Raw genomic sequence first — 53,264 nt, 5'->3', positions numbered from 1 at the left:
AGAATTAAGAATTAAGAATTAAGAATTAAGAATTAAGAATTAAGAATTAAGAATTAAGAATTAAGAATTAAGAATTAAGAATTAAGAATTAAGAATTAAGAATTAAGAATTAAGAATTAAGAATTAATTCTGACAGACAACCTTCAACATTAAACCTTCAACATTAAACCTTCAACATTAAACCTTCAACATTAAACCTTAAACCTTAAACCTTCAACATATCAAGGTGTTCTAAAAAATACTGACGATATAAATTACAACAGAGTGTAACTTGATTTCTCTGAACACTCACCAAACCCATACTCTGTAACTTATAGATACTGATTGGATCGAGCTCAACTCCCCTATCTGCTGCAACCACCTGTTTAAGAGTAGTAGCTAAATCAGGATTTGCCCTAAGTACACTTAAGTGTTGCCGCAAATAGTCACTATAAATTCCCGTAGCAGTAGCTGCTTCAGCGAGTAATTGTTCTAGGCTAATATTATGATAAGCCAAGTGATACAGAGCAAGCTGCACTAATCCCGGATGTCCCCCCACCACAGCCATCAGTTTGCCAGCAGCTTCACTATTTGACCAATGTAATCTATAAAGCTGAGCTAACTGTTGGATTTGCTGTTTGTTAAACTCGGGTAACTTAATCGGTAATCCCACATTAAACGGAGATTGGGAAGTTTCCAGAGCAACATAAATTTCTGTCGAGTAAACCACAACAACCCGCAGCTTTCGCCACAGCGGTAGTTGTTTAGATTCCTCATGCCAAGAGCGCAATAAGGGTAAAAAATCTTTAGCAGTTTGGGTATGCTCAAACAACCGATGGACTTCATCCATTGCCAAAACTAGGGGATGGTCTATTTTTTCTAGGATATGTTCTTGTAAGTAACTCATACAGCTGACCTTACTGCCTAGGTCTTTATCCCAATAGTCATCCAGTTGCTGGGGAAGCTGGAGTTGGTAACTGATGTTAACACATAACCAGCGCAATAGCCGGTCTAAATTGCTTAAAATGGCGGTTTCTGCTTGGTTAAAATTGAGGTAAACTCTGCCATATTGTTTTTCTCTTGCCTGGTCTAATATTCGCAATAGCAAAGACGTTTTTCCTGTCTCTTTTGGTCCTGTAATCCGGAGTAAACTTCCGGGTTGGTGAATGGCTTGATAGCAAAGCTCTTCAATCGGAGGACGCTCTATATAAAGGTGAGATGGTAGGGGAAGTGCTCCACTAGGAAATTCAGCAATTTTACGTAGGCATTGACGGCGGTAATATTGCTGAATTAGTTCTTGATGGTAGGAAGTAATCGGGGTTGTTTCCAGGGTGTTCCGGAAATTGGTCTTGGTGATCGCTTTGCCAAAAATGTCTCCCAGTAATCGCCACAACTTATAGGCAGTCTTTCTGAGGTATTCAGGGCCATAGTGTGCTTCGATCGCCATATCGGTATAGGTTTTTCCTTCCCAGGCTTGGTGCAATATCCATTCCTGAAGTGGAGTTAACTTGATTTTCTCAACACTTTTGAGGATGTCAAGTACCTGATCAATAGTCATCACTAAGAGTTCCCCAATATCTCAAACGACACTTTAGCGGTTTCTAACAAGGCAGACAATTAATTTAGGTTGATGAGCGTGATTAAACTGGCTACACTTGCTAATTGACAAATACATACTATTATGTATAGTGCTAACATGCCTATCAAATGGGTGTCTTGGGATAGTTGACAAATCAATTATTTAATGATATTTATTGGTATTTAGGTAGATTGTCTAGGGAATTAGGGGTTAATTGAGTGGCTTAATCAGATAAATTTCCAGCAGATTGGGTCAATAGTGTAGCTAAATCGTAAAAGCAATTGGCTACATTTTGGTGTTGACTGTAGAGGGCACTATCGCCACAATACTATATGTTGCTCCAAAAAATAAAACTTGTCTGCTCAATCCATAGCTTGAGATAAGTGATTTGGTATTAATAAATAAAATATGTAATTTTTTTGTGGTTTACTGTTGATGGCTTACTGTTATTAATCAATGGTAAACAACTAAGAGTTTAGGGAATAATAGTTTATCTTTAATTCCACCAAATGATTTACTTCAATCATTTAATCCAATCAATTAATAAGCAGGCAATATTTTGTTATGACAAAAAAAAATATATTATAATAATAATCAATTGCCGCCAGGCATTTATTTAAATAATTCAAGATAATTTTGCAGATGATAATTTGCCATGACAAACCCATTAATAATTATTTGTATTGATAATGATCCATCAGTTCTCAATAACCTAAAAATATCTCTAGGTAATACTCTCGGCAAAGAAAATCTGATTGAAAATTTTGAAGGGAGTAAAGGGGTTGTAAAGTTAGTCGAAGAGTTGCGCAATGACGAGTATGAAGTTGCTTTAGTTTTGGCTGGTGCTGTTATCCCTGATCTGAAAGGGGATGACTTATTAAACATAGCTTATTTTTTCTCTAATCAAACTCTCAAAATTATGCTGACGGGTGATCTGGATTTGGAAGCTACAGCCAAGGCTATTCGGTATGCAAAGTTATATCGTTACCTAGGGAAGCCTTGTCCATCTGAAGACCTGAAATTGACAGTCATAGAAGCCATACATACTTATCTTCTTGAGGAAACACTGAAGGCACAAAATCGCCAACTTCAGGAACTCAATCAGCAGTTGGAAAAAATCATCTGTGATCAAGCAGCACAGATTTCAGAATATACTACAGCACCAGAACAAGCTAATCAAGAGTGGCAGCATCTGAGTGCTATAAACCGTCAGCAAACTGTCCTAGTTGACGAACTGCTAGAGAACCAGTATCAATTGACCCAGTTTCTAGAAAGGATGCCTGTGGGTGTGGCTGTGTTTAATGATAAGGGGGTACTAGAATTCCTCAATTATAAGGCGCGGCAGTTATTCGGTAAGGGAGTCGTGCCATTAACTACAGCTGAGCAAATGCCAGAGGTTTATCAACTTTATGTTGCCGGAACCAATCAGCTATACTTTGCTGAAAAATTAGTTGCTGTAAAGGCATTAAAAGGTGAAAACGCCACCCTGGATGATCTGGAAATCCACCAAGGAGAAAAAATTATCCCTATAGAAAGTTGGGGAACACCTATCTTTAATGAATTGAGCAACATTGCCTATGCTATCGTAGCTTTTCACGATATCACCCAACGCAAAAAAGCAGAAGCAGAACACCTACGCTTGAAGCAGGAATTCTCCCAAGTCAATCAAGCTTATGCAAGCTTTGTCCCTCATCAGTTTCTCCAATTATTGAACAAACCAAGCATTACCGATGTTCAATTAGGGGATCATGTTCAGCAAGAGATGTCGGTGCTATTTTCCGATATTCGCTCCTTTAGCACCCTATCGGAAAGTATGACACCTGAGGAAAATTTTGAATTTATCAATACCTATCTTTCTCGTATGGAATCTGCCATCACTGGAAATCATGGCTTTATTGATAAATACATGGGGGATGGGATTATGGCTCTGTTTAACGAAAGTGCTAATCATGCGGTCAACGCCGGAATTGCTATGCTAAAGTCCCTAGCTGACTATAATCAATCTCGGCGAAGCTCAGGACACCCAGCCATCACCGTTGGGATTGGCATCAATACTGGTTCGTTGATGCTAGGAGCAGTGGGAGGAAAAAATCGGATGGATAGCACTGTCATCAGCGATGGGGTCAATTTAGCGTCTCGTTTAGAAGAATTAACGAAACGTTATGGGGTGCCGTTATTAATCACTCAGCATACTTATTGGAAGTTAGATAATCCCTTAGCTTATGCCATTCGCTTGATTGATCGGGTACCAGTCAAGGGGAAATCGGAAATGGTGACAGTTTATGAAATCTTTGATGCCGATAAACCTCAACTGCGAGAAGGGAAGTTAATTACTCGCAGCAAATTTGAACAAGCCTTGGTACTTTATAATCTCCATTATTTCTCCAAGGCATCAGTTCTGTTTCAGGAATGTCTACGCTTGAACCCAGGAGATAGTGTAGCACAAATTTATCTTGGACAATGTCAACTTCATACTCGTCTCTCTGGAGTGACTAAAAAGATGGGTTTCAAGCCCCGTCCTTCTAGGACGGCTTTCAAGTAATGTGCTAGAATAAGAGAGTGGCCTAACACAGACAGGATTCGTCGGTACTGTCATAATTTCACGACGTAAAGCGATGTTAGCACTTGAGGCGCGAAAAACCTCATTAAAAACGTATGGATCCTAACAGATACCGACAACCAGTAAAGCAAACTTTGAAAACAAAAGTACCGTGGGGCACACGGAAACTGAGGAAACTCAACGCTTAGGGAGACAAGCCCACTGGGGTTAGTTAAATTAGGCTAGATGTTTGGTTTTTAACGGGCATTTGGCTTAAATATTGCCTTTGACGGATAGCTAATTTTAAGGCATGTCGAGGAACTAAGAATCCCCGTTCTTACTTCGGCGCGGAGTGTCAATAAAATCAAGCAACACTTAAAATCTAGTTGACAAAATTTTGATTATGATTTAATACACAAACCTAACAACACACTGTTGTTTTCTAGTCTGCGCTTCAGTTAGAGTAAACCCCAGATAAGGCAAGGCTTTTAGCTAAAGGCGCGAGAAGCCTTTAGCTAACTTGGCATCAAGTTAAAGATTCACCGTTGGATGTAGAAGATGCCAATTTTTCCAATTGCTCCTGCTGGTCTTGGCTAATGCAAGATTGAATCACTCCCTCCAAGTCCCCCTCCAGCAAAGGAGCGAGGGAATAATTTTGACCCAGTCGGTGATCGGTGACCCGATTATCTTTGTAGTTGTAGGTGCGGATTTTCTCAGAACGAGCCCCTGTACCAACTTGGGAACGCCTCATCGAGGTCACCGCTTCCTGTTGTTCCTGTAACTTGATCTCATACAGCTTAGCCCGGAGAATTTGCATGGCTCGCTCTCGGTTTTGTAGCTGAGATCGTTCTTCTGTACAAAAAATGCGAATTCCTGTAGGTTTGTGGTACAAATCAACTGCCGTTTCTACTTTGTTTACGTTCTGACCACCAGCACCACCAGAACGGGCTGTAGAAATTTCGATCTCCTTGGGGTCTATGTCCACATCCACGTCATCAACTTCTGGCATCACGGCTACCGTTGCTGTTGAGGTGTGAACTCTACCGCCAGCCTCAGTCACAGGTACTCGTTGGACTCGATGAACCCCAGCTTCAAACTTTAGCTTGCTGTAAACTTGCTCTCCCTGAATTTCTAATATCGCTTCTTTGAAGCCTCCCATATCCGCCAGAGACTCACTCAATAACTTTACTCGCCAGTTTTGACTTTCGGAATAGCGTGAGTACATTCGTACCAAGTCCCCTGCCCAGATACTTGCTTCATCGCCACCAGTTCCTGCCCGAATCTCTAGCATGATATTCTTTTCATCATTCGGGTCTTTAGGCAAGAGTAATATTTTAAGTTCTCTTTCCAGGTGCTCTAGCTTGGTCTGGAGTTCCTCAACTTCCAGAGCTGCCATTTCTTGCAATTCTGGCTCACCAGTGGATTCTTTAAGGATTTGCCGTGCTCCTGCCAACTCCTCTTGGGTTTGCTTCCAGTTGTCGTAGGTAGCAACAACTCCTTCTAGGGAGGAACGAGCTTTTGCCACTCGTTGCAACTCATTGGGGTCAGTGGCGATATCTGGATCAGCCAGACGCCTTGTTAATTCATGGTAGGTTTGCTCGACAGAGTTTAGTTTTTCCAGCAGGTAGGTTTCAGCCATGGTTTATGCGATCGCTCTCTTGAAATAGCCTCAGAAGTTAGGAAGGATGAAGTATAAATTTATGAATTATGAACTGGGAAGTATTAAGTGGGAAATTTAACTCCTAACTGTTTATCAAGTTTTTAGTCAACCTTAAGTTAGCCATCGCTAAACCCATTTCATCCTTCATTCCTCCTGGTTCATCTTTTCTCCTTCATCCTTCACCCTTGAACGTTAGGAGCTATTTCTTTGTCCCATCAGAGCTAGCTGTATTTTCTGCACCATCCAGCATCCCATATTTCCGCATAAAGCGTTCAACTCGCCCTTCCGTATCAATAATTTTCTGGGTTCCTGTGTAGAAGGGATGATTACCAGACCAAACATCTACGTGAAGTTCTGGCTGAGTTGAGCCAACGGTCATCACAACTTCCCCGTTGCAATAGACTTTGGCTTCTGGGTACCACTCTGGGTGAATATCTGGTTTTGGCATAGTTCCTCCTTTGCTTTGTATTTTACTATATAATTAGCTAATTTTACATTGCTAATTGTTAAATTATGGTAATGATATGCGCTACACCACAGGCTAGAAGCCTGTGCCGTACGCTACTTGAGGTGCTATCAGCCCCTTAGCAGTCAGCTTTTCAATCCTGTCAAACTTAGGCATGTGGCTTAATATTGCCCATACATTAGCTATTGTGGACAACCCTTAATCAGCTAATTTATTAGCTTATTTATTATTGCTTTTAGCTAAACGTTTATTCGGAATGGCTGATAGCTAATAGCTAAGGTCTGAATGCTTACAAATTTTTAATTACCATGTTGAATTTTAAATTAGCCAGCTGATAATTTATCGCTTCGAGTATTGGGGGGCTTTCCGAGCTTTTTTCAATCCATATTTCTTGCGCTCTTTTGACCGTGGGTCACGAGTCAAGTAGCCTTCTATTTTAAGAGGTTGGCGGTTTTCTGGGTCTAGTTCGCACAAGGCTCTAGCCACCCCTAGACGCACAGCATCAGATTGTCCCGTTAAGCCACCACCGTGGGCATTGACTAGGATATCGTACTCATTTTCCAAACCTAAGGTTTCCAAAGGTGCTTTCAGGCTGGCTAGGTACATGGGGTTAAAGTTAAAGTAAGCGTCCCCTGGACGTTTATTAACAATCAACTGACCGCTACCGGGAACCAAACGCACCCTAGCAACTGATGACTTACGACGACCAGTTCCCCAGTAAACAGCGCGACCTGCTTGTTCTTCTGCTTGCATTGGTTTTAGCCTCCTGGAATTGTTTTAATAGTTAGTTCTTGGGGTTGTTGTGCTTCATGGGGATGGGTCTGACCAGTGTAAACTTTCAGCTTCTTGAAAAGTTGGCGACCCAGAGAGTTTTTAGGTAGCATACCCTTGACAGCTTTCTCGATAATTCTTTCGGGTATACGTGCTTGCAATTGGGCAAAGGTTTCTGTCTTCATACCCCCAGGACGACCGGAATGACGGCGGTATAGCTTTTGTTCGCGTTTTCTGCCAGTGACCATAACTTTTTCGGCATTGACAACAATCACAAAGTCTCCAGTATCCATGTGGGGGGTGTAAGTAGGTTTGTTTTTACCCCGCAGAATGATGGCAATTTCACTGGCTAGTCGTCCTAGACGTTGGTTGGTGGCGTCTACAACGTACCACTTTTTTTCGATTGAGTCTTGAGTTGGGATGTGGGTTTTTTCCATCGGTTCAATTAATATCAGGTTTACGGTTGGGTTGAAACGTTGTTCGCGTAGCGTGGCCTTTTGGCCAAGCTTGACAGGTTGTTCTAGCCCAGGGATCCCTTGTCAGTTAGTAGGTTGACAGGTTAAAAGGTTGACTATTGACAGATTCAGTGACCTTCAACCTTGTTACCTGTAACCTTCAACCGGTCAATTGAGGTAGTATAAATTTGGGTTGGGTATCATACCATATTTCTGGCGGGAAGGGGCATTCTGGGTAGCCAACCCTTAGCAAGCACAAGCCTTTGGCTGGGGAAGCGTATTTCACCTTGTCCCGCTGTTGGTTAACCCAGATGTCAGTAAACTGTTCTGGGGTTAGCTTCCCTATTCCCACTTGTACTAGCATTCCTACCAACAGACGCACCATACCATATAGAAATCCGTTAGCTTGAATTTCTATATGAATAAATGGTCCATTGCGATAACATTCGGCTGCTTGCACATTTACCCAGGAATGCGATCGCCCCGAGTTGCTTCGGTGAAAGGCTGCCAAGTGATGCTTACCCAGCAGTGGTTTTAAGGCTGCCTGAATCAGGGATTCATCAAGGGGAGCTTGATAATAGTGCCAACAAAAGGGTTGCACAAACAAGTTAGGGCAGGCGTCGGTATAGATTGTGTATCGATAACGACGCCAGATGGCACTAAACCGAGCATGCCAGTCTGGTGATACTAATGCTGATGCTCGGACTAAGATATCCTCTGGCAGTCTACTATTGAGTATGGCTGCCCAGCGATGGGCTGGTATGGGACCTGTGGCATTAAAATGAGCGACTTGGGCAGCAGCGTGAACCCCTGTATCAGTACGACCAGCACCATATAGGGTTATGGCTCGCTGTTGCACGGTGGACAGAACTGTTTCGATTTCCGACTGAACACTGCGATGCTTTGGTTGTCGCTGCCAGCCATAAAAGTTATTACCCAGGTATTGAATAACCAGGGCAATTCGCTGGATAGCTTTAGCATCGTTGGCAGACATCATGGATTAACGATTAACAATTGACATTTTTAATGGTTAATTGCTTTAATGGTTAATTGCCTCAGACTAGTTCAATAATAGATATTTCAGCATTATCACCACGACGCCGCACCGTGCGCAGAATTCGGGTATATCCGCCATTGCGATCGCCATATCGCTCGTTCACTCCAGCAAAGAGGGAGTGAACTAACTTTTTGTCGTAGAGATAGGCAATTGCCCTACGTCGGGATGCCAATGAACCATCCTTGGCCAGGGTAATGATTCGCTCCACCTCCGAACGAATGGCTTTTGCCCGAGCTTTAGTGGTAGTGATTCGACCATGACGCAGTAATTCAGTGGTCAGGGATCTCATCAGAGCCCGACGTTGATCTGCTGGCTTGCCCAGTTTTGGCACACGACGCCCGTGACGCATTTTTTAGCTTCCTCCTTTTTTTTGAACAAGATTTGCCTTTATTCCTAGGGTTTAGACTAGCTACTTGCGTGCTTCTCCAGTCCCTTAAGTTTAATTGTTGTGGTTAAGTCTTAGCGGATTTTTCGTGGGGCAGTGTAATTCCTAGACGTCGTTGCAGAGCTTCAATCACTTCTTCAGCCGACTTTTGACCAAAGTTTTTGATTTCTAGGAGGTCTTCCTGACTATAATCGAGCAAATCGGATACAGAATTTATCTGTGCTCGTTTCAGGCAGTTGTAAGCCCGAACCGAGAGTTGTAATTCTTCGATCGGGATTTGGCTGGTGGGATCGTCATCATCACCATAGTCATCTTTAATAGATTCTAGATTAATCTCCTTAAGAGGATTGAACAGATCGACCAGGGTACCAGCCGCTTGAGATAGAGCTTCTTGGGGAGTTATACTACCATTGGTCCAGACCTCTAAACTTAAGCGATCCTTTTCCAGAGCACCATCAATGCGAGTATTTTCAACGCTGTAATTTACTTTAGTCACCGGCATGAACACAGAGTCAATCTGGAGGAAATCTACCGCTGTTGATTCATCATGCCCCCGTTCCACAGAGCGATATCCTGTACCTTTTTCGATGCGGAACTCCATTTCCAGCTTAGCCCCTTCTGCTAAGGTAGCAACATACTGACCTGGAGCAATAATTTCCACCTCCGAGGGCAAATCAAACTGAGCAGCTCTCACAGTGGATGGCCCAGTAATCATCACTCGACCTATCTGAGGTTGAGAGGTGTAGCTTTTTAGGACAACTTCCTTCATATTCAGCATAATTTCCAGGACATCCTCTCTGACTCCCTCAATTGTGGCAAACTCATTGTTTACGCCAGCAATCCGGACAGCCGTCACTGCTGCCCCTTCTAGGTTGGACAGCAAAACTCGTCTGAGGGCGTTGCCAACCGTTGTGCCTTGACCACGTTCGAGAGGCTCTAGGACAAATCTGCTATACTGACTTTGGTTCTTCAGTGTTTTGGATTCTACACACTCAATCTGAAACTGCGCCACAGAGTGACCTCCCTCTATTCATAAGACCCCTTTAACCGAATACAGGTTGAAGGGATAGTAAGCCAAAGGGTAAAAAGGGTAAGAAGTTCCTGATGAACCTCCTCCTTTCAAGCTACTTTCCTTTCAACCTAACGGTCGCAAAAAATATACTCTTATACTCGACGCCGTTTGGGTGGACGGCAGCCGTTATGAGGAATTGGAGTTACATCCCTGATTAGGGTGATTTCCAGTCCGGCTCCTTGCAGGGCCCGAATAGCGGTTTCTCGACCTGCTCCTGGTCCACTCACCATCACTTCCACCTGACGCATACCTTGGTCTATGGCTCGTCGGGCAGCACTGTCAGCAGCGGTCTGAGCAGCGAAGGGAGTTCCTTTTTTTGCCCCCTTAAATCCACTAGAGCCAGCTGAAGCCCAAGAGACTACATCCCCTTTGGTGTCAGAAATGGTAACGATAGTATTATTGAACGTAGACTGGATGTATGCTATTCCATTGGGTACATTGCGTTTCTGCTTTTTTGTACCACCTTTTTTTGTTGGTCGCGCCATGTCACTTGACTTTACTCTATGGGTGATTGATTATCTTGGGGTTGAGTAACCTGTACAATTTTTTCGAAAGTCTTTTGTCCAAAGTCCTTTGTCCAAAGTGACTAACAGAAGGTCTCCTGGCAGTTACTTTTGACGAATGACCAATGACAAGAAAGCTGTGGTGGATAGTTGGGCTGACTAGAGCTATTACTTCTTAGCCGGTGCTTTTTTCTTTCCAGCGATAGTCACTCGTCTACCGCGACGGGTACGGGCATTAGTGCGGGTTCGCTGTCCTCTCACGGGCAGTCCCATGCGATGACGACGTCCGCGATAGGTACCAATATCTACTAGGCGCTTGATGTTCATTGACTGCCAGCGCCTTAAATCCCCTTCCACCTGATAATTTTTTTCGACAGCTGCTCTGAGGGCAGCCACCTCCGCATCGGTCAAATCCTTAACCCTCGTATCTGGGTTAACTCCTGTTGCTGCTAAAATGTCTTTAGACCGCGACAGACCGATTCCATAAATGTAGGTCAGACCTATTTCTACACGTTTATCGCGAGGTAGGTCTACACTGGCAATCCGAGCCACGCTTGGTTCTCCCTTGACTGAAGTTTTGTGCTACAAATTAAATGTATGGATTAAGTGTATGGATTTGAGATTTATCCCTGACGCTGTTTGTGCTTGGGATTGGGGCAAATTACCATAACTCGACCGTGGCGTTTAATTACGCGGCACTTCTCACACATTTTTCGGACAGATGGTCTAACTTTCATGTCTTTTTTTTCTGGACATAATGCAGTTGGTTATTATATCTTTTTTTTGGTTGACTTGTCAAATTTAACTGATTTTTAATAAAACAGAAGTCACTGCTAGTTTTACTTCTTACGCAGGCGGTAGGTAATCCTACCTTTGGTTAAATCGTAGGGGGTTAGTTCAACTTTGACCCGGTCTCCAGGCAGAATTTTGATGTAATTCCGACGGATTTTACCGGAAATATGAGCTAGGACATTAAAGCCATTGTCCAAGTCAACCCGGAACATGGCATTCGGCAGGGATTCGGTCACCGTGCCTTCCATTTCAATTAAGTCTTGTTTAGCCAACGTGTTTTAACCTCAATACAACTATCCCCCTAGGTTCTAAATTTTGATTATTTAATTCAGGGAGTCTTAACATATTTTATCAAATCCAAAATTATACCAACTAAATGACTTTGCCACCAAATTTGGAGTAGCGGGGTGAGGGAAGCATTTTTCCCGTGGGCTAGCTCAAAGCATAGGTTACACCGGTCGAACCATTATAAGAACCATTAGTCTAAATTAGTCGTATTAGGCTAATGGTATTAGCTACAATAGGGTCAGATGATGGCTGACCTGCCGGACGCAGGGGGTTTTACGAATTTACACGCTAACCGGTTTACCCTAAAATCATTACCCTAGAACCTGTTTAATCGATTCTGTGACTTGCTCTAAGGAGAGATCACCATTAATCGATTTTAAAGCTGAGTGTTCTCGGTAAAATTCCACCAAAGGAGCTGTTTGATGGTTATAGACCTCAAGACGTGTGCGGATAGTTTCCTCATTATCATCTGTACGTCCCTCCTTACGACCCCTTTCCAATAGTCTGTCGATCAAAACCTGATCTGGAACTTCCAGGTTGATGGCACCATCCAAAGTTTGGTCAAGCTCCTGCAACAGGTCATTCAAGAAATGGGCTTGGCTGACGTTACGGGGAAAACCGTCTAATATCCAACCCTTTTGAGCATCGGGTTGATTTAGGCGATCGCGGATCAGATCTATGAGCAACTCGTCAGGCACCAATTCTCCCTTATCCATATAGGACTGAGCTTTTTGACCCAGGAGGGTTTGAGCACTAACAGCACCTCGCAAAATTTCCCCGGTTGAAATGTGAGGAATCCCTAGTTGTTCAGCCACAATTTTGGCTTGAGTTCCTTTACCTGCTCCTGGAGGTCCTAAAAAGATTAATCTTTTCATGTGTCATGTGTCATGGGTGATGTGTCAGTTGGTTTTTGTCCTAGGTAATGAACAAAAACCAACTGACCCGAAAATTTGAGGTTCATTCACCGAAAAAAGCTGCTGCTTCCAAAGCCCAATGATTTTACTGCTTGACCATACCTTCGTAACGCTGGGAAATCACGTAGGTTTGAATTTGCTTGGCTGTATCGATGGCAACTCCCACCAAAATCAGCAACGATGTGGCACCTAATCCTCTAAATGTGGTTACACCAGTGGCGCTTTCGACTGCAGTTGGTACTACAGCTACCAGTCCTAGGAAAATTGCTCCTAATAAGGTCAGTCGGTTCAAAACTCTCTCTATATATTCACTGGTAGCTCTTCCTGGTCGAATACCAGGGATACTTGCCCCCATTTTCTTCAAATTCTGGGACATATCTACTGGGTTGATAATCAGGGAGGCGTAGAAGTAGCTAAAGAACAAAATCAACACTAAATAGACAGCAACATAGACCCAAGGAGTTTGACCATTGGGGTTGAGATAATTGGCAATCTGAATTAGGACTTGATTGATTGGGGCTAACAATCCATTGCTATTATCGCCACTAGTTATTCCAGCTAGAGATGTGGGTAGGATTAAGACGGCTGAGGCAAAGATAATTGGCATCACGCCACCTTGGTTTAGCCTTAGGGGCAAATAATTTTTCCGCTCCCGGTAAAGGCGCTTACCAACTTGACGTCTGGCAGTAATAATCGGAATGCGTCGGCTGCCTTCTTGCACAAATACAATACCGACAATCATGACTAGGAAAACTAACAGCAGCACAATTACCTTACCCACGGTTTCTCGACCCCCGGTCTGAGCCAGTTCAATGGTTTGACCCAAGGTGCGGGGCAAAACAGCAACAATATTGACAAAAATCAACAGTGAAGCTCCGTTGCCAATGCCTCGTTCAGTAATTAACTCTGATAACCACATCACGAACATAGAGCCAGCCGTGAGGGCAAGGACAGTTTCAAACACGAAGAATGCGCCTGGTTCAACAGCAAACCGCTGTGCCCACAACGATAAGCCAATACTTTGAATCACAGACCAGCCTAGGGCAACATAACGGGTAATCTGACCGATTTTTCGACGCCCTGCTTCACCTTCATTTTTCTGCAAATTTTCTAAAGCAGGAATTGCTGCGGTTAGCAGTTGTAGGATAATCGAAGCATTAATATAAGGCAAAATTCCCAAGGCAAAAATCCCTAGGGCGGAAAAACCACCACCAGAGAAAAAGTCTAAAAGACCGACAAAGGGGCTATTCTGCAGTTCTGCTGAAAATCTGGCTCGATCAATTCCTGGTACAGGAAGAAAGACACCCAAGCGGGCTAAAATCAACAAACCAACGGTGACAAGCAGCCGACCTCTAAGGCCAGCCGCTTGAGCCATTTGCATAAACGTCTCTTGAGCAGTTGGGGCTTTGTCTCGACTGACAGTCATTTAAGGTACCTCTTGAAGATACAGGAGCATAAGGGCTAAAGGGGTTACTTAGCTATAACTTCCCAGCTGCCACCAGCCGCCTCGATTTTTTGGCGGGCACCACTTGTAAAGGCAGCAGCTTTGATATTGAGTGGCACATTCAGCTCCCCATCACCGAGTAGTTTCAATGGACCATCATTGGTGGTGACCAAACCTGTCTCCAACAAGGATTCCAAAGTTACCTCAGTATTGGCGGGAAGTGATGCCAACTTACCTACGTTGATTGTAGTGTAATGTTTGGGGTTAATGACCGTAAAGTGTTTTAACTTGGGAATACGGCGATATAAGGGCATCTGACCCCCTTCAAAACCAGGTCTTGTCCCTCGACCTGAACGGGATTTTTGACCACGCATTCCAAAACCGCAGCTAGCCCCTTGACCAGCAGCAATGCCACGACCTACACGGCGTCGGCGCTTTTTGGAGCCTTGTTTGGGGACTGCATCATTGATTCTCATCGTTTTTTGTAAGGATAAAAATGTTTTTTTTTGATTGACGGCTGACGCTAAACCGTCAACCTTGAGCATATTACTTTTATTTCTACCTACCTGGTTTTTAATTTATGCATAGATTTGTTCAAGGGGAATATCTCGTTCTTGAGCCACCTCTGAAAATGTGCGCAGGGAATCAAGAGAGTTGATTGCTGCTCTAGCATTATTGAGGGGGTTATTGGAACCAAGCTGTTTAGCTAAGACATTTTTAACTCCAGCTAACTCAAGTACTGTGCGCACAGCACCACCAGCAATCACCCCAGTTCCTGGAGCAGCAGGTCGCATGATCACTTTGGCTCCTACAGCCCTACCTCTAGATGGGTGAGGAATGGAATTAGTTTTGGTTAAGGGTACATCAATGAGTTGCTTTTTAGCATCAGCAACTCCTTTACGGACAGCACCAATTACATCACTGGCTTTGCCTACACCAACCCCCACTTGACCTTTTTCATTACCTACAACTACGATGGCGCGGAAGCTCAATTTTTTGCCCCCTTTGACCACCTTACTAACGCGGCGGATTTGGATAACCCGCTCTTGCCAATTACTTTCTTTTTCTTTAGAGCGGTTGTTTTTTCTCCGATTTGCCATAGTTCGCTATAGATTAAATCATGAATGATAGTAAGTAATCAAAGATTAGCTAATTTATCGCTGCTAACTCTTAACTAATTGCAATTGTCAGTTCTCAATTTTTAATTAGCATTTACTAAAAATCTAGCCCTGCTTCACGAGCAGCTTCTGCTAAAGCTTTGACACGACCATGATATAGGTATCCCCCACGGTCAAAGACCACTTTCTTGAGACCTTTTTCTAGTGCTCGCTGGGCCACCAACTGACCCACTTTAGCTGAGGCTTCACAAGTGGCTCCAGATTTGAGTTCAGATCTCAGAGCTGGTTCTAACGTTGAAGCTGCCACTATGGTATGTTGCTGATTGTCATCGATAACTTGCACATAAATGTGCTCATTAGAGCGAAATACAGCTAATCTTGGGCGTTCAGCAGTACCACTGACTTTCCGGCGTACCCGCCTATGTCTGTGTCGTATAGATTCTTTTCGAGTAAGTTTCATAGTTTACTTCTTACCTGCTTTACCAGCTTTACGTCTGACTACTTCACCGGCATATCGAATGCCTTTACCTTTATAGACTTCTGGGGGTCGAACTGCACGAATTTTTGCAGCTGTGTTGCCTACAACTTCTTTGTTGATGCCACTGACAATCACGTTGGTGTTGTTTTCAACTTTGACTTCAATCCCCTCAGGAGGAACGATCTCCACTGGCTGGCTGTAACCAACGTTTAAAATTAGATTTCGACCTTTCACTTGAGCTCGATAACCGACTCCCTGAATGTCCAAACGTTTTTCAAAGCCTTTGGAGACTCCCTCAATCATGTTGGCAACCAGAGTACGAGACAAACCATGACTTTCACGGGCGGTTCGGGTTTCTTCGCGCCGGGAAACCTCTACAGTTTCACCAACTTGCTCAGCTTTAATTGTATCTGGCAAAACCCAATCCAGTTCACCTTTGGAACCTTTGACCTTAACCTGTTGACCGTCTATTGTTACAGTAACTTTACTGGGAATTGGTATAGGGCGCTTGCCAATACGTGACATAAAATAATCCTCCTAACTAAAGAAGTATGAACTATGAAGTATGAAGTATGAAGTATGAAGTATGAACCATGTCATGAATTGGTTAATCAGCTAATCCGATCAATCCTAGGTTGTTATCGAACCGTTGGGCATATACTGATCTGGCTGCTCGAACTGATGCTCTAAGCTACAGGGGCTTTCAGCTGATAGCTGGCAAGCCTAGATTTTTAAGTAGCGCGTCAGCTGACGGCTCTTAGTATATCCTTCATCCTTCATGCTTCATCGTTTACCATACGTAACACAGAACTTCACCACCAATTCCCCGACGCCTTGCTTCCCTGTCGGTCATGATGCCATTAGAAGTAGAGATAATAGCAATCCCAATCCCTCCCAAGACTCTTGGCAGTTCTTTACGGTTGGAGTAAACTCGCAATCCCGGTTTACTCACCCGCTTCAGGGCTCTGATAATTGGTTTGCGATTGTTGCCCTTGTATTTTAGGGAAACAACTAAGTATCTTTTGACCCCTTCGCCTGCTTCCTCAAAATCAGTAATAAAGCCTTCTTCTTTGAGTACTTGGGCAATCGCCCGGGTCATTTTAGTTGATTGTACATTTGTTGTTTGATGCCGAACCAAGCAGGCATTTCTAATGCGGGTCAGCATATCTGCAATTGTGTCGTTTGCCGGCATTGTTCCTTCCTATGATTACAGGCTTATTTCTCCCGGAAAGGCATTCCCATCTCTTTGAGTAAGGCGCGACCTTCTTCGTCAGTGTTGGCAGTGGTGACTATGGTAATATCCATACCACGAATCTGATCGATGCTGTCGTAGTCTACTTCTGGAAAAATGAGTTGCTCTCGCACCCCAAGAGTGTAGTTACCACGACCGTCAAAGCTTCTAGGGCTAAGACCCCGAAAGTCCCGAATTCTTGGTAGGGCTAAGTTAATTAGCCGCTCTAGAAAGGAGTACATACGCTCTGAACGGAGGGTAACCGTGACACCAACAGGCATCCCAGCACGGATTTTAAAACCCGCGATCGCTTGTTTTGCTCGTGTGACCACCGGTTTTTGACCAGTGATGATCGCAATTTCGCTTACCGACGATTCCAGAGCCTTGGCATTTTGAGATGCCTCTCCTAATCCTCGGTTAAGACTAACTTTGACTAATTTCGGTACTTGATGAATGTTTTTGTAACCGAATTGCTCTTTTAATTTGGGGACTATTGTTTCCTGGTATAGGATTTTTAACCCTTTTGTCATAGTTTTTTTCCTTTGATTTCCCTGGGCTTGGTCAGGGCAATTGTGATTAGTTATTAGTCATTGGTCATTGACCATTAGCCATTAGTAACTGCCAATAGTAATTTTTTTGTTACTTTTTTGATTACTGAGGACTAAGGATTAAGGACTAGGGACTAATTAGTCAATAATCTCACCAGTTTTTTTGAGCATCCGCACCTTACGACCCTCATCGGTAAAGGTATAGCAGATGCGGCTGGCAATTTTTTCTTTATTCGAGTAAAGCATAACGTTGGAGCTATGGATTGGAGCTTCAAACGTAGCAATTTGACCTTTCTCACCTTCCTGTTGAGGCTTGACATGCTTAGTTTTGACGTTAACTCCTTTGACTACTACCTTGCTAATTTTGGGTAGCGTCCGCAAGATTTCTCCAATTTTGCCTTTATCTCGACCGGCAATCACTTGTACCGTGTCGCCCTTTTTAACGTGCATTTTGTAGCGTAATGGGGTATCTTTTTGTGCCTTCTTGCGTTTACTTGCCATCAGAGCACCTCCGGAGCAAGGGATATAATTTTTGTGAAGTTTTTCTCTCGCAGTTCCCGCGCTACAGGGCCAAAAACACGGGTACCTCTGGGATTACCATCTGCGTTTATGATTACTGCTGCGTTGTCATCAAAGCGAATACTCATACCGCTTTCCCGACGTAGGCCCTTGCGGGTGCGCACAATCACAGCCCTAACTACATCTGACTTTTTGACCCCCATATTTGGAATGGCATCTTTGACCACACCAATAATTACATCACCCACACCACCGTAGCGCCGATTTCCAGCACCAATAACGCGGATGCACATTATTTTTCTGGCTCCACTGTTGTCAGCAACGTTTAGGTAGCTCTCTTGTTGAATCATCAGTGTTCCTCCTCTAATAGAGTAATCAGTTATGAGTTAAACGAGTTATGAGTTAAACCTTGGTAAGTTTCCAATTCCGAAAGGATTTTCTTCCGAGATCTCACGCACATTTGTAGGTCGTGGAGAACCCACATCGACTATGGTTAACTCGCTATTTTGAGGAACTACTGACGATTTCAGCAACCATCCAGCGTTTGGTACGACTCAGTGGTCGTGTTTCTCTAATCCGAACGCGATCGCCTTCTTTACATTTATTTTCCTCATCATGAGCTTTGTATCGCTTGGTACGCACAACAATTTTGCCGTACTTTGGGTGGGGAGACCGATTTTCAATAGCCACCACCACAGTTTTGTCCATTTTGTCGCTGACCACCAGGCCAACTCTCTCTTTTGCTGCCATAATCTTTCCTATTCGTCTGATTCTGATTGTGGGGTATCACTTTCTTCTGATTGTGGGGTATCACTTTGTGAGGTATCTGTTGATTCTTTCTGAGCGAGTTGGCGTTCTCGTTCTACTGTCATTAGCTGAGCGATTCGGTGCTTCAGATGCTTAAACTGGTGAGGTTTTTCTAAGCGTTTGGTTGCCTTTTGCAGGCGCAAGTCAAACAACTGACGCTTAGCTGCTAAAATTTCCTGCTCCAGTTCGGCATCGCTCAGGCTTCTAGCATCTTCTATCTTGGGCAGAGCCATAGCTTATACCTGTTCCCCTTCACGAGAAATGAACTTCAATTTAATCGGAAATTTGTTAGCAGCCAGACGCATGGCTTCGCGAGCAACCTCTTCGCTTACCCCAGCGATTTCATAGATAATCCGACCGGGTTTAACTACTGCTACCCAAAACTCTGGGGAACCTTTTCCAGAACCCATACGAGTTTCTGCTGGACGCATGGTGACTGGTTTATCTGGGAAAATTCGAATCCAGATTTTGCCACCACGACGAACGTAGCGGGTCATTGCCCGACGACCTGCTTCGATTTGGCGGGAGGTAATCCAAGCTGGTTCTGTGGCTTGCAGCGCATAATCACCAAAGTTAATGGTACTGCCACGAGTGGCCATACCCTTCATTCTTCCCCGGTGCTGTTTGCGAAATTTTGTTCTTTTTGGACTTAACATAATTTGTTCTTTGTTAATTGAAAATCGAAAACTGAAAACTGACAATTAACAAGCAAGCAATTTTAAAATGACTAGTCATTAGTAACTAGTCATTTGACCGGTCTTCAAACTGCTGGCGGCGTTTTGGCTGACGGCGACGAGGTTGAGCTGTGTTAGGGGTAGGCTTTTCTTCTTGACCGGGAATCACTTCCCCTTTGAACACCCAAACTTTAATGCCCAAAATTCCATAAATGGTTTGAGCCGTTTTGTAGGAATAGTCAATATTTGCCCGGAGGGTATGGAGGGGAACTCGTCCTTCACGAGTCCACTCGCTTCGGGCAATTTCAGCTCCATTTAACCGACCACCTACCTGAACTTTAATGCCTTGGACATCAGCCCGCTGAGCCCGCTGAATTGCTTGACGAACCACTCGTCTGAAGGAAACTCGGCGCTCTAGTTGTTGGGCAATGTACTCGGCAATTAGGGTAGCATCTGCATCCACCCGCGATACTTCTACAACGTTGATGCGAATTTGACGACTGTTGTGCAGGGCTTTTTGCAGACCGACACGCAAAGACTCAATACCACTGCCACCACGACCAACAACTACCCCAGGTCGAGCTGTATGAATTTCTAAATCAATCTGGTCAGCTTTGCGCTCAATCCGGATGTCAGAAATTCCAGCATTATTGAGGTTTTTCTCAACATATTGTCTGATTTGGTAGTCTTCCTGCAACAGAAGCGGATAACGCTTTGAGTCGGCAAACCAGCGAGAGCGATGCTCTTGCGTGATACCTAGCCGAAAACCAATTGGATGTATTTTCTGTCCCACTGTTCTTTTCTTTCCCTATTATCGAGCCATAGCGCTATTAGTGTTTGCCCTTGGTAATTCTCAATTAACTCACTAACTAATCATCTACTTCTGGAGAAACAGCCACTGTGATATGACAGGTTGGCTTGCGAATCTGATAAGCACGACCTTGAGCCCTTGGTCGATATCGCTTCAAGCTTGGTCCCATATCCGCAAAAGCTTTAGTGATGTATAAGCTAGCCGGGTCAATACCTGAATTGTGTTCAGCATTGGCAACAGCGGAGCGTAGTACTTTCAATACTGGTTGGCAAGCCCGGTAGGGCATGAATTCCAGAATGATCAGAGCTTCCCGATAGGAACGCCCTCGAATTTGGTCAAGTACTCGCCTGACCTTACTTGGAGACATTCGAATGTAGCGTGCGATCGCTTTAGTTTCTGCTGTAGTGTCTATCGCCATCGTTCCATCATTTGCTTTCTTTATAGCTACTAACTACTGAACTAATCACTTTAACGACGGGCCTTACCATCCTTAACATGTCCCCGAAATGTTCGAGTCGGGGCAAATTCGCCCAGCTTATGACCTACCATCTGCTCATTGATAAAAACTGGTACATGTGTCCGCCCGTTATGAACGGCAATGGTGTGACCTACCATCTGCGGCACAATGGTTGAGGCTCTTGACCAGGTTTTAATCACCTGTTTTTGGCCTTTAGCATTCAAGGTTTCAATCTTAGTCAGAAGACTATCGGCTATAAAAGGACCTTTTTTTAATGAACGACCCATAATTCAACGCTCGTTAGTTTTTAGTTGTTAGTTGGTAGTTAATAGTTGCTAGTTTGTAGTTAGTAGTTGCTAGTTACAACCTTTAACCTGCTAACTTTAACGTTCAACTCCTTAAGAATCGCGACCGCCGCGCCCTCGCTTCGAGGATTTCCGCCTACGCCGGACAATTAAAGAACTACTTTGCTTTTTGACCTTACGAGTTTTGGCTCCCAAGGCTGGTTTACCCCAGGGGGTTACTGGACCACTTCTACCAATCGGAGCTCTACCCTCACCACCGCCATGGGGGTGATCTACCGGGTTCATTACACTGCCCCGTACTTGGGGACGACGGCCTCTATGTCGATTGCGACCAGCTTTGCCTAAACTCAAGTTTCTCGCTTCAACATTACCGACCTGTCCAATAGTGGCGTAGCATTCTTTACGCAACATCCTGACTTCACTAGAGGGCAGCTTTAGGGTGACATAGTCACCTTCTTTTGCTTGCACTTGAGCAGTTGCCCCGGCAGCACGAACAATCTGTGCTCCTCGCCCTGGGATCAGTTCAACGTTATGCACGTTTGTGCCTAAGGGAATATCCTTTAGGGGCAAGGCATTGCCTATTTCGATGGGAGAGTCAGGCCCAGATATGATGCTTGACCCCACTTCCAAACCCACAGGATGCAAGATATATCGCTTTTCCCCATCTTGATAGTAGAGGAGCGCAATCCTAGCATTCCGATTGGGGTCATACTCAATTGCTGCCACTTTTGCTGGAATATTGTGCTTATCCCGGCGGAAGTCAATTACCCTGTATAGACGCTTATGTCCGCCACCGCGATGGCGACAGGTAATAACACCGCGATTATTGCGACCTTTTTTACGATGCTTAGACTTGGTTAGGGATTTTTCTGGCTCAGTCCGAGTAATCTCAGCGAAGTCTGAGACAGTACCCTGACGAGTGCCTGGGGTGTATGGTCTATAGCTACGGATGCCCATAACAAGTATTTTTTAATTAGTTTGTCTTGACTAGTTTGTCTTAACAATTGACAATCTACCAATTGGCAATTAACCAAATTAATAATTAGCATTTAGCAATTAGCCAGTTTTATACGTCTGGGAATAGAGTAATGGAATCTCCTGGAGCTAGGGTAACAATCGCCCGTTTGTACTGGGGTTTGTAACCTACAAATCTTCCCACTCGACGCTTTTTACGTGGCGGACGTAGGGTATTTACTGCCACCACTTTCACTTCAAAAAGACTTTCAATCGCGGCTCTAATTTGTGGCTTTGTCGCTTTGATAATCACATCAAAGACATACTTGTTCTGCTCCATCAGTAGGGTCGCCTTCTCAGTCACAATTGGGCGAATCACCAAATCAGCAAGGTCACGGGGGTTATACTCAGTCATTGTAAACCTCCTGAATTTTGGTAAGAGCCGTGTTAGTGGTCACGATTTTATCAGCGGCTAGGATATCATAGATATTCAAGTTGGTGGCATAAATCAACTTGACAGTTGCTAGGTTACGGACTGACAAATAAACCTTTTCTTCTGGCTGAGCTAGGATTATGAGAACTTTTGACTCAGGCTCAATTCCCCACCGACCAATTGCTGCCACCACATCCTTGGTTTTGGGTCGTGGTAGTTGCTCAACAAATTCCTCTACCACAATCAAATCCTCGGCTCGACTCATAAACGCTGTTCTTAGAGCCAAGCGACGCTCTTTGCGGTTCATTTTCTGGCTATAGTCTCTGGGTTTCGGACCAAAGATCACACCACCACCACGCCATAGGGGTGAACGATTCGAACCAGCACGAGCACGACCGGTTCCCTTTTGTCGCCAAGGTTTGCGTCCTCCACCTCTAACTTCGGAACGAGTTTTTGTACAAGCATTGCCTTGACGAGCATTGGCCATTTGTCTAACCAGTGACCGGTGAACAATGTGGGCAGCGTTTTCTTCTTTGGCAACTCGCATCTGGAGTGTTGCCTGCCCTACTTCTTCCCCTTGCCAGTTTCGCACTGAACAATCTACCATTTGTTCTCTCCTTCTTAGGGACCAAGCATTTAGCAATTAGCTGTTAGCTTTTCAGCACTCAGTGCTAGTAGTAAAAATAAACAGTTACATATACATCAGGCTTACACCTAACGATGAGGGAGCTAATTGCTTTTTCGTTCTGACTAACGTCCGACTTTATTAGTTGGTGCAATGCTCAATAGTGTCCCTGGTTTACCGGGAACTGCACCTTTAATCAGTAGCAAATTGCGCTCTGCATCTATCTTGACTAACTCAAGTTTGCGAATTGTCACCTTGGTACCGCCGTAACGACCAGCCATTTTCTTACCTGGATAGGTACGACCAGGGGTTGTCCCTGCTCCAGTGGAACCTGGGAGGCGGTGGTTTTTGGAACCATGAGCCATCGGTCCTCGCCTGAAGTTGTGACGTTTCTGATAACCCGCAAACCCGCGACCAATGGTTTTACCGCTGACATCGACAATTTGACCAATACTGAACATATCGGTATTGACTGGCTGACCCAGTTCAAACTTACTGGTATCATCCACGCGGTACTCACGTAGGTGGCGTAAGGGTGGGGCGCTAGATTTAGCCAAGTGTCCTATTTCAGGCTTAGTAATTGCCTTTGGCTTGACTTGGTCATAACCAATTTGAATGGCATTGTAGCCATCTGTCTGGTTAGTTTTTATTTGGGTCACAGTACATGGCCCTGCTTGGACGATGGTTACAGGAATCGCTCTTCCTTCATCATCGAACACTTGGGTCATACCGAGTTTGGTACCGAGGATACCGACAGACACTGGTTTCTCCTTTGTAGACATTGCAGCAGTCTGGCAGCAGGGATATTCACAAACCTGAATTCCCTTTGTGCCACAAACCTGGTCATTATAAACCTGGTCACTATTTATAGTGGATAAACCTCTCCTCAAAAAATAAGCAGAGAGCCCACTTTTATCTAGCTCGGCATGATGGTCGAGCTAGATTCTCGTTCAATTGCGTTTACTGGTCAGAAAAGGCTATTAAACTTGCCTGACTTCGCTGGGACTTAAGTTGTTAATGACTCAGTATCCCTTGATCCACGAAAGTGTAAGCACTGATTGACCTAAAGCAGACCCAAGAACTGATGGGAGTTGTTTATACCTAACTGTCTTTGACCTACTTTAGCCCTGATGCCAAACAAACGCCTGGTATGCTGTGTATATTGTCTTGCCTCGAACCTATTTCTCAGCCCACAGCACACGCAGCTATTCAGTTGCTTAATAAGCAACTGTCATAATGCCACTATTGTATAGTATATAGTATTTTGCTAAGGGTGTCTAGTTATTTTGAGAATTAGTTTGAAAAAAATTGCCTTCCTGTATGGATTTATCTGAAATCGGGGGATTCGGGTCTCGAAGGATGCGTTCGCGTAGCGTAGCCCTTCGGGCTAATCGCATAGTCTCGAAATCAAATAATTCAGTCCTCATCCCATTCCCCAGACAACAACACACAATCCCCCACCTGCAATACTCCAGCTTCATCCACCGGATTATACAGTTTCCCTTGTCTACGCAACGCCTGAACTATGACATTGTATTGATTCTGGAGATCCATTGGCTTCATACCCACCAAACTTGAATTCTCTACCAAAGTTACCCAATGCTTAGATCCCTCACTAAGGAAACTGCGACTTTCGATCCAGTCTCTAAACGCTGCTAATTCTTCCGGTTCCCCAACAACTAGCAATCGATCCCCTGAACGCAACGTCATCTTACCTTGTGGGTAGTGGACTATATCATTACCTTGTTGAATTGTCAAAACTGTTACCCCAGTCACGTTACGGATATCTGCTGCTGCCAGAGTTACCCAATCTAGACGGGAAGTTTGACTCAAAGTCACCCACTCACTGTGGAGTTCTTGGGCAACATCAGTGATGTCTTGCTGCTTTGAATAGGTAGCTTGTTCAGGTCGTACACTCAAATAGCGGTCTTGGTGAATCCGATTGATGACCGACTGAATCATCCCTGGGGTTTCTCCCAATGCTACTAGCACATGGGCTCCCATTTCCAATGCTGCCTCAAATTCTGGTTGCACTACTTCCCGCGCCCCTAACTGGGTAAGTAGGTCAATTTCGCTATTTTTGTGAGAACGAGCCACAATATCCAGTCCTGGGGCAAACTTGAGGGCACGTTTGAGCAACAAGCGGGTACTGCCAGGATCGGGCAGAGCAATGGCTAGGGCTTTAGCTTTTTCTAGATGGGCTTTTTCTAACACCAGTTCCGAGTGAGCATCCCCAAACATATAGGGAATTTTTTCATGTCTTAATCGTTGAATAGCAGCTTCGCTATTTTCAATCACTAGTACCTGATGCCCTTGATTGCGCAGGATGTTGACCAGTACTCGCCCCACTCGTCCATAGCCAGCCACTACCACATGATTACAAATCGTTTCTGGAATTGACAAAGCTTTAGTGCCCTGAAACTGACGCAGGTAGTTTTTCAGAAACGGCAGATTTACCAGGTGGTCTGCTATTCGGGGAGACCATCTCAGCCACATGGGTGTCAGGACTAGGGTAATGGCTGTGGTTCCCACCAGGAGTAGATACTGATCCCTAGTGATAAATCCTAACTCAAAGCCAACCACTGCTAATACAAAGGAAAATTCTCCAATTTGATTGAGACCAAAACTAGCAATAAAAGCAGTTTTAAAGGAATAGCCAAATTTCAGTACAATCGGTAGGATAATGGCTGCTTTGCCCCCCATGACTAACATCACTAAACCGATGATTATGCCGAAGTTTTCGAGCAGCACTTCCGGCTCAATGAGCATTCCTATGGATGCAAAAAATAAACATACAAACGTATCTTTAAGGGGAATTATTTTGGCAACTGCTTGGTCAGCATAATCAATTTCAGCCATCATTAAGCCTGCCACAAATGCTCCCATTTCAACGGATAGACCAAGTCCAGCAGTAATCAAAGCAATCCCTAAACACAGGGCAATTACTGTGATCAGAAATAGCTCACTGTTTTCAGTGCGGGCAATATATTTAATGAGATGGGGAACTATCCAGCGACCGGCGGCTAGAGCAGCAGCTAGAAACACCAAAGCTTTGAGTAAAGCAACAACTAAAGCTGAGCCAATATCTGAGGGCTGCTGAAGGGCGGGGATGACGGCTAACATCAGACCTAAACTAAGGTCTTGAGCAATCAAAATTGCCAGCATCACTTGACCATGAAGGGTATTGGTTTCTCCTCTCTCCATCAGAGTTTTAAGAACTACTGAGGTGGAGGAAAGGGAGATGATGAATCCGAGCATTATTCCCGGAGTAAATCCATCAACCCAACCAAGTCCATTGGCTAAAACTGCAACTAGGGTAATAGTGAGACTAATTTGCAGTAAACTCCCTTTAAGGACAATATCTTTAAATCGTTTAAGCTGGGATAGAGAAAACTCTACCCCATAGGTGAATAACAAAAAAACAATCCCAATTTCAGCTAGGGATTTGACTTGTTCTAATTCGCCTACGAGTTTAAGACCAAACGGACCAACCAATAAACCACTGGCTAAATAGCCTAAAAGTACAGGTTGACGTAGCCGATTGGCAAGGTAGCCTCCCAGAGCAGAAGCCCCTAGAACTGTGGTTAGATCCAGAATTAAATTGTGTCCTGAGGCCATGATTAGGAATGGGTAATCGGTTATTGGTCACAGGCTTCATACCTGGAGGTTTTCCCTTGTGCCCTGATTTTTTTGTAACCTACCCACTTGAACTAAGCAACTTGGGCATCAAGGAGTTGGTAAGGAAGGTTCAAAGTACTCTACCCACCTGATAATTTTTTCAGTTATCTTATGACGGTAGAGATTTCCAAGAACTATGACTTTAGAACAGTGTAACGTTTGTGGGTCTTTAACCAGCACCAACGATGAAATTTGCCTAAGTTGTGGTTATCCAGCTAAAGGTCGGCCAAAGTTAGTTTTTTTCAAGTGGACTGCTATCGGTGTTGCTGTAGTATTTGGTCTCTTTCTCCTACTAGGGGTCATTAACAGAGTCGAGCAACACCTCAACTCTCAACCTTCGACACAGATAGACCGATAAGATAGACCGGTAAGATAGCGTTGGGTTATCCGTGTATCTGTGTATAAGGGAAACCGTGCCAGCACGCAGCAGACACAGCGCGCAGCAGACACAGATACACTTAGTTAGAAGTCGGGGGAGTAATCAGACCATTAGCTGCACCAAATAGATTGATGGGATTTTTGCCATCGGTAATCAAAACACTCTGGATACCAAGTGCTTCTAGAAGTCTTGCCTGCATTTCCGGACCTGCTTGTGCGATCGCTTGAATGGTTTGAGGACCAATTGCTTCTACTTTCTGTCGGTATTCTTCACTCTTAATGTGAGCCATACGCTCAGCTTTGGCAATCTCTAGGTTATTCAAACTCTGTTGATGGGCTAATTCAGCTTCCTGACGTGCTTTGAGTTGAGCTAACTCGATTTCATTGCGAATCCGAGCCGCCTCGGCTTCTTGCTGAGCCAAGTTAACTGCTAATTGTCCTTGAATCTGAGCCGCTTCAGCCTTAGCTCTCGCTTCTGCTGTTGCCTGACCTGTAGACTCAATGGCTATATTTTCTGCTTGTAATTCTAGAAGTTTTTTCCGTTCTGCTTCTGCTGCACTTTGATCCAAAATCACTTGCCTTTCCAACCTGGCTTTCGCTTCTTGCTCAATCCGTTCCGCATCTTGGCGTGCAGCAGCTTCTTGAGCATCAGTAGTAATTTGAATCGCTAGCTGCACTGACTTTTGCAAGCTCCTTAAGGTTTCTTCATCCACTGGCTCCACTGACTGAATGTCAATATTGGTAATTACCAGGTTATTCGCTCGAAAACGAAATTCATCTCGAATATGACCTTCTTGATCAGTGCCAAACACGGCCTGACGGATAATCCGGGCTGAATTGCGGTGAAATTCATCAAATTTTTCCCCTGCTACAGCACCCCGCACTCGGGATGCGATCGCTTTACAAGTATCTCCCACAAAATCAGGTACTTGAAACAATCTAGCTGCAGTCTGTTCATCGTGTCTGTCCACATCAAAGTACCAGTTATAGGACAGTTGTAGCTGCAATCTGGTATGGTCTGCTGTCTCTACGGTAAAGATATCGGTCATGAAATCAGGACCGAGTAATAAGGCTAAGGATTTGATGACATTAGGTCGTTTGGGCTTGCTACCTGACAAAGAAAGCACAGTAAAGGCTTCATCTGGTTCGAGCATCACCAAGTCCGGTCCAAATACAGTTCTTGCAGTTCTGTTTTTATAATCATGGAGCTGTACAGCAGCATTTTGAGGAATATGAAACACAACTGCTCTAGTCTTATCCCGTTGGGATAGACCTTGGCGTACTCCTGATTTTCCCTCCGACTGATCCCCTCCAGCTAGAGAATGCTCACCACGCCCAGATAATGGGTCTATTTTTTGCATCAACAGTTCCTCAACTACCGATGGCAGTTCTTTTTCCCAAAGCTTCTCATAGGGAGTGAGCATATAAGCCTGAGGACCACCGACCAGCTTGAGTTCACCAGTCTGAATGTTACGCACATAGATACCTTCATTCTTATCGAGGGGAATGGCTTGACGCTTCTCAACCACTTCCACTTCCACAGGGGGAATATAATCTTGTGGCCCAGCAATCATCCACAAATCCCCTGGTTGATGAGTAATGACCTGGTCACCTTCCCCTTCATTAAAAGCTTCTTTGGCTCGAAGCAATAGTGATTCGAGCTCACTGAGAACATAGATGTTTTGGATACCATTCTCCAAGGACTCACCAGGATGCAAGAAAAATGATGTTCTCCCCTGGCGAATCTCTCGCATACCCAGCTGAGGTTTACCAGACTCATCAATCGGGTCAAGCACAATACACCATTCGTGATCGCTCAGGGTAGTAATGGTGACTTCCCCCACTACATCTTCATAAACATCGGGAATATGAATTTCTGCATCTTCAAAGGTGACCAACCATTCATCTCCAGCTTTACGCTGACGACCAAAAATATCAGTAAAGGTGCGTTTAGCTTTCAGATGTAATGCTTTTTGTTCTGTCAAAATGTAAGCATTAATAATGCCAATTACTTCTTCATCCACACCAGGTAAATAGGCTCCTTCTTCTCTAACCAGCCATTCTTCACCTGCTATACGTCTATTCCTTTGACGATCGGTGCAATTCTGCCGTGCTAACAGGTGTAAGGCTTGGTTAGGTTTAATCACCTCAGCTGTTACTGTCTCAACTACTTCAACCTCCACTCGGGGAATATAGGTTCCAGGTCCTTCAAATAGCCATTCATCACCTGCTAAACGGTTAATTGTTTCAGTCTGGGTTTCTCCATCAACTATTCTCGTAACGGTATCGGTAAAATCCCGAATTGCTCTCAGACGCAGTGCTTGATTGGTCTCGACTACTGCCAGTTGGGTGACATCCCCTACTAGTTTCTCGTTTGGATAAAGGGGAAACGGATCTTGCGCGAAGCGAATTTCCAGATCACCGTAGCGCAGTCGAATTTGACCATGCTGATCAGCAATGGGTTGACCGTCTTCATCCCGGAGTAACGGATTAGCAACCACACAATAATACCGAGGCGGCACAATAATCATCGGTTCAGGTTTTAAGATCAGCCGCTCGTGATCGCGAAGGGTAATGGTTTGAGGACCAACCTCCAGTCGGGTAACACCAGTGTTGTTGTCTAGAACATGAATAAACTGTTGGGGCTTGATGCGAATCACTTCACTAGTTGTCCTAGGCACTTCCATTTTCTTCTCTGTTTTACGCTCAGTTGTAGTCATAGTCTTGGTCTAATCGAACTGGATTACTAAGTTGCCTTCATAGGTCGTAAGTAGTCAGACACAATTAAAGCAGAATTTTTTTACAAGGTAACTTCGGATCAGGAAATTTCACGATTCATGTAGGATTACTATAGTTCATGGTTTATCCCTAAAGCCTAATCAACAATCAACTATTTTGTAACCTGACAGCAAATGAACTCCCTATAAAACTAACCTAACCTTTATTTTTCTGTTCTGCTAAAATAACCAAAACTCGTTATGACTACGTCAAGTTTATGGAGTTGGGAGCAATTTCATCTGCTGATCGGCACATTAAGGATAAAGGATCAGGGATGAGGGATTAAGAATTAAGGATTAGGCACCCTTAGATTATGCTTGATACCATTAAGTACTAACAACTATTAACGATTAATCATTAACCCAACCCATGAAAATACTAATAATTTTTTTTTACGATATAATCAGGATGATTACTATCTAAGATTAAACAAATAAGGGGCATACTATGAATCGTGATGAATTCCTAAAACGCTACGAAGCCGGTGAAAGAGATTTTTCTGGTATTAATTTTAAAAAGGCTAACTTGAAAAGTACTAACCTCAAGGGTGTTTGTCTAAATTATGCTGACTTGAGTAATGCTGATTTAGAGGAAGCTAGTTGGGATGATGTGGATCTAAGTCATGCTAACTTGAGGAATGCTTACCTATATGAAACCACTATCGAAAATTCCAACCTCACTAAGGCTAACTTGAGTCATCTAGTAGCATCTGAATCAACCTTGGAAAACTGCGACTTTAGTGGTACTGATCTGAGCTATGCTGATTTATCTGTAATCTATATGGCTGGTAGTAAGCTCACGGATGCCAATTTTACTTATGCTACCTTATGTGACGTTTACCTAGGTGATTCTGACCTGAGCAATGCTAACCTCAGTTATGCCCGTATGCTAGGGGTTGATGGCTGGAAAAAAGCTGACCTTAGTAGTATAAATTTTACTAAAGCTATCTATACGTCATGCACTGAGTTTCCGACTGGATTTAACCCATCAAAAGCAGGAGCAATCTTTATTTGTGCAGAGGCTGACTTAAGCGGTTTAGACTTGAAAAATATCAACCTTGGTTATGAGGAAATGTCTGGCGCTAACCTTAGTCATGCTAATTTGAGTGGTGCAAGACTGTATAATAGTGACTTGAGGGGCGCAAACCTAAGTTATGCCAATTTAGAAGGTGTTGACTTTCATGATGCTGATTTGAGTGAGGCTAATTTTAGCCATGCTAATCTTAAAAAGGCTAAATTAGCTAAGGCTGAATTAAATGATGCTATTTTCTGTAACACTATTATGCCTAATGGTAGGATTAGAAATAATAAGTAATTGTTAGCTAGATCAATTTAGCTCAGTGAGAATATAATTCTTGGTAATTGGTAATGTGTAATGGCTAATGGCTAATTTTGGTTACTCCCGTACCATTGGCTTTCCTTATCAAAGCAGTGGTTTTCTTTTGATTATACCATTCCTTGAAGCAGCAACTCCTCTCCCGGCAGCGTTGCTTAATAATGGAATGATTTGAAGACTTTTGTGGAATGGGCATCTTGCCCGTTCCTGACGGTGCGACCCGTGGCGAATTTAATTCTTAATGGGTCAAGCGCACCGGATCTTTTTGGGCAGGCAGGATGCCCACCCCACTCATATTCATCCGAAGATTCAGCAATGCCACACCAAATTTCTCAATTGCGCAGAATCAACCGTTGCCGATGAACATGTAACAAACGAAACTCCTGCTGCGCCACCTGGTCCAACATATAAATAATATGCTCTGGTCGCAACATGGTGCCATCATTCAAACAACTCCCGACATACCGCAAAACCACCCCAGACTCCGCAACCTCCTCTTCACCATCTTTGGGTTTTTGGGGTTCCATCACCTCGAACTCAAATAAGCGATCGCATAAATTCACCCACTGCTTCTTACCCGACTTCGTAAACCGCTCCCACCAAATTTCCTTACTACCCTTAATTGCTTCAATCCAACCCTGCCACTCTTCCCAAGACACCGATGACATTGCCTCAACTCGAATCAAATACTCAGCCTTTTCCAACAGCTGAGTTCCAGCAGGTTCCTTCAAATCCACTGCTTCAACCCCATACACCGGAATCTCTATAGGCAACTCAGACACCAGCCTTTCCCTAAACTCCTCAACTGGCATTTTCTCAGTTAACTCAAACTCCACAATCTCCCCACTACTAGACGCTCCCAAGGGCAATGCATTAGCAATCATAATCCGAGCATTAGCCCGAAACCCCCCACTATAGCGAATTGGTAGTGACGCCCGTCTTACTGCTCTCTCAAACAGACTTGCCAAATCCAGATGACCCAACAAGGTCATATCCCCCAACTTTCCAAACCAAACCCGCAGCCGCTGATCCTTATTAGTATTGGGTTTAAAGTGACCAGTAAATTGCGGAATCTGTGGCGGGTCAATCACCACATTATGACCAAAATCAATCCCACACACACCACAGTGAGAACACCCATCAAAGGAACAATCCGGTACCGTTGCTGCATCTAACGCCCGTTGTAAATCTTCCTTGAGCCAATTCTTATCAATTCCCGTATCAATATGATCCCAAGGCAAGGGAGCATCAAGGGCGTTAAGGGTTGAAGGTTGTTCGCGTAGCGTGGCCTTTTGGCCAAGGGTTGAAGGTTGTTCGCGTAGCGTGGCCTTTTGGCCAAGGGTTGAAGGTTGTTCGCGTAGCGTGGCCTTTTGGCCAAGGGTTGAAGGTTGTTCGCGTAGCGTGGCCTTTTGGCCAAGGTTTGAAGGTTGTTCGCGTAGCGTGGCCTTTTGGCCAAGGTTTGAAGGTTGTAGGTTAGCTGGTTGTAGGTTAGCTGGTTGCTCTGAACTTTCAACCTTGGCCTTTTGGCCACGCTTCGCGAACAACCTTCCAACTTGCAACTCTTCTACACCCGCCATCACGTTCCATTCGCCATTTTCTACTTGGCGATATTTCCAGGTCAGACCTGATGAAGCGATCGCATTTTCCCAAGCAGCAAATGCCCGATCCAAGCTTTCCATCCAAGCATCCATCCCTGCCCCCAATTCCCAAGCACGGCGCACCACCGCACTTAAGCGTCTGTCACCCCGTCCGACGAAATCTTCCATGGCCGAAATCCGAACATCGGTGTAATTAACCCTCACCCCCCTGATCTGACCAAATACTTGTTTGAGCAATTCCTGCTTGCGTTTAAACTCCGAAGTCGATACGGAATGCCACTGGAATGGGGTGTGAGGTTTTGGGGTAAAATTAGAAACAGTTATGTTAAACTTAAGGGTTTTTCTCCCTTTTGCACGGCACTCCTGCTGCAACCAACGGACTGTTTCTGCAATCCCCAACACATCCGCATCCGTTTCACCGGGCAAACCAATCATAAAATAGAGCTTGACTTTCTCCCAGCCTTGCTCAAATGCCGTCTTTACTCCCCTGAGCAGTTCTTCATTAGTCAGTCCCTTATTCACAATATCCCGCATCCGCTGAGTTCCTGCTTCTGGGGCAAAGGTCAAGCCACTCTGGCGATTTCCCCCTAGGATATTGGCAATATTTTCATCAAAGCGGTCTACCCGCTGACTCGGTAGGGACAAGGAAATATTCTGATCCTTAAGACGATTTTTGATTTCCATCCCCACCGCTGGTAGAGCCAGATAATCCGAACAACTCAGGGATAAAAGGGAAAACTCGTTATACCCTGTAGCACGCATCCCTTGTTCAATAGCTTCCACCACTTGTTCCGGTTCCACATCCCGCGCTGGTCGAGTCAGCATCCCAGGTTGGCAGAAGCGACAACCCCGAGTACAGCCCCGTCGCACTTCGATCTTGAGTCGGTCATGAACCGTTTGGATATAGGGTACTAGTCCAATAGCATAGGCAGGCATCGGTGTAGCCACACGCCGCAAAATCCGCTTCGGCACATCAGGGCGGTTGGGTTTAACTGAGCCATCCTCAGTCATATCATAGAATTGGGGGACATACACCCCTGGTATCTGAGCCAAATCCAGGAGTAACGCTTCTCGACTTAAGCCAGCTGCTTTGCCCTCTTCGATTACTAAGCCAATCTCTGGCAACAATTCTTCCCCATCGCCAAGATCCACAAAATCTAAGAAATCAGCATAGGGTTCAGGATTCGATGTCGCCGTTTGTCCACCTGCAAAAATTAGGGGGATTTCCGATATATCAAACTCAGCACGGTCTTTCCAGGTAAGGGGAATTCCTGCCAAATCCAACATTTCCAAGATGTTGGTTGCCCCTAATTCATAGCTAAGGCTAAAGCCAATAATATCAAAATCTGTCAGAGGTCGCCGATTCTCGACAGCAAACAGAGGGGTTTGAGTGGAACGCAATTTAGCTGCCAAGTCTGGGGCGGGTAGATAGGCGCGATCGCATAACTGCCTAGGTTGACAATTCAATATATTGTAGAGGATGATATGGCCTAAGTTAGAAGCGCCCACTTCATAGATTTCTGGATAAGTCAATACCCAGCGTACCTCAGCTTCTTCCCAAGGTTTATGGACTGCTCCCAACTCGTTACCTAAGTAACGGGCTGGTCTGTTGATGTCTGGTGTTAGTATTTCCTCTACAGTGATTCCCATAGAAACTTTATTACTGCTTTCAATGCAGTTAGCCCTGATCCACCATTCATTTTATCAGTACTCAGGGTAGAGATAGGGTTGGGTGAAGGTGGATGAAGTGAGGGAGATAAGAACCACCATACTTCTTGACTGGTATTTCCCTATCTCCTCCCATCATCATCGCTGTAAGCACTTAATCTTCCTTAGATTTCCTATTATTTTGCTGCACTCAGAGCCATTGAGTTAGCTTCCCAACCTACTCCAACCCCCTAGAGGGCTGTAGCAAAAGCCTCATGGCTCTCAAAAATCTCAAACACCCCATCTAATTTAGTTAGCTCCAGCATAATGCGAATTGAAGGAGCTACGGAGCAAAGACCAAAGCGCCTCTCTAGACTTCTTGCTAGCTTCAGGGCATGAATTAAGGCCATTAAGCCAGCACTGTCGAGAGACTCTAACTTATGCATATCAACCAACAAAGCCGAATCCTCAGCAGCCACCACAGCTTCTGTCAACTGACTTTTAAACTCAATTGCATTAGAAGCGTTAATATGACCGGAAGGTTGAATAATTCTTAATTTTGCACTCAGGGTCGCCTGTGTCATGAGCAGAATCCTCACTTGGTCAAATCCAATAAAATTTTCTAGAGAATATATTGAAGATAGTATGGAATTTTGCTAATTCCATACCACTTCTGAGATACTTTGCCGAATCTTTACAGATGGCTAATGGTTTTTGAAATCTTCATAAAACTTACCATCAACAAAATGTATCATATATTACTTTTTTCAAGTTAAGTAATTTATTTATTTTTCATTTCCGATGGTCTAAGTCGCTAAGAGCATCGCTCAGTTCATGCCTATAAGTAGGGATTAAATTTTAATAATTTTTGTTACATTCACTAAATAGAGCTGCCCTGACATAGAAATATAAGACTTTTTTTATAGGCTTGAGCCAAATGTTTAGCTTTAGATAAGTATAACGTTAACTAGGGTGTAGAGGCAAGTAGTACTAAGCAGTATGTCCTTATAACTGCCTTAGGTGCGCGCCTCCAAGGGCGAGTAAATCGCCCTTGGGTCGCACCTTTGGGCAAAGCCGACGCTACGGGAACGGGTCGCACCTAAACTTCAATACCTCTAACCCTTGAAACGGCATAGCTTCTTACGTTCAGGTTAAGCTTTATGAGTTAAGTCCAAAAGGCTTATAATATGTATTTAAGAGAGTACCAATCCACCTTATCAGTGATTTAGATCACATACCAATAAGATAAAGATCACTATAGTGGCTAGTAACTTCAGAAGACAATAAATTTATATGGAATTTTGGGTAAGTAATTGTGAAAACTACCTTTGTTATTCGTCAACTAGTAGAAAAAGCCCTCTATATTAGGCAGTTGACTCCTGATATAGAGAATGCAATTAACTACGAACTAACTCAAACGGGTTACATCTCTGATGTGGATTACGAAGCACTGGAATTATTAATGTCTGAGATGGATGCTGGTCGTGTACAGCTAGTTCCGAGTCACTAGAAAAAGTGGTTATAAACTAAGGCTAGACCAGCTCGGAGGCTTGGTAACTACTCCATGACTTTTAGCCATGACTTTTAGCCATGACTTTCAGGGTTGGGGCAAGCTCTGACAGCTACATGTGGCAAAACCCCTACAACTTTAGTTTACTCTCCTAAGGGGTCTGACTTGCTACTGCTTGAGTCGTGATCAGATCACCATGGAGTTGGCAAAGTCCTATGACCGATTAACCATTAACAAAACTTAAAACTTGTCTGGATAAGCTTGCCAAACTGCACAGATAAAATAACTTAGTTGCTGGCGAGCATCAGGGTCACTTTCTACATTGACATCAGGGTCATCTAACCGAACCAAGAGGGGAATTACTTCAGTGTCTAAGGCTAGTCGTAATAAACTCGCTGGCCAAAGTAAATCCGGTCCAGAGCGTAGGTCGTAAAGAGTAAGCTGTTCAGGGGGTTCCACTGGCACAGGCTCTTGACTATGCAAGGTGACCAATATCATAGAACGCACCCAACACATTTGTCGCGATGACACAAATTCGATAACTTCAGCGTATAAACGAGTATTGTCATGCTCTAAGCAAATAATCTGATGAGGCTGGAACTCGTAAACCAAACTCCTTGATACGTCTTTATTCACCAGGCATCAATTCCTAAATTGAGTCATTGCGATATAATACACTGTTCATATTACCAGTTTGGTTAACGGTGCTATTAGACCCAGATTTGGCATGACTGCAAGTCAGAGGCTGTCTCACGTAAGAAACAAAGGTTTCGTCTCCGGGATGAAGCGGCATAGCAGTTTTAACCCCAGTAAAGTATAATAGATATAGGTTGAAATTGGCCAAGGCACTCTTAGCTCTGGAGAAAACGGCTAGGCCAGTAGGTTAGTATCGGCGAGTGATACGTAAATCGGAGCAATGTTGAAGAATCAAGAATCAAGAATCAAGAATTCAGAAATACCAATTCTCAATTCTCAATTCTCAATTCTTAATTCTCAATGGGGTCGTCCGGGAATTGACTCGGTTGTAGAAGCTACGGGTTTCCGTAGAGTAAGCAGACCTAGAGGTTCAGCCCTTAACCCTTAGGCTCAATTAATTGGGAGTCTAAGGGCGTTAGTTAGCTAGGGGTACTGAAAACCAACGCGCCTGTTGCCTGGGCGAAAGCCCCCGTGCTATGCCTGGCGGCAGGCTACGCCAACAGCCCGGGGTAAGCTTACTGCTCATCTTTGCTATGATGTATTAATTCAAATCGGTCTCAATAGATTGAATAGCATAGCATAGATTATGAAAGTCCAAGTATCCGTCGTCTTTACCAATCCCGTGGATTTCGTTAATTTTTCTCATCAGGCACTGCCTCGATTTTGCGTGGATCTACCTTTTAAACCTCGCGCTATCCCAGTTGAAGAACTGTTGCCCAACATCCCTATGATTAATAGCAATTTAGACGATTGGACAACAGACCTGCCCTTCGAGCAAATAGAATACAAGGAAGAAGGAGCAGAGGAATATGCCAAAATGGTAGTAGTAGTGGGAATCCCACAGGATGATATGCCCTTGTTTGAAGATGTAGTTAAGTCCTATGGGGGAAAGGTTATGCCATCAGAGGGGTTGGATGTAATGGACATGTAGTCGAAACCCCATGTCTTACCGATAACCTGGCTTGTAGGTCATAGAAATTCCTTGTTAATCTTGATCCAAAATTTAAGACTATCACAAAATATGTTTGAAGGAAAAATAGTCTGGAATACACAAGGAATGAAATGACCTCTAAGCAGGATAAACCTGAGGTGGCTAAAATCCTCGAACCATTCAAACCCGCATTGGCGGAACATCTGATCAACCCTGATGTTATCTTAGACGAGGTACTGGCATGGACTGGCTCTCAGCCTTTTTTGACCCAGAAGCTTTGTCAAGTTATCCTTGACTTTAAATCTCCCATCCCTGTTGGTGAGGAAGCTCTTAAAGTCGAAGAACTCGTCAAAACTCACTTCGTTGAAAATTGGGAAACTCAGGAAGCCGCTGAACTTCTGCAAGATATTCGTAGTTTCTTGCTCGAAGAACAATTCCTGCGGCTGTATCAGAAAATTTTGCAGGGAGCCATGATGGCAAATGACAGTTGGGAACAAAAAGTGTTGCTCAACTCCGGTGTGGTGATTAACCAGGGGGGAAATTTAAAAGTTTCTAACCGTATTTATGAGGCTGTTTTTAATCACAGCTGGGTAGCTCAAGAGTTAGCACAGTTGACCAGTACAGACTATTGGTTGGCATCTGAGCTGACGACAGATGCTACTGATCAAGCCATCGCCATGGCTTTTCCTAACCTACCAATCACCCCAGTTACTCAACACCAAGATCTCACAACTGACCAGCCTAAACACCCAGATCTGACAACTGACGAGCCCAACCAATCAACTGTAGTACCTTTAGAGCCAGACCAAGCCACAACCTCGGCTACCCCATCAACTAGCAGAATCCCATCACCCATTAGTTTTTGGGGTGGCTTGATCGCCTTGTTTCTAGTCATTACCTTTGGTGTATTTCAGTGTACTAGTGCTAGAAGAGCAGACGATCAACTAAAAAACCTTGTTCCTCAGGACATATGCAGACGCCAATTTATTACCAGAAAAGAACAAATAGAGCAACTTAGAAAGATAAAGAGTCAAAATAAGGCTTTTCCCAAGCTATGTCAGTCAATGTTAGATCAATTGCAGTTTTCCTATGCTATAGAAGAGCTCGCTAGTCAAGGTGAATTCAAGCAAGCTACGATAAATCTTTGTCAAGTATCAGAGCGTTACTACCAGTTTAAACAAAAATCTCTTCCACGTTTTTTCCGTCGATGGGATAGGAATAATGAGAATTATGCTAATTGGTTGAAAAACTATCTAATAAAATATGATTGTCCCGGTTCTAAATATTTGGGGTAATCAATTGTTAAATTGTTAAATCAGTAGTCGTGGAAACAGGGAACAGGGAACAGGGAATAGGGAATAGGGAATAGGAAATGTATGTAGGGATTTTTAGTAATTAAATAACTAATTAATATATATAATTTAATGTAATGGTTTTATTCAAGACAACTTTCTTTTATTTCCTACTTTTTAAGACTTAGCTATTTACTGATAATCCAGATTTTAAGGATTATAAAAAACTCCATCGCTACCACTTATTTCTTCTTCCAAAGATACCCTAATTCCTCGACGAGCAATTTCAAAAATAGTTAATATAAATTCTCCCAATTGAAAATATTGGGTTTGACGTAATTGTTTCCTATGGCGTTGTTTGCCGCTAATCCGCTCATTGATCTGGCTTGCATAATATAAAATTAGGCTAACTAATAGCCAACCTACTAAACTCAATAGAGCTGTTACAATGATAATAATCAGCCAGCCTAAGAACTGACACAACACTTGTAGTAATGGATTGTCATATACATCAAGTTCTGAGTACAACAGAGAACTATTGCTACTAAAGATTCCTAAGGCAATCGTTCCCCAAAATCCACAGAAAAGGTGAACAGGAATCGAACCTACGGGGTCGTCAATTTTCCAAACTTGTATAAAATATTCGCCTAAAAGGACAAAAATACCGCTGATAGAGCCAATTATAAATGCACTTCTGATATCTACAAAAGCAGCTGAAGCTGTAATTCCCACCAACCCACCTAAAATGCCATTGATAATTGAGGCTAGACTGGGTTTTCCTAGGATAATTGGACTAAAAAATACGCTGGATATTCCACCAGCTGCTGCTGCCATCATGGTAGTTGTGATGGTATTGGCTACATAATCGAGATCCTTTGCTGAGCCACCATTAAAACCAAACCAGCCCAGCCAAAGAATTAAACAGCCTAAGGTGGCTAAACCCAGATTATCGGCAGAGAACTTTTCAGTTTCGAGACCTTCATATCTATCTGTTCTTAAATTGTAGCCAAAACGACCTTGTCGTGGCTTTAGTAGCCAAGCACCTACCAAGGCAGCCATACCACCAACACTATGGACTACAGTTGAACCCGCAAAATCATGAAATTTTAGCGCCTTGGCTAGCCAACCATAGTGTCCCCAAACCCAGTGACCGGTTACGGGATAGATAAAACCAACCAGGAAAAAACTAAATAGGAGAAATGCCCAGAATTTTACCCGTTCAGCAACAGCTCCTGAAACAATAGTCGCTGCAGTTCCAGCAAAGACTAACTGAAATAAAAATAGAGACGCAAAGGAGTGATTAGACCAATCTTGATTGAGACAATTAAATCCTGATTCTGGAAAGCCCAGATTTCCAAATTGGGGAAAGGGAAGATTAAAAAACAAGCCCTTTTGACCCACTAAACTTAAACTAGTATTTTCTCCTGGAACACAACTGTAAGTAATGCCATCACCAAACATTAAGCCAAAGCCAATTAGCCAAAATGCTAAGGCTGATATACAGAAAACTATCAAATTTTTAGCCAAGACATTAGTCGCATTTCTTCGTCTACATAACCCGGCTTCTAACATGGCAAAGCCAGCATTCATAAAAAAGACTAGAAAAGATGAAACTAACAACCAGATAGTAGACAGGTTAGTGAAATTATTCGTGTTACTATCTTGTGCTGCTGCTACACCAACCCATCCCAGCAGGATGGTAATAGCAAAAGATAGGCAGAAGTACCAACGGCTCGGTACCGAGGTGATTTGGTGTTTTAATCTCTTGTACTTATGTCGAGACATCAAAGCAAGCTTTCTAGTTTTACAGTAGAAGTGAATTTCCAACTGGTAAGTAGGTTGACATACTTACATAACACTATTAAATTACACTGTTAAATCACACTATATGATGTTTCTTGACACTCCCCACAGCTAGAAGCTGGGGGATTCTTGGTTCAACGAGGTTACTTGCTTTTCCAGGCCGGAGCCAAGAAGAGTAGAGGCACCCTCTCCCCAAGCGTTGATTAAAGTTCCGGTGTGCCCCACCGTACTCAGTGCTCTAGTTAGGATATTTTTGGCGGCATTGTGGTCTCGATCTAATTGACAGCCACATTGGCAAACGTGAGTTCGAGTCGATAATGACTTTTTGACCATCTCACCACAACTGGAGCAATTTTGGCTTGTATAAGCCGGATTAACTGCAACAGTTATTCGGCCAAACTTTTGGCCAAAATACTCCAACCATTTTCTAAACTGATACCAACCAGCATCGTTAATAGACTTGGCAAGACAATGATTCTTTACCAGGTTTTTAATTCTCAAATCTTCGTAAGCGACCAGATCGTTAGACTGGATTACGCAACGCGCGAGTCTCTTCGCATGTTCTTCACGTTGCCTACTTATTTTGAGGTGTGTCCTGCCTAGATCATTAATTGCTTTCTTACGGTTAGCAGAGCCTTTCTTTTTCCGGGAAACCCGACGCTGATAAAATTTCAGACGTCTTTCGCTTTTTCGATAGAACCTTGGATTGGGTTCTGAATACCCGTCTGAGTCCGTATAAAACTCTTTCAGTCCTACGTCCAAACCAACAGTAAAGCCGGTAGCTTCTAGTTGTTCGTGATTGTCTAATTTGACACAGAATTGAACGTAATAACCATCCGCCCTTTGGACTATTCTGACCCGCTTGATAAGTTTTTGGTCGAAACGCCATAAGTCCCAGGTACCTTTGAGTTTAACCTGGCCAATCCCTTTATTGTCGGTGAATTTTATCGACTTTTTATCTGGCCATAACTTCCATCCAGACTGCTTGTATTCGACCGATCTAGAATGTTTTTTAAAACGGGGGTATCCCTTTTTGCCAGGAACCTTATTTTTGCAGTTGTCATAAAACCGCTTGATAGCCCGTTCTACATTCTCAACGGACGCCTGGCATGCATGACTATTAAGGTCTTTTACGAACTTGAATTCTTCGCGTATTTGGGTGTTGTAACGGTACAGTTCTTTCTTGCCCACTCCACGGTTGTCCATCCAGTACCGAAGTACTTTATTTCGGACAAATCTTGCTGTCCTAATTGCTTCGTCTATTGCTAATTTTTGAGGCTCTTTTAAAACCGCTTTAAATTCCATTACCAACACCCAGTATCACCTCCTTGATTGGCTTAGTTTGCTTACTATTATAGTCGGTATTTTAAAGGAAAAGTTACAGCTATCTGTTAGGGAATAAATTCCTTTCGGGCTAACCCCATGAATAGAATTCAGGGGCTTGCGCCCTCAGACTTTTCGGTCACATCATTAACTGCTTACATCCGAGCCTTATACAAGAAAAGGGATTTACGCGAACCTGTTGACAGCAGAAGCTGAGCCATCTTCTAGCTTTGAGTTAAAAGCAAGTTGAGCCTCTGAGTTCGCTAGTTCTTGAAAATGAATAACTTCTTTACGGGGATCAGCGTGACTGACTTTGACGTGTAAGCGATCGCCTAATTGAACCGAACGCTGGAAACGCATGGGCAATTCTAGACCTAACTCTTCTAGGAGAATGTTGCCCTTATTCTCGTTTTCTCGCCACCAACTGAGTACTAATACTTGCCAAACCTGATTCGGGTTACGCCGTAAATATTCCAATCCCCAATATTTGTTGGTATCACGTTCTACTTCACTAGCGTCCTTAGCTGTTCTGGTTACACTCTGCATCGTTTCGAGCAAATGTTCAGCTTCAAAGGGTAGGGGGTCACCCCGTAGATGAGCTTTCAGCTGGAAATGAGTCATTAAGTCAGTGTAGCGGCGGATGGGAGAGGTTACCTGGGTGTAAGTTTCCAAAGCCAAACTAGCGTGGCGTGTTGGGGTAATGCTCATTTCGCTTCTAGGCATACACCGACGCATGGCACAGAACCGCACTGGACCCGCTGGCAATAGCAGCAGTTCTTCTTGGGAGGGAAGTTCTGGCTGGGGTTGTCCTCGGAATGGTAGGGGAATTTGATGCAGTTGACCATAGCGTCCAGCCACTTCACCTGCCAGAATCATCATTTCTGCCACCATTTGCCGTGATGGTGAATCTTCTAACACCTCAATGGTAATTTGCTCATCATTTCCCACCTTGATTACCGACTCTGGCATATGGATACTAATCGCCCCTTGAGACTTGCGCCACTTTTGCCGACGCACAGCCGAGTTAGCGATCGCAAACAGTTCTGTTTCTGCCTGTACCCCTAACTGCAACATTTCATCTACATCTTCATAAGTCAGGCGATAGGTGGGTTTAATCAAGCTGGGGCGAATCTGATAGTCATAGATGGCACCATCTTCATCCAATATCACGCCAAAACTGAGTGCGCCACAGACTTGACCTTGAACCAAACTCATTGGACCAGTTGCCAGTTCCGATGGGAACATGGGAATCATGCCTGTGGGTAGATATATGGTGGTACTACGCCGTCTTGCTTCTAGGTCAAGGTTATCCCCTGGCATTACCAAGCGGGTTGGGTCAGCGATGTGAATCCACAGACGCTGAGTGCCATCCTCTAGATCTTCTATACTCAACCCATCATCTATTTCTTGGGTACTTTCATCATCTATGGTGTAGAGTTTCAGATGAGTTAAATCCAAGCGATCTGAATCTGGGTCAGTAGGAGGATTTGCCAGGTATTGCTGGGTCAATTCGAGTACCTCACGACGAAATTGAGTTGGGATTTTATGACGCAGCAAGTACTTTTGGTGAGGATGCCACAAACCCAGATTTACCAACAAATTGAAGGCATTTTCTGGGTTTTGATGGCGTTTTACTGCTTCCAGAGTTTCCTGAACTGCACGAGAGGGTTTATCTGGTTCACTAACGAACCGTTCTAGAGCATCAAAGCGAGTGCGATCGCTATCAAGCCACTCTACTTCCTCACCCCCTAGCTTTTGTTGTACTCGCTTCAAAAATTCTTCTTGTTCCTGGTGCTTTGATTGAGCCGCTGCCAGTTGATGCTTGATTTCAGCCACCATGCTAGCGGAGCGGGGTTCATAGGTTTGTGCTTTGTGTTTAAAATAGATTTTGTCTTCAAACAGAATACAGTGTGCAGCATAGCACTGGGGTGGACTTTGCTCAGAAAATAATAACTGTGCCATGTCAGCACAGGTAACCGCCTCTCCTTCTTCCACCAGTAATTCCCAGGCTAATTCTAAGCTATCTGGGTCTAGATACGGTTGTACTCGAGCAAGAAACTCTGGTATTTGTGATGGCTTATAAGTAGAATCCGCCACTGTGTAGGTGACTTGTCGAGGATGGAGCTTGTGCAGTTTCCCCCGTTGATCCAAAGCAATCAAGTGGTTCTTGCCCTCTGGACGATCGACAACGGCGAGATGGCGTTCTCCTTGTAAGCGAAATTCGATTAGTGTTCCCTTTTCCACCAGTTCTGATAACCCGGGTAGCGTTTACCAAATCCACCTCCCCCCAGTCTATCCTGTGTTGTTGAGATGCCCAACTCAGCAGAGGGGGTCAAGTCTAAAGTCTGAAGTCTGAAGTCTGAAGTCTGAAGTTGTCAGCGCTCAGTGGTCAGCGCTCAGTGGTCAGTGTAACTCCTGGTTGAGTCGCAAGTTTTTAGTTAACCATGTCAGCCATGCAGAGCGCGAGTGGCCTCCCCATGAGGCCACTGCATCCCACGCCTGAGCCATCGATCACCCCATTTCATACTTCATACTTCATCCTTCATCCTTATTATTTGATATTTCATTCTTCACACGGGAAATATCCCAGAGGAAGACCGTGATTGTTCACCTTAACCTTCTTTATTAATATAGGGTAGCAAAGCCAAGAACCTTGCTCGCTTAATGGCTGTGGTTAGCTTTCGTTGTTGTTGAGTCGTTAGATTAGTAATGCGGCGGGGTAAAATTTTTCCCCGTTCAGTGATAAACTTGCGCAGCAACTCAACATCTTTATAGTCAATCGGTTCATCGGGTTTGATCGGAGAGAGACGTTTACGAAAGTAAGTCATGATTGGTTATGATTGGTTATTGGTTATTTGGGTTACTGGTTAATGATTATAGTCATTTGTTCTTTGTCAATAGTCCATTTTGAATTAAAAAATTCAATTCACAAATGACCAAGGACCAAATCTACTTGATTTCTTTGTGAATTGTGTGCCTGTTGCAATTGGGGCAAAATTTCTTCAGTTCCAGACGTGATGTTGTGTTACGGCGATTCTTCCTAGTGGTATAGCGGGAAACACCAGCCGAACGCTTATTGGAGTTACTGCGACATTCCGTACATTCTAGAGTAATAACGATTCGGACACCTTTCTTACTTGCCATAGTTTTTTTTCTAAGAACTCAAATATTACAATTAAACACAATTTACTATTATCTCATGGGATGCCCCAGTCTATCAAGTAGATGCAAAATTTCTCAAGTCTCGGGAAAAACCTCACGCCTTGTTGACACGATCATAGTGCAGCGCGATCTCGTCAGTGGCTAGGGGATCCCACGGCAGTATCCTTGAAATGGCTTTAGATAGACCAATTTTTCAGCCAATCCGAAGCGCTTTAGTGCAGCGAAGCCAAGCATGGCCTACCATTTAGTGATAGTTAGTATAGCACTACCCATTAAGGTGTTTGACATTCCTAAACTCAGCAAACTTAGTCATAGCTTACTTTTGACTTCTGACGCAAGAACCTTGCTGACTTGCGCGTAGCGCTATAATAGTAAGACTCCCTTAACTAGCCAGACCAAGACCTTTTGGGCAAAGCCCGAAGCTGCGCGAACGGTCAATCCCACAGCTGCTCCATTGAAGTATCTGATTCAGCAACTATAGCGCTAATTAAAATTGCTCAGATTAAGCGGCTCCTAACTATAGCGCTAGTTTAGAACTTCAGTCCAATTACTCCACTATTGGAAATTTCAGCAATTTTGGATATGATAGGATGCTCCTGATCAGCCGCTTTGGATCAGCATTCCCTGTAGCCCTAGTTAATCTGAATTAACAAAACTTTACATCCATGGCTACCACCTATAGGTGTATAATAACTAAAATTATTCTTTCCAAAAAGAATAACAGTCTCAAGCCATTATGAATCAAACTGATTAGCTGTTACTAGGTTAATCAAAACTAGGTTAATTAATACTAACGTAATCGATGGCAAGAAATTGATTAACCTTAAGTGCCTAAGTAAAATCACCCGACCCAGGATCAGGAGAAACCATTGCCATGGCATTAGATGTCTTGAAACGGTATAACACTCAGTTAGGGTTAGCCCTATGTTTAGCCATTAGTGGAGCGTACGCATTTTCAGCTAACCAAGCTCATGCTCAGATTACTCCTGATACTACCTTGCCCACAGGGGAAAGATCGCAGCTAGACCTGGGCTCTGGTGATGTAAACGGGAAAATTGTTGATCTAATTAAAGGAGGAGCAATCCGGGATATCAACTTGTTCCACAGTTTTTTAGAATTTAATGTTGAAAACGGGCAAAGAGTTTATTTTGCTAATCCAGCTGGGATTGAAAATATTCTGTCTCGGGTAACTGGTGCTAATCCCTCCAATATTTTAGGAACCTTGGGTGTCGATGGTGGAGCGAATTTGTTTTTGATTAATCCCAATGGGATTTTATTTGGGGATAAAGCCAAGCTGGATGTATCTGGTTCATTTGTGGGCACCACTGCTGATGGGATTGGGTTTGGGAATCAAGGAGTGTTTAGTGCTTCTAATCCAGAGCCTCCTTCGCCATTGCTGACGGTTAATCCTAATGTGTTTTTCTTTAATCAAATTCCGGGGAATATTACCAGTCAAGCCAAGTTAGAGAAGCTGGCAGTTGATAACCTATTGTTACTTGGTGGTGATGTTGAGGTTAAAGATAGTAAGATTAGCACCAATCAAGGTGGGAATATTCTGTTAGCGGGATTGGGCGCACCAGGACAAGTAGCATTAACTAAAGACGGTAACAAGCTAGGTTTAGATTTTCCGGATGGCGTCAAGAAAGGGAATGTTGTAATTACCGATAGCGCTATAGAAACTTTCGTAGCAAAAGATAGTAATGTTGATGGTGGTGAGATTAGGATTATTGCTGATTCTTTGGAAGTAGAAACCTCTAATCGAGATCAGGGTATTTTTACTAAAACTGAGAATAATGGTCATAAAAGTGGTGATATTATTATAAGTGCTGATAACTCAGTATCGGTTCGCTCTACTTCTCGCAGAAGAGGAGATAATGGCATCTTTACCATGACCAATCAAGAAGGTGGAGAAGGCGGAAAAATTACTATCGATACTGGCTCGTTGACAGTAGAGACGGCTCGAAGAGAGCAGGGAATCTTCACCACAACTAAGGGAAATGGTCAGAAAGGGGGTGATATTATTATTACCGCTGATGACTCAGTTTCGATTATTGCTTCTAATAGCGGAAATCAGCATGGAATTTTTACCTTAACAACTGATGACAAAAAAGGTGAACTAAAAGGTGGACCAGGAGGAAGCATTCAAATTACTGCTGGCTCCCTGGTAATCGAATCTAGGAGACAAAACCCAGGAATTTCCGCAATAACAGGGGGAGATGGTGATAGCGGCAGCATTACCATCGATGTGACTGGCGATGTACTCCTGAAAAAGCAAGGTACCATTAAAACAGAACAACGTAATTCCAAAACAAAGGGCAGTGTCGGCAATATCTCATTAAAGGTCAATGGCAATGTTACCCTGGCTGATAACAGCAGAATTAAGAGCCAAAATAGCGGTAAGGGAACCGGAGGAAAAGTTACGATCTTGGCTGGTGGAGCAGTTGAGGTTAAATACGATAGCAAAATTGAGAGTATCGCTCAAGATAAAGCTGAAGGAAATAGCGGGAGCATTGAGATTGAAGCTGATTCCCTATTGCTTGATGCTCGCAAAGATCCCAGCAATCCTGAATCGGAAAGAGGTCTAGTCCAAATTACAGCTAGGACTGACTCAAAAGCTGGGGGTGACGGCGGTTCCATAGACATTCGTGTCGGGTCACTGACGATGATTGGATTAGGCTCAGATAAAAATCCAAGGGGTGGTTCTGATGGTATAACTGCTAATACATCAGGAAATGGAAACGCGGGCACGATCGACATCAAAGTTGATGGAGAATTTATCATGACAGATCGAGCCCAAATTGAAACAAGATCCCAAAGGGGAGTTACAGGCAATGGTGGCGAGATAACCATTAAAGCTGGCTCACTATTCTTAAGCAATAGAAGCTCGATCGATGCTCAGACTACAAACAACAGTCAGGGAAATCCTGGAAATATCGAGATAACTGCTAAAGATAAGATTGAGGTTACCAATAGCGACATCCGAACTGCCATAGGGCGTAACGCGGGAAACCCAGAGAGCGCGCAAAACTCCCCAGGAGGCCTTGGTAACATTACCATTACAGCTCGCTCTCTATCCCTCAAAGATGGAGGGAAATTAGAAGCTTCGACTAATGGCAAACTCCCAGCAGGTAATATTACAGTCAATGCCACCGATTTTGTGGAAATTTCTGGGGTTAAAAGAACCAGTAGCATATCCACTGCAACTAGAGAAGGAGCTGAGGGTAAAGGAGGGGGTATTGACATAACAACAAAGAGCTTGAATCTATCAGATGGTGGAGTTTTGAATGCCCAAAGCGAAAGTGACTTTACCGGTGGTGATATCAACATTGATGCCGATGAAGTGCAACTAACCGATGGTGCTGAAATTATTTCCACTGCCAAAACAAGTCAAGGTGGGAACATAACCTTAGATTTAGACATCTTGACGGTAAACAATAGCGAAATTTCCGCTTCCACTAAAACAGGGATAGCAGGAAATGTGACTATAGAAACAGATAAGCTAACTGTCGAGAATGGAGCACGAATAGCAGTAAGCGGTGTAGAATTAACTCAGAATGGTTTTCCAGAAACCGATGTGGATGAGAGCGAGGGAGGAGTAGCTGGCACACTAACCATTAAGGCTGAGTCTCTAACCCTAGACAACGGCCAACTTGTAGCTGCTACTGGCAAACAAACCAACAACCAAGAAGCAGCAACTATCGAAATCAATGTACCGGGAGTGATCATACTCGATAACAACAGCCTAATTTTGGCTAGCGCTATAGGTAATGCCAATGGTGGAAATATCGATATTTCTGGTGGAGTATTAGTAGCGCTACCTCTAACTAATGATGAGAAAGGTAGCGATATATTTGCTAATGCTCAGCAAGGGGATGGTGGAAAAATTAACATCACCCTGCAAGGCTTATTCAATATGAAGGTACTCGAAGATGACCGTGCATTTAGGGACTCATCTGGAAATATAATCGAATCCCTAGCTTTTGAGAATAATAATAGTGAAATAGCAGCTCTGAGCTTTAGCGGTGGTCAATCTGGGACTGTGACCAGGGATATTACCGGCTCAGCACAGGATCCTGAAAACTTACCAACATCACTAGTTGACCCTTCAGCATTAATTGTTGCTAACTGTCCCAGTAGCGGAAAAGTAGCCGTAGATGAACTGGGTGAATTCATTGTTACTGGACGAGGTGGCTTACCCCCGAGTCCCCTAGACCCAATCAATCAACAGTCTGTACTGGTAGATTGGATCACCCTTGATACTGAAGAAGAGAAGATCGAAGAAGCTACCTCTACTCCTACCCCTGAGGTCAGTTACTTGCCCATGAGAGGGAAACGCCGCACTGCCGAGACTCCTACTCCTTCTCGTCCGAAGAAAATAGTGGAAGCTCAGGGTTGGACTGTTGGGGAGGATGGTACAATTATCCTGACGGCTGAACCGAATACTGTTACACCTAAGAGTAATTGGTATATTCCTAGGTCTTGTGGTAGCAAGGGTTGAGGCAGTTGAATATCAATTCCTTTAGCTGGAGTGGTGTTGCCCATCACTTCTGCTGATCAACTGTGCCTTGGGCATCAGCAACCGAGGATTTTTGATAATTTTCCCTGATCGGAAATCTCAGGCGCGCGTTCGAATGGGCAGGTAAACTGCCCTTGGGTCGCTCCTGCTGATCTGACAGTGATACAGTGATGAATGCGATCGCGTGGGTGCAGTATATGCGATCGCATTCATAGCGTGTATGATGTCACTCATCCGTAGCATTTCTCTGCTGGGATAGAAAACAGGCTAGTCACCATTTCATTCATCCGGTTGACTCACAACTAAGTCTAGTTATCCTGGTAGTGCAGCCAATATGCCTGCACTACGGTTCACAACTGAATTACAATTGCTATAGTGATTGTTGCGATTTTTGAAACCCTTGGACTTGGATTCACCTCGGATTTGAGATAAGGGCTAATAATTCGGTATGATAGACGGTTTAGGAAGATTCGGATACAGGACTATTAAATATAGTTGCTGTGTAAGGTGTAGATTTGTTTCCAAATGCCTATTGATTCTGGTCGGCTTACTGAGCTGCTGGTATCTACTGGGAACACCATCAGCATTAGCAAGTTTCGATGATGACAGCTTTGATGGTAATATTTTTGCTCTGTATGCTGGGAATGGCTCTATAGTCCCACCACGAATTACCTTAGAAGATTCTTTGCGCAGGAAAAAGCCAGCTTTGTTGGTGTTCTACGTAGATGACAGTAGGGATTGCAAGCTATATTCTGTGACTATCTCTAAGTTACAGGAGCCTTATGGTAGGGCAGCGAGTTTTATTCCAGTCAACATCGACACTTTGTTAGCCGATGCTACCTATACACCCACAGAAGCGGGATACTACTACCAAGATTTAATTCCCCAGACAGTACTGATTGACCAAAAGGCAGAGGTAGTACTCAATGAAATTGGACAAGTTGCTTATGAACAGATAGATGATGTGTTTCGGGAAGTGTTTAACTTACTACCCCGTTCAGAATCTGTAGAGTTAAAGCTGCGCACTGTCAATGATATAAATGCTCAGTTAACATCAGAGTGATTTAATTGGCTTAGTGCTGAGACATCCATCCAATCAAACTCCCACAACGTAACATGAAGACAATTGTTTTAGTCATGAGTGAACTGCCATTGGCGTTTACCCTATTTTTTTGTCACGTTTACGGGTTAAGCTATTTGTAAGTACAGTTAACATCCGTGCTGATGTCCAAGGTTTACAGCACACAGGAGCTAATCGAAATTTTGGCTCAAGAACGTCGTTCGTGCATGAATGGGCAACGTCTTAATCTGTCAGCTTCGGTGTCTGGTAACCCTGTGATTGATCGCTTTCTGAAACCGGAGGGAATTCAAAAGTTCAGTGCTTATAACGACTTTAAAGCCGCAGTTCACAGCTACCAACGGCAACACCAAGTTTCAGGCATTATTTGGCGCGAACTGACTATGAAAGGAAAGACTCTACGTTATCCTGCTATTGACGAGCAGTTAGCCGCCCTAGAGAGTGACCTGAAAATCCTTAAAGCTGCCAAAGCTGACCTGTTCGAGTTTTGGCATAGAGGCATCCAAGGTATGGACTTATACCTAAGTATTAATTTTGGTAAAGACTATCAAAAAATTATGCCCAATGATGTAAAAGAGGTCGCCCAGAAAACGGAATGGGCAAATCTCTATGAATATAAGAATTACAACTTTTGGGAAATTATATTGCAGCTAGGTTGGGGGAAACCTGAGGAAGCATCCTATAAACGGGGATGGCCGACATCAGGAAGTGAGTACATTCATGCAGTTAATCCAGGCAAGCGCCCAATTTGTTGACCGCTATCCCCAGGTCGATGGGTTGTGGGGTGCATAAAGCAGTATTATAAATAAACGAGGAGCGGTCAAACATGAAGGAACAAACTATTAATCAAGTTATTGATCAACAAATAGAAGAATTGGACTATTCAATTCGACAGGAATTAACCAAGCTTGGCAATCAAGCCGCAAAGATGGGTTTAATTGGTGGACATGGTTATTACTTAGGAAGGTACGAAATCCTATGCAAAGGTCAAATCTTCACTCTTTCACCAGAAGAAGCTTACTCTTACCTAAAAAAATTGGTAGCACAACACCAAAGATAATTGGGAAACTGTAAACAACTCACCGCTAAGTATTTCGGCGTAGCCGACGCTGCGCGAACAGACTATAGCGGGAGCTTTCAAGCTCAAAGTTTACCAGTCTAAGTTTTTATAGAACTACGTTATTTCTAAGAGTTCAAGTTCCTACCTGGGGATGCGTAGCTAGTCCCCAGCTCTAGAACCCGGTCGTTAAACAGGTGTAGTTGAGTTAAACCAGTGCGATTGGGAAAGTACCGAGAAATAACTTTGACTAAGCTAACTTTACCCTAGCGATAGGAGAAAACACAGTTATGCGTGTATTTGTACTTAACAAAAATCGGCAACCTTTAGACCCTTGCAAACCGGTGAGAGCTAGAATTTTACTCTCAGCAGGCAAAGCCAAGGTCTATCGTCGTTATCCGTTTACTATAATCTTGACGGAGGAAATAAAAGAACCAACAACTCACGGGTCACAAATCAAAATAGATCCTGGGGCAAAAACAAGTGGCTTAGCTATCGTCCAAGGGAATCGAGTGGTTTGGGGAGCCGAGCTTACTCATAGAGGTTTCCAGGTAACAAACGCTTTAACCTCTCGTAGGCAGTTAAGGCGTGCCCGACGCCACCGTAAGACTCGATATCGTCAGCCCAGATTTCTTAATAGAACTAGACCAAAAAGTTGGCTAGCTCCTAGCCTGACGTCTAGAGTTCAAAACATTTTAACTTGGGTTAAAAAACTGACTCGATTATGTCCTGTTACGGGCATCTCTCAAGAGTTGGTCAGGTTCGACACTCAAAAACTGCAAAATCCTGAAATATCTGGGATCGAGTACCAGCAGGGTACACTTTACGGTTACGAACTTCGGGAATATTTGCTTGAAAAATGGAATCGTAAATGCGCTTATTGTGGGGCAACAGATATTCAGTTAGAAATTGAGCATATCAAACCCAAGTCTAAAGGCGGATCCGATCGGGTTTCTAATTTAGCTATTGCGTGTCGCCCATGCAATCAAGCTAAATATAATCAAGATATTGAGCTTTTCCTGTCTAAGAAACCTAGTATTCTCAAGGGTGTATTAAGTCAAGCTAAACGTCCTTTAGCAGATGCGGCTTCTGTTAATTCAACTCGTTGGAAGTTGTACCACGAACTGAAATCAATTGGGTTACCTGTTGAGGTTGGTAGCGGCGGATTGACTAAATTCAATCGATGCCGTCAAAGCCTTCCAAAAACTCATTGGTTAGACGCAGCGAATGTCGGAAAGGTTGAAACATTGATGATCGAAAACTACCAACCTTTGATGATTGCTGCCAAAGGTCACGGAACTCGTCAGCTTTGTCGAACAAACAAGTATGGTTTTCCTGTCCGTCACTGTTCAAGGACAAAAATTCATAAAGGCTTTCAGACGGGTGATATTGTCCGTGCTGTGGTAACTCAAGGCAAGAAAATCGGTACCTACGTGGGACGAGTTGCAACTCGAAAATCAGGATATTTCAATATCTCAACTAAATCAGGACGTGCGGCTTGTTCTAAGTAAGAGCCTCCTTTACCAGGAGGGGTAAGACTTAGGTAATTCGCGGGGACAACCCCGAAAGATTACAACTATTCATCCGGATGGCGGTGCAAACCCGACCCCTAGAAGAG

The 53,264-nt window shown here is 43.8% G+C and carries 54 protein-coding genes; 11 read left to right on the top strand and 43 right to left on the bottom strand.

All coding sequences use genetic code 11. The features are described from left to right. Positions 1–205: 205 nt before the first annotated feature. Complete coding sequence (locus tag F6K53_RS24925) at positions 206–1,537, bottom strand: AAA-like domain-containing protein (RefSeq protein WP_293043934.1); 1,332 nt, start codon at positions 1,535–1,537, stop codon at positions 206–208. 676 nt (positions 1,538–2,213) lie between these two features. On the opposite strand from F6K53_RS24925, the gene F6K53_RS24920 reads away from it, so the two are divergent. Next, positions 2,214–4,100: an adenylate/guanylate cyclase domain-containing protein gene (locus F6K53_RS24920; protein WP_293043936.1), complete on the top strand. Its 1,887-nt coding sequence runs from the start codon at positions 2,214–2,216 to the stop codon at positions 4,098–4,100. A 523-nt stretch (positions 4,101–4,623) separates the two neighbouring features. On the opposite strand, the gene prfA is transcribed toward F6K53_RS24920, so the two are convergent. The 32 genes from prfA to F6K53_RS24760 form a co-directional block, all read right to left on the bottom strand. After that, positions 4,624–5,736, bottom strand: a complete 1,113-nt coding sequence (gene prfA / locus F6K53_RS24915) for a peptide chain release factor 1 (protein ID WP_293020879.1) — start codon at positions 5,734–5,736, stop codon at positions 4,624–4,626. Between the two features lie 220 nt (positions 5,737–5,956). Beyond that, positions 5,957–6,205 (bottom strand): 50S ribosomal protein L31, encoded by a 249-nt coding sequence (gene rpmE / locus F6K53_RS24910; RefSeq protein WP_293020880.1) that lies wholly within the window; start codon positions 6,203–6,205, stop codon positions 5,957–5,959. Between the two features lie 357 nt (positions 6,206–6,562). Continuing rightward, the gene (gene rpsI / locus F6K53_RS24905) at positions 6,563–6,976 is read right to left on the bottom strand and encodes a 30S ribosomal protein S9 (RefSeq protein WP_008191157.1); all 414 of its coding nucleotides are present in this window, start codon (positions 6,974–6,976) and stop codon (positions 6,563–6,565) included. A 5-nt stretch (positions 6,977–6,981) separates the two neighbouring features. Beyond that, positions 6,982–7,431: a 50S ribosomal protein L13 gene (gene rplM, locus F6K53_RS24900; protein WP_293020881.1), complete on the bottom strand. Its 450-nt coding sequence runs from the start codon at positions 7,429–7,431 to the stop codon at positions 6,982–6,984. Positions 7,432–7,609: 178 nt separating this feature from the next. After that, complete coding sequence (gene truA, locus F6K53_RS24895; protein WP_293020965.1) at positions 7,610–8,443, bottom strand: tRNA pseudouridine(38-40) synthase TruA; 834 nt, start codon at positions 8,441–8,443, stop codon at positions 7,610–7,612. 61 nt (positions 8,444–8,504) lie between these two features. Next, positions 8,505–8,855: a 50S ribosomal protein L17 gene (rplQ, locus tag F6K53_RS24890; RefSeq protein ID WP_293020882.1), complete on the bottom strand. Its 351-nt coding sequence runs from the start codon at positions 8,853–8,855 to the stop codon at positions 8,505–8,507. A 103-nt stretch (positions 8,856–8,958) separates the two neighbouring features. Then, positions 8,959–9,903: a DNA-directed RNA polymerase subunit alpha gene (locus F6K53_RS24885; protein ID WP_293020883.1), complete on the bottom strand. Its 945-nt coding sequence runs from the start codon at positions 9,901–9,903 to the stop codon at positions 8,959–8,961. 152 nt (positions 9,904–10,055) lie between these two features. Beyond that, positions 10,056–10,448: a 30S ribosomal protein S11 gene (gene rpsK, locus F6K53_RS24880; protein ID WP_008191167.1), complete on the bottom strand. Its 393-nt coding sequence runs from the start codon at positions 10,446–10,448 to the stop codon at positions 10,056–10,058. A gap of 186 nt (positions 10,449–10,634) precedes the next feature. Beyond that, positions 10,635–11,018, bottom strand: coding sequence for a 30S ribosomal protein S13 (gene rpsM / locus F6K53_RS24875; RefSeq protein WP_008191169.1), 384 nt, complete (start codon positions 11,016–11,018; stop codon positions 10,635–10,637). 71 nt (positions 11,019–11,089) lie between these two features. Next, positions 11,090–11,203 (bottom strand): 50S ribosomal protein L36, encoded by a 114-nt coding sequence (rpmJ, locus tag F6K53_RS24870; protein ID WP_075895709.1) that lies wholly within the window; start codon positions 11,201–11,203, stop codon positions 11,090–11,092. Positions 11,204–11,305: 102 nt separating this feature from the next. Then, positions 11,306–11,530: a translation initiation factor IF-1 gene (gene infA / locus F6K53_RS24865; RefSeq protein WP_008191178.1), complete on the bottom strand. Its 225-nt coding sequence runs from the start codon at positions 11,528–11,530 to the stop codon at positions 11,306–11,308. A 327-nt stretch (positions 11,531–11,857) separates the two neighbouring features. Continuing rightward, complete coding sequence (locus F6K53_RS24860) at positions 11,858–12,421, bottom strand: adenylate kinase (RefSeq protein ID WP_293043879.1); 564 nt, start codon at positions 12,419–12,421, stop codon at positions 11,858–11,860. A gap of 124 nt (positions 12,422–12,545) precedes the next feature. Then, positions 12,546–13,886 (bottom strand): preprotein translocase subunit SecY, encoded by a 1,341-nt coding sequence (secY, locus tag F6K53_RS24855; protein ID WP_071102175.1) that lies wholly within the window; start codon positions 13,884–13,886, stop codon positions 12,546–12,548. A gap of 44 nt (positions 13,887–13,930) precedes the next feature. After that, complete coding sequence (gene rplO, locus F6K53_RS24850) at positions 13,931–14,380, bottom strand: 50S ribosomal protein L15 (protein WP_070390675.1); 450 nt, start codon at positions 14,378–14,380, stop codon at positions 13,931–13,933. 102 nt (positions 14,381–14,482) lie between these two features. Then, positions 14,483–15,004 (bottom strand): 30S ribosomal protein S5, encoded by a 522-nt coding sequence (gene rpsE, locus F6K53_RS24845; protein WP_008191187.1) that lies wholly within the window; start codon positions 15,002–15,004, stop codon positions 14,483–14,485. Positions 15,005–15,119: 115 nt separating this feature from the next. Continuing rightward, positions 15,120–15,482 carry a 50S ribosomal protein L18 gene (rplR, locus tag F6K53_RS24840; protein WP_008191189.1) on the bottom strand — a complete coding sequence of 121 codons (363 nt, stop codon included), beginning with the start codon at positions 15,480–15,482 and terminating at the stop codon, positions 15,120–15,122. Positions 15,483–15,485: 3 nt separating this feature from the next. Next, complete coding sequence (rplF, locus tag F6K53_RS24835; RefSeq protein WP_293071538.1) at positions 15,486–16,025, bottom strand: 50S ribosomal protein L6; 540 nt, start codon at positions 16,023–16,025, stop codon at positions 15,486–15,488. Between the two features lie 265 nt (positions 16,026–16,290). Beyond that, positions 16,291–16,692: a 30S ribosomal protein S8 gene (gene rpsH / locus F6K53_RS24830; RefSeq protein WP_293020892.1), complete on the bottom strand. Its 402-nt coding sequence runs from the start codon at positions 16,690–16,692 to the stop codon at positions 16,291–16,293. Between the two features lie 23 nt (positions 16,693–16,715). Next, positions 16,716–17,261, bottom strand: coding sequence for a 50S ribosomal protein L5 (gene rplE / locus F6K53_RS24825; RefSeq protein WP_293020893.1), 546 nt, complete (start codon positions 17,259–17,261; stop codon positions 16,716–16,718). Between the two features lie 156 nt (positions 17,262–17,417). Then, complete coding sequence (gene rplX, locus F6K53_RS24820; protein ID WP_293082547.1) at positions 17,418–17,780, bottom strand: 50S ribosomal protein L24; 363 nt, start codon at positions 17,778–17,780, stop codon at positions 17,418–17,420. Continuing rightward, on the bottom strand, positions 17,780–18,148 hold the full coding sequence (rplN, locus tag F6K53_RS24815) for a 50S ribosomal protein L14 (RefSeq protein WP_070390681.1): 369 nt from the start codon (positions 18,146–18,148) through the stop codon (positions 17,780–17,782). Before rplN ends, rplX begins: the two co-directional genes overlap by 1 nt. A 151-nt stretch (positions 18,149–18,299) precedes the next feature. Next, a complete protein-coding gene (gene rpsQ, locus F6K53_RS24810; protein WP_071102179.1) occupies positions 18,300–18,548 on the bottom strand; it encodes a 30S ribosomal protein S17 in 249 nt (82 codons plus the stop codon). An 8-nt stretch (positions 18,549–18,556) separates the two neighbouring features. Beyond that, positions 18,557–18,838: a 50S ribosomal protein L29 gene (gene rpmC, locus F6K53_RS24805; protein WP_293071536.1), complete on the bottom strand. Its 282-nt coding sequence runs from the start codon at positions 18,836–18,838 to the stop codon at positions 18,557–18,559. A gap of 3 nt (positions 18,839–18,841) precedes the next feature. Beyond that, on the bottom strand, positions 18,842–19,261 hold the full coding sequence (rplP, locus tag F6K53_RS24800) for a 50S ribosomal protein L16 (RefSeq protein ID WP_071102180.1): 420 nt from the start codon (positions 19,259–19,261) through the stop codon (positions 18,842–18,844). 85 nt (positions 19,262–19,346) lie between these two features. Further along, complete coding sequence (gene rpsC / locus F6K53_RS24795) at positions 19,347–20,072, bottom strand: 30S ribosomal protein S3 (protein WP_293020898.1); 726 nt, start codon at positions 20,070–20,072, stop codon at positions 19,347–19,349. Between the two features lie 76 nt (positions 20,073–20,148). After that, a complete protein-coding gene (rplV, locus tag F6K53_RS24790; RefSeq protein WP_071102182.1) occupies positions 20,149–20,508 on the bottom strand; it encodes a 50S ribosomal protein L22 in 360 nt (119 codons plus the stop codon). 50 nt (positions 20,509–20,558) lie between these two features. Continuing rightward, positions 20,559–20,834 carry a 30S ribosomal protein S19 gene (gene rpsS, locus F6K53_RS24785; protein WP_071102183.1) on the bottom strand — a complete coding sequence of 92 codons (276 nt, stop codon included), beginning with the start codon at positions 20,832–20,834 and terminating at the stop codon, positions 20,559–20,561. A 111-nt stretch (positions 20,835–20,945) separates the two neighbouring features. Next, positions 20,946–21,809 (bottom strand): 50S ribosomal protein L2, encoded by an 864-nt coding sequence (rplB, locus tag F6K53_RS24780; protein ID WP_070390685.1) that lies wholly within the window; start codon positions 21,807–21,809, stop codon positions 20,946–20,948. A 109-nt stretch (positions 21,810–21,918) separates the two neighbouring features. Beyond that, positions 21,919–22,221, bottom strand: coding sequence for a 50S ribosomal protein L23 (locus F6K53_RS24775; RefSeq protein ID WP_075895721.1), 303 nt, complete (start codon positions 22,219–22,221; stop codon positions 21,919–21,921). Continuing rightward, entirely contained in the window at positions 22,214–22,846 is a 633-nt protein-coding gene (rplD, locus tag F6K53_RS24770; RefSeq protein WP_075895723.1) for a 50S ribosomal protein L4, read from the bottom strand. Before rplD ends, F6K53_RS24775 begins: the two co-directional genes overlap by 8 nt. A gap of 143 nt (positions 22,847–22,989) precedes the next feature. Continuing rightward, a complete protein-coding gene (rplC, locus tag F6K53_RS24765; RefSeq protein ID WP_293072607.1) occupies positions 22,990–23,625 on the bottom strand; it encodes a 50S ribosomal protein L3 in 636 nt (211 codons plus the stop codon). Between the two features lie 655 nt (positions 23,626–24,280). Next, on the bottom strand, positions 24,281–26,482 hold the full coding sequence (locus F6K53_RS24760) for a cation:proton antiporter (RefSeq protein WP_293020903.1): 2,202 nt from the start codon (positions 26,480–26,482) through the stop codon (positions 24,281–24,283). 196 nt (positions 26,483–26,678) lie between these two features. Here F6K53_RS24760 and F6K53_RS24755 point away from each other — a divergent pair, with 196 nt between their 5' ends. Beyond that, the gene (locus tag F6K53_RS24755) at positions 26,679–26,900 is read left to right on the top strand and encodes a hypothetical protein (RefSeq protein ID WP_293020904.1); all 222 of its coding nucleotides are present in this window, start codon (positions 26,679–26,681) and stop codon (positions 26,898–26,900) included. A gap of 100 nt (positions 26,901–27,000) precedes the next feature. On the opposite strand, the gene F6K53_RS24750 is transcribed toward F6K53_RS24755, so the two are convergent. Beyond that, the gene (locus tag F6K53_RS24750; protein WP_293082544.1) at positions 27,001–29,640 is read right to left on the bottom strand and encodes a colicin uptake protein; all 2,640 of its coding nucleotides are present in this window, start codon (positions 29,638–29,640) and stop codon (positions 27,001–27,003) included. Positions 29,641–30,145: 505 nt separating this feature from the next. Between F6K53_RS24750 and F6K53_RS24745 the strand changes: the two genes are divergently transcribed. Then, the gene (locus F6K53_RS24745; RefSeq protein WP_293020907.1) at positions 30,146–31,012 is read left to right on the top strand and encodes a pentapeptide repeat-containing protein; all 867 of its coding nucleotides are present in this window, start codon (positions 30,146–30,148) and stop codon (positions 31,010–31,012) included. Positions 31,013–31,076: 64 nt separating this feature from the next. On the opposite strand, the gene F6K53_RS24740 is transcribed toward F6K53_RS24745, so the two are convergent. From F6K53_RS24740 to F6K53_RS24730, 3 genes are all read right to left on the bottom strand, one after another. After that, entirely contained in the window at positions 31,077–31,229 is a 153-nt protein-coding gene (locus F6K53_RS24740) for a hypothetical protein (protein WP_293082541.1), read from the bottom strand. Positions 31,230–31,365: 136 nt separating this feature from the next. Continuing rightward, complete coding sequence (locus tag F6K53_RS24735; protein WP_293082538.1) at positions 31,366–34,281, bottom strand: TIGR03960 family B12-binding radical SAM protein; 2,916 nt, start codon at positions 34,279–34,281, stop codon at positions 31,366–31,368. 248 nt (positions 34,282–34,529) lie between these two features. Then, positions 34,530–34,862, bottom strand: a complete 333-nt coding sequence (locus F6K53_RS24730; RefSeq protein WP_293020909.1) for an STAS domain-containing protein — start codon at positions 34,860–34,862, stop codon at positions 34,530–34,532. A gap of 731 nt (positions 34,863–35,593) precedes the next feature. Between F6K53_RS24730 and F6K53_RS24725 the strand changes: the two genes are divergently transcribed. Continuing rightward, positions 35,594–35,788, top strand: coding sequence for a hypothetical protein (locus F6K53_RS24725; protein WP_071102195.1), 195 nt, complete (start codon positions 35,594–35,596; stop codon positions 35,786–35,788). A gap of 240 nt (positions 35,789–36,028) precedes the next feature. Here the strand turns inward: F6K53_RS24725 and F6K53_RS24720 are convergent, their stop codons facing one another. Continuing rightward, positions 36,029–36,424, bottom strand: a complete 396-nt coding sequence (locus F6K53_RS24720) for a hypothetical protein (protein WP_293020910.1) — start codon at positions 36,422–36,424, stop codon at positions 36,029–36,031. 646 nt (positions 36,425–37,070) lie between these two features. Between F6K53_RS24720 and F6K53_RS24715 the strand changes: the two genes are divergently transcribed. Together F6K53_RS24715 and F6K53_RS24710 are read left to right on the top strand one after the other, a co-directional pair. Further along, the gene (locus F6K53_RS24715; RefSeq protein ID WP_293020911.1) at positions 37,071–37,415 is read left to right on the top strand and encodes a hypothetical protein; all 345 of its coding nucleotides are present in this window, start codon (positions 37,071–37,073) and stop codon (positions 37,413–37,415) included. A gap of 131 nt (positions 37,416–37,546) precedes the next feature. Next, a complete protein-coding gene (locus F6K53_RS24710; RefSeq protein WP_293082533.1) occupies positions 37,547–38,710 on the top strand; it encodes a hypothetical protein in 1,164 nt (387 codons plus the stop codon). Between the two features lie 207 nt (positions 38,711–38,917). Here F6K53_RS24710 and F6K53_RS24705 read toward each other — a convergent pair whose 3' ends face one another. The 5 genes from F6K53_RS24705 to rpmG form a co-directional block, all read right to left on the bottom strand. Beyond that, positions 38,918–40,492 carry an ammonium transporter gene (locus F6K53_RS24705; protein WP_293082530.1) on the bottom strand — a complete coding sequence of 525 codons (1,575 nt, stop codon included), beginning with the start codon at positions 40,490–40,492 and terminating at the stop codon, positions 38,918–38,920. A 129-nt stretch (positions 40,493–40,621) separates the two neighbouring features. Then, on the bottom strand, positions 40,622–41,824 hold the full coding sequence (locus F6K53_RS24700; RefSeq protein WP_293071784.1) for a transposase: 1,203 nt from the start codon (positions 41,822–41,824) through the stop codon (positions 40,622–40,624). 195 nt (positions 41,825–42,019) lie between these two features. Further along, entirely contained in the window at positions 42,020–44,077 is a 2,058-nt protein-coding gene (locus F6K53_RS24695; RefSeq protein ID WP_293071783.1) for a ribonuclease R family protein, read from the bottom strand. Positions 44,078–44,445: 368 nt separating this feature from the next. Continuing rightward, positions 44,446–44,661 carry a 30S ribosomal protein S18 gene (rpsR, locus tag F6K53_RS24690; protein WP_008191262.1) on the bottom strand — a complete coding sequence of 72 codons (216 nt, stop codon included), beginning with the start codon at positions 44,659–44,661 and terminating at the stop codon, positions 44,446–44,448. Between the two features lie 121 nt (positions 44,662–44,782). Beyond that, on the bottom strand, positions 44,783–44,977 hold the full coding sequence (gene rpmG / locus F6K53_RS24685; RefSeq protein ID WP_293020919.1) for a 50S ribosomal protein L33: 195 nt from the start codon (positions 44,975–44,977) through the stop codon (positions 44,783–44,785). Between the two features lie 892 nt (positions 44,978–45,869). Here rpmG and F6K53_RS24680 point away from each other — a divergent pair. The 5 genes from F6K53_RS24680 to iscB all read left to right on the top strand — a co-directional run bounded on the left by F6K53_RS24680 (position 45,870) and on the right by iscB (position 53,157). After that, positions 45,870–49,493 (top strand): filamentous hemagglutinin N-terminal domain-containing protein, encoded by a 3,624-nt coding sequence (locus F6K53_RS24680; protein ID WP_293082527.1) that lies wholly within the window; start codon positions 45,870–45,872, stop codon positions 49,491–49,493. 550 nt (positions 49,494–50,043) lie between these two features. Next, on the top strand, positions 50,044–50,574 hold the full coding sequence (locus tag F6K53_RS24675; protein WP_293071780.1) for a thylakoid membrane photosystem I accumulation factor: 531 nt from the start codon (positions 50,044–50,046) through the stop codon (positions 50,572–50,574). Between the two features lie 161 nt (positions 50,575–50,735). Next, entirely contained in the window at positions 50,736–51,344 is a 609-nt protein-coding gene (locus F6K53_RS24670) for a hypothetical protein (protein ID WP_293071779.1), read from the top strand. 71 nt (positions 51,345–51,415) lie between these two features. Continuing rightward, complete coding sequence (locus F6K53_RS24665; protein WP_008182312.1) at positions 51,416–51,649, top strand: hypothetical protein; 234 nt, start codon at positions 51,416–51,418, stop codon at positions 51,647–51,649. A gap of 287 nt (positions 51,650–51,936) precedes the next feature. Further along, the gene (gene iscB / locus F6K53_RS24660) at positions 51,937–53,157 is read left to right on the top strand and encodes an RNA-guided endonuclease IscB (protein WP_293071778.1); all 1,221 of its coding nucleotides are present in this window, start codon (positions 51,937–51,939) and stop codon (positions 53,155–53,157) included. Positions 53,158–53,264 lie beyond the last annotated feature (107 nt).

The sequence above is a fragment of the Moorena sp. SIO4A1 genome (assembly GCF_010672065.1).
Lineage (GTDB): Bacteria > Cyanobacteriota > Cyanobacteriia > Cyanobacteriales > Coleofasciculaceae > Moorena.
This window is presented reverse-complemented; position numbering and strand designations above follow the sequence as displayed.

Coding starts and splice junctions, on each gene's coding strand:
- F6K53_RS24760 (WP_293020903.1), bottom strand. CDS start 26,482: ATGGCCTCAGGACACAATTTAATTCTGGATCTAACCACAGTTCTAGGG.
- rpsE (WP_008191187.1), bottom strand. CDS start 15,004: ATGGCAAATCGGAGAAAAAACAACCGCTCTAAAGAAAAAGAAAGTAAT.
- rpmJ (WP_075895709.1), bottom strand. CDS start 11,203: ATGAAAGTTAGACCATCTGTCCGAAAAATGTGTGAGAAGTGCCGCGTA.
- F6K53_RS24680 (WP_293082527.1), top strand. CDS start 45,870: ATGGCATTAGATGTCTTGAAACGGTATAACACTCAGTTAGGGTTAGCC.
- F6K53_RS24740 (WP_293082541.1), bottom strand. CDS start 31,229: ATGCCCATTCCACAAAAGTCTTCAAATCATTCCATTATTAAGCAACGC.
- iscB (WP_293071778.1), top strand. CDS start 51,937: ATGCGTGTATTTGTACTTAACAAAAATCGGCAACCTTTAGACCCTTGC.
- F6K53_RS24710 (WP_293082533.1), top strand. CDS start 37,547: ATGACCTCTAAGCAGGATAAACCTGAGGTGGCTAAAATCCTCGAACCA.
- rplV (WP_071102182.1), bottom strand. CDS start 20,508: ATGGCGATAGACACTACAGCAGAAACTAAAGCGATCGCACGCTACATT.
- F6K53_RS24715 (WP_293020911.1), top strand. CDS start 37,071: ATGAAAGTCCAAGTATCCGTCGTCTTTACCAATCCCGTGGATTTCGTT.
- rplR (WP_008191189.1), bottom strand. CDS start 15,482: ATGAAACTTACTCGAAAAGAATCTATACGACACAGACATAGGCGGGTA.
- rpsS (WP_071102183.1), bottom strand. CDS start 20,834: ATGGGTCGTTCATTAAAAAAAGGTCCTTTTATAGCCGATAGTCTTCTG.
- rpmE (WP_293020880.1), bottom strand. CDS start 6,205: ATGCCAAAACCAGATATTCACCCAGAGTGGTACCCAGAAGCCAAAGTC.
- rpsQ (WP_071102179.1), bottom strand. CDS start 18,548: ATGGCAGCAAAAGAGAGAGTTGGCCTGGTGGTCAGCGACAAAATGGAC.
- rpmC (WP_293071536.1), bottom strand. CDS start 18,838: ATGGCTCTGCCCAAGATAGAAGATGCTAGAAGCCTGAGCGATGCCGAA.
- F6K53_RS24775 (WP_075895721.1), bottom strand. CDS start 22,221: ATGACTGAGTATAACCCCCGTGACCTTGCTGATTTGGTGATTCGCCCA.
- rpsR (WP_008191262.1), bottom strand. CDS start 44,661: ATGACTTACTTTCGTAAACGTCTCTCTCCGATCAAACCCGATGAACCG.
- F6K53_RS24705 (WP_293082530.1), bottom strand. CDS start 40,492: ATGTCTCGACATAAGTACAAGAGATTAAAACACCAAATCACCTCGGTA.
- rplF (WP_293071538.1), bottom strand. CDS start 16,025: ATGTCACGTATTGGCAAGCGCCCTATACCAATTCCCAGTAAAGTTACT.
- F6K53_RS24920 (WP_293043936.1), top strand. CDS start 2,214: ATGACAAACCCATTAATAATTATTTGTATTGATAATGATCCATCAGTT.
- rpsI (WP_008191157.1), bottom strand. CDS start 6,976: ATGCAAGCAGAAGAACAAGCAGGTCGCGCTGTTTACTGGGGAACTGGT.
- F6K53_RS24925 (WP_293043934.1), bottom strand. CDS start 1,537: ATGACTATTGATCAGGTACTTGACATCCTCAAAAGTGTTGAGAAAATC.
- F6K53_RS24750 (WP_293082544.1), bottom strand. CDS start 29,640: ATGACTACAACTGAGCGTAAAACAGAGAAGAAAATGGAAGTGCCTAGG.
- rplB (WP_070390685.1), bottom strand. CDS start 21,809: ATGGGCATCCGTAGCTATAGACCATACACCCCAGGCACTCGTCAGGGT.
- F6K53_RS24670 (WP_293071779.1), top strand. CDS start 50,736: ATGTCCAAGGTTTACAGCACACAGGAGCTAATCGAAATTTTGGCTCAA.
- rplQ (WP_293020882.1), bottom strand. CDS start 8,855: ATGCGTCACGGGCGTCGTGTGCCAAAACTGGGCAAGCCAGCAGATCAA.
- rplO (WP_070390675.1), bottom strand. CDS start 14,380: ATGAGAATCAATGATGCAGTCCCCAAACAAGGCTCCAAAAAGCGCCGA.
- F6K53_RS24755 (WP_293020904.1), top strand. CDS start 26,679: ATGACTTTAGAACAGTGTAACGTTTGTGGGTCTTTAACCAGCACCAAC.
- F6K53_RS24735 (WP_293082538.1), bottom strand. CDS start 34,281: ATGGGAATCACTGTAGAGGAAATACTAACACCAGACATCAACAGACCA.
- rplE (WP_293020893.1), bottom strand. CDS start 17,261: ATGACAAAAGGGTTAAAAATCCTATACCAGGAAACAATAGTCCCCAAA.
- rplX (WP_293082547.1), bottom strand. CDS start 17,780: ATGGCAAGTAAACGCAAGAAGGCACAAAAAGATACCCCATTACGCTAC.
- F6K53_RS24730 (WP_293020909.1), bottom strand. CDS start 34,862: ATGACACAGGCGACCCTGAGTGCAAAATTAAGAATTATTCAACCTTCC.
- truA (WP_293020965.1), bottom strand. CDS start 8,443: ATGTCTGCCAACGATGCTAAAGCTATCCAGCGAATTGCCCTGGTTATT.
- rplD (WP_075895723.1), bottom strand. CDS start 22,846: ATGGTAGATTGTTCAGTGCGAAACTGGCAAGGGGAAGAAGTAGGGCAG.
- rpsH (WP_293020892.1), bottom strand. CDS start 16,692: ATGCCGGCAAACGACACAATTGCAGATATGCTGACCCGCATTAGAAAT.
- F6K53_RS24860 (WP_293043879.1), bottom strand. CDS start 12,421: ATGAAAAGATTAATCTTTTTAGGACCTCCAGGAGCAGGTAAAGGAACT.
- rpmG (WP_293020919.1), bottom strand. CDS start 44,977: ATGGCAAGTAAGAAAGGTGTCCGAATCGTTATTACTCTAGAATGTACG.
- rplM (WP_293020881.1), bottom strand. CDS start 7,431: ATGGAAAAAACCCACATCCCAACTCAAGACTCAATCGAAAAAAAGTGG.
- rplN (WP_070390681.1), bottom strand. CDS start 18,148: ATGATTCAACAAGAGAGCTACCTAAACGTTGCTGACAACAGTGGAGCC.
- prfA (WP_293020879.1), bottom strand. CDS start 5,736: ATGGCTGAAACCTACCTGCTGGAAAAACTAAACTCTGTCGAGCAAACC.
- F6K53_RS24665 (WP_008182312.1), top strand. CDS start 51,416: ATGAAGGAACAAACTATTAATCAAGTTATTGATCAACAAATAGAAGAA.
- rpsK (WP_008191167.1), bottom strand. CDS start 10,448: ATGGCGCGACCAACAAAAAAAGGTGGTACAAAAAAGCAGAAACGCAAT.
- secY (WP_071102175.1), bottom strand. CDS start 13,886: ATGACTGTCAGTCGAGACAAAGCCCCAACTGCTCAAGAGACGTTTATG.
- F6K53_RS24745 (WP_293020907.1), top strand. CDS start 30,146: ATGAATCGTGATGAATTCCTAAAACGCTACGAAGCCGGTGAAAGAGAT.
- rplP (WP_071102180.1), bottom strand. CDS start 19,261: ATGTTAAGTCCAAAAAGAACAAAATTTCGCAAACAGCACCGGGGAAGA.